This window comes from Pseudomonas sp. GWSMS-1, assembly GCF_049847425.1.
Classification (GTDB): Bacteria; Pseudomonadota; Gammaproteobacteria; order Pseudomonadales; family Pseudomonadaceae; genus Aquipseudomonas.
Window position 1 is genome coordinate 339,011 of sequence record NZ_JBMHHV010000003.1, and the last position, 55,933, is coordinate 394,943.

General features: G+C 61.1%; 52 protein-coding genes and 2 pseudogenes (2 of these 54 cut by a window edge). 28 read left to right on the forward strand and 26 right to left on the reverse strand.

What is annotated here, in order from left to right:
• A protein-coding gene (locus ACEPAJ_RS02495) for an acyl-CoA synthetase (protein WP_274086437.1) crosses the window boundary here: on the reverse strand, positions 1–800 show its start. The gene continues 823 nt to the left of window position 1, outside the view; the window shows 800 of its 1,623 coding nt (coding positions 1–800); it begins with the start codon at positions 798–800; its stop codon lies beyond the left edge, outside the window.
• A gap of 243 nt (positions 801–1,043) precedes the next feature.
• Between ACEPAJ_RS02495 and ACEPAJ_RS02500 the strand changes: the two genes are divergently transcribed.
• From ACEPAJ_RS02500 to ACEPAJ_RS02510, 3 genes and pseudogenes are all read left to right on the forward strand, one after another.
• A complete protein-coding gene (locus ACEPAJ_RS02500; RefSeq protein ID WP_425913332.1) occupies positions 1,044–3,329 on the forward strand; it encodes a PAS domain-containing sensor histidine kinase in 2,286 nt (761 codons plus the stop codon).
• A gap of 40 nt (positions 3,330–3,369) precedes the next feature.
• On the forward strand, positions 3,370–4,017 hold the full coding sequence (locus tag ACEPAJ_RS02505) for a response regulator transcription factor (protein WP_425913334.1): 648 nt from the start codon (positions 3,370–3,372) through the stop codon (positions 4,015–4,017).
• A gap of 264 nt (positions 4,018–4,281) precedes the next feature.
• Positions 4,282–6,773, forward strand: a pseudogene (locus tag ACEPAJ_RS02510) (putative bifunctional diguanylate cyclase/phosphodiesterase); the annotation flags it as partial.
• 104 nt (positions 6,774–6,877) lie between these two features.
• Here the strand turns inward: ACEPAJ_RS02510 and ACEPAJ_RS02515 are convergent.
• The 5 genes from ACEPAJ_RS02515 to ACEPAJ_RS02535 form a co-directional block, all read right to left on the reverse strand.
• Positions 6,878–7,489, reverse strand: coding sequence for a class I SAM-dependent methyltransferase (locus tag ACEPAJ_RS02515; RefSeq protein ID WP_425913336.1), 612 nt, complete (start codon positions 7,487–7,489; stop codon positions 6,878–6,880).
• 22 nt (positions 7,490–7,511) lie between these two features.
• Positions 7,512–7,814: a DUF5629 family protein gene (locus ACEPAJ_RS02520; protein WP_425913338.1), complete on the reverse strand. Its 303-nt coding sequence runs from the start codon at positions 7,812–7,814 to the stop codon at positions 7,512–7,514.
• A gap of 62 nt (positions 7,815–7,876) precedes the next feature.
• On the reverse strand, positions 7,877–8,518 hold the full coding sequence (locus tag ACEPAJ_RS02525) for an oxidoreductase (protein ID WP_425913339.1): 642 nt from the start codon (positions 8,516–8,518) through the stop codon (positions 7,877–7,879).
• Between the two features lie 82 nt (positions 8,519–8,600).
• The gene (locus ACEPAJ_RS02530; RefSeq protein WP_425913341.1) at positions 8,601–10,328 is read right to left on the reverse strand and encodes a C13 family peptidase; all 1,728 of its coding nucleotides are present in this window, start codon (positions 10,326–10,328) and stop codon (positions 8,601–8,603) included.
• Between the two features lie 131 nt (positions 10,329–10,459).
• Positions 10,460–10,915, reverse strand: coding sequence for a MaoC family dehydratase (locus ACEPAJ_RS02535; RefSeq protein WP_425913343.1), 456 nt, complete (start codon positions 10,913–10,915; stop codon positions 10,460–10,462).
• Positions 10,916–11,135: 220 nt separating this feature from the next.
• Between ACEPAJ_RS02535 and ACEPAJ_RS02540 the strand changes: the two genes are divergently transcribed.
• From ACEPAJ_RS02540 to ACEPAJ_RS02550, 3 genes are read left to right on the forward strand one after another with little or no spacing between them, the layout of a single operon-like run.
• Complete coding sequence (locus tag ACEPAJ_RS02540; RefSeq protein ID WP_425913344.1) at positions 11,136–11,495, forward strand: CidA/LrgA family protein; 360 nt, start codon at positions 11,136–11,138, stop codon at positions 11,493–11,495.
• A complete protein-coding gene (locus tag ACEPAJ_RS02545; protein ID WP_425913346.1) occupies positions 11,492–12,208 on the forward strand; it encodes an LrgB family protein in 717 nt (238 codons plus the stop codon). Before ACEPAJ_RS02540 ends, ACEPAJ_RS02545 begins: the two co-directional genes overlap by 4 nt.
• A gap of 10 nt (positions 12,209–12,218) precedes the next feature.
• Complete coding sequence (locus tag ACEPAJ_RS02550; protein WP_425913348.1) at positions 12,219–12,806, forward strand: LON peptidase substrate-binding domain-containing protein; 588 nt, start codon at positions 12,219–12,221, stop codon at positions 12,804–12,806.
• Here the strand turns inward: ACEPAJ_RS02550 and ACEPAJ_RS02555 are convergent.
• Entirely contained in the window at positions 12,800–14,116 is a 1,317-nt protein-coding gene (locus ACEPAJ_RS02555; protein WP_425913349.1) for a bifunctional DedA family/phosphatase PAP2 family protein, read from the reverse strand. The genes ACEPAJ_RS02550 and ACEPAJ_RS02555 overlap by 7 nt on opposite strands.
• A complete protein-coding gene (locus tag ACEPAJ_RS02560; protein ID WP_425913351.1) occupies positions 14,113–14,829 on the reverse strand; it encodes a DNA-3-methyladenine glycosylase in 717 nt (238 codons plus the stop codon). Before ACEPAJ_RS02560 ends, ACEPAJ_RS02555 begins: the two co-directional genes overlap by 4 nt.
• Positions 14,830–15,011: 182 nt before the next feature.
• Here ACEPAJ_RS02560 and ACEPAJ_RS02565 point away from each other — a divergent pair, with 182 nt between their 5' ends.
• The 11 genes from ACEPAJ_RS02565 (at position 15,012) to lipB (ending at position 25,236) form a co-directional block, all read left to right on the forward strand.
• Complete coding sequence (locus ACEPAJ_RS02565; RefSeq protein ID WP_425913352.1) at positions 15,012–16,277, forward strand: glutamate-5-semialdehyde dehydrogenase; 1,266 nt, start codon at positions 15,012–15,014, stop codon at positions 16,275–16,277.
• Positions 16,277–16,951 (forward strand): nicotinate-nucleotide adenylyltransferase, encoded by a 675-nt coding sequence (nadD, locus tag ACEPAJ_RS02570; protein WP_425913353.1) that lies wholly within the window; start codon positions 16,277–16,279, stop codon positions 16,949–16,951. Before ACEPAJ_RS02565 ends, nadD begins: the two co-directional genes overlap by 1 nt.
• A gap of 43 nt (positions 16,952–16,994) precedes the next feature.
• The gene (rsfS, locus tag ACEPAJ_RS02575) at positions 16,995–17,366 is read left to right on the forward strand and encodes a ribosome silencing factor (RefSeq protein WP_425913548.1); all 372 of its coding nucleotides are present in this window, start codon (positions 16,995–16,997) and stop codon (positions 17,364–17,366) included.
• Positions 17,367–17,378: 12 nt separating this feature from the next.
• The gene (gene rlmH / locus ACEPAJ_RS02580; protein WP_274086423.1) at positions 17,379–17,846 is read left to right on the forward strand and encodes a 23S rRNA (pseudouridine(1915)-N(3))-methyltransferase RlmH; all 468 of its coding nucleotides are present in this window, start codon (positions 17,379–17,381) and stop codon (positions 17,844–17,846) included.
• A 27-nt stretch (positions 17,847–17,873) separates the two neighbouring features.
• Positions 17,874–19,763 (forward strand): penicillin-binding protein 2, encoded by a 1,890-nt coding sequence (mrdA, locus tag ACEPAJ_RS02585; protein ID WP_425913354.1) that lies wholly within the window; start codon positions 17,874–17,876, stop codon positions 19,761–19,763.
• A 38-nt stretch (positions 19,764–19,801) separates the two neighbouring features.
• On the forward strand, positions 19,802–20,905 hold the full coding sequence (gene rodA, locus ACEPAJ_RS02590; protein ID WP_425913549.1) for a rod shape-determining protein RodA: 1,104 nt from the start codon (positions 19,802–19,804) through the stop codon (positions 20,903–20,905).
• Between the two features lie 17 nt (positions 20,906–20,922).
• Positions 20,923–21,933, forward strand: a complete 1,011-nt coding sequence (gene mltB / locus ACEPAJ_RS02595) for a lytic murein transglycosylase B (RefSeq protein ID WP_425913356.1) — start codon at positions 20,923–20,925, stop codon at positions 21,931–21,933.
• Positions 21,933–22,937 carry a septal ring lytic transglycosylase RlpA family protein gene (locus ACEPAJ_RS02600; RefSeq protein WP_425913358.1) on the forward strand — a complete coding sequence of 335 codons (1,005 nt, stop codon included), beginning with the start codon at positions 21,933–21,935 and terminating at the stop codon, positions 22,935–22,937. The genes mltB and ACEPAJ_RS02600 overlap by 1 nt, the downstream gene beginning before the upstream one ends.
• Before the next feature lie 121 nt (positions 22,938–23,058).
• Positions 23,059–24,234 carry a D-alanyl-D-alanine carboxypeptidase family protein gene (locus ACEPAJ_RS02605; protein ID WP_425913360.1) on the forward strand — a complete coding sequence of 392 codons (1,176 nt, stop codon included), beginning with the start codon at positions 23,059–23,061 and terminating at the stop codon, positions 24,232–24,234.
• Positions 24,235–24,307: 73 nt separating this feature from the next.
• On the forward strand, positions 24,308–24,583 hold the full coding sequence (locus ACEPAJ_RS02610) for a DUF493 domain-containing protein (RefSeq protein WP_425913362.1): 276 nt from the start codon (positions 24,308–24,310) through the stop codon (positions 24,581–24,583).
• The gene (gene lipB, locus ACEPAJ_RS02615; RefSeq protein WP_425913363.1) at positions 24,583–25,236 is read left to right on the forward strand and encodes a lipoyl(octanoyl) transferase LipB; all 654 of its coding nucleotides are present in this window, start codon (positions 24,583–24,585) and stop codon (positions 25,234–25,236) included. Before ACEPAJ_RS02610 ends, lipB begins: the two co-directional genes overlap by 1 nt.
• Before the next feature lie 66 nt (positions 25,237–25,302).
• Here the strand turns inward: lipB and lipA are convergent, their stop codons facing one another.
• The 6 genes from lipA to leuS form a co-directional block, all read right to left on the reverse strand.
• A complete protein-coding gene (lipA, locus tag ACEPAJ_RS02620; protein ID WP_425913365.1) occupies positions 25,303–26,355 on the reverse strand; it encodes a lipoyl synthase in 1,053 nt (350 codons plus the stop codon).
• A gap of 163 nt (positions 26,356–26,518) precedes the next feature.
• The gene (locus ACEPAJ_RS02625) at positions 26,519–27,784 is read right to left on the reverse strand and encodes a lytic murein transglycosylase (RefSeq protein ID WP_425913367.1); all 1,266 of its coding nucleotides are present in this window, start codon (positions 27,782–27,784) and stop codon (positions 26,519–26,521) included.
• A gap of 72 nt (positions 27,785–27,856) precedes the next feature.
• Entirely contained in the window at positions 27,857–28,015 is a 159-nt protein-coding gene (arfA, locus tag ACEPAJ_RS02630; protein ID WP_425913368.1) for an alternative ribosome rescue factor ArfA, read from the reverse strand.
• Between the two features lie 82 nt (positions 28,016–28,097).
• Positions 28,098–29,129, reverse strand: coding sequence for a DNA polymerase III subunit delta (gene holA, locus ACEPAJ_RS02635; protein WP_425913370.1), 1,032 nt, complete (start codon positions 29,127–29,129; stop codon positions 28,098–28,100).
• Between the two features lie 39 nt (positions 29,130–29,168).
• Positions 29,169–29,780 carry an LPS assembly lipoprotein LptE gene (gene lptE, locus ACEPAJ_RS02640; RefSeq protein ID WP_425913372.1) on the reverse strand — a complete coding sequence of 204 codons (612 nt, stop codon included), beginning with the start codon at positions 29,778–29,780 and terminating at the stop codon, positions 29,169–29,171.
• 57 nt (positions 29,781–29,837) lie between these two features.
• Positions 29,838–32,450 carry a leucine--tRNA ligase gene (gene leuS, locus ACEPAJ_RS02645; protein ID WP_425913374.1) on the reverse strand — a complete coding sequence of 871 codons (2,613 nt, stop codon included), beginning with the start codon at positions 32,448–32,450 and terminating at the stop codon, positions 29,838–29,840.
• A gap of 198 nt (positions 32,451–32,648) precedes the next feature.
• Between leuS and ACEPAJ_RS02650 the strand changes: the two genes are divergently transcribed.
• Both ACEPAJ_RS02650 and ACEPAJ_RS02655 read left to right on the forward strand, forming a co-directional pair.
• Complete coding sequence (locus ACEPAJ_RS02650; protein WP_425913376.1) at positions 32,649–33,092, forward strand: hypothetical protein; 444 nt, start codon at positions 32,649–32,651, stop codon at positions 33,090–33,092.
• A gap of 26 nt (positions 33,093–33,118) precedes the next feature.
• Positions 33,119–33,895 (forward strand): YdcF family protein, encoded by a 777-nt coding sequence (locus tag ACEPAJ_RS02655; RefSeq protein WP_425913378.1) that lies wholly within the window; start codon positions 33,119–33,121, stop codon positions 33,893–33,895.
• Positions 33,896–33,924: 29 nt separating this feature from the next.
• Here ACEPAJ_RS02655 and ACEPAJ_RS02660 read toward each other — a convergent pair whose 3' ends face one another.
• The 6 genes from ACEPAJ_RS02660 to ACEPAJ_RS02685 form a co-directional block, all read right to left on the reverse strand.
• Positions 33,925–34,896 carry a peptide ABC transporter ATP-binding protein gene (locus ACEPAJ_RS02660; RefSeq protein WP_425913379.1) on the reverse strand — a complete coding sequence of 324 codons (972 nt, stop codon included), beginning with the start codon at positions 34,894–34,896 and terminating at the stop codon, positions 33,925–33,927.
• A complete protein-coding gene (locus ACEPAJ_RS02665) occupies positions 34,896–35,870 on the reverse strand; it encodes an ABC transporter ATP-binding protein (protein WP_425913381.1) in 975 nt (324 codons plus the stop codon). Before ACEPAJ_RS02665 ends, ACEPAJ_RS02660 begins: the two co-directional genes overlap by 1 nt.
• 166 nt (positions 35,871–36,036) lie before the next feature.
• Positions 36,037–36,936: an ABC transporter permease subunit gene (locus ACEPAJ_RS02670; protein ID WP_425913383.1), complete on the reverse strand. Its 900-nt coding sequence runs from the start codon at positions 36,934–36,936 to the stop codon at positions 36,037–36,039.
• A gap of 132 nt (positions 36,937–37,068) precedes the next feature.
• Positions 37,069–38,079, reverse strand: a complete 1,011-nt coding sequence (locus ACEPAJ_RS02675; RefSeq protein WP_425913384.1) for an ABC transporter permease subunit — start codon at positions 38,077–38,079, stop codon at positions 37,069–37,071.
• A 120-nt stretch (positions 38,080–38,199) separates the two neighbouring features.
• A complete protein-coding gene (locus ACEPAJ_RS02680; protein ID WP_425913385.1) occupies positions 38,200–39,798 on the reverse strand; it encodes an ABC transporter substrate-binding protein in 1,599 nt (532 codons plus the stop codon).
• A gap of 223 nt (positions 39,799–40,021) precedes the next feature.
• Positions 40,022–40,735: an SIMPL domain-containing protein gene (locus tag ACEPAJ_RS02685; RefSeq protein ID WP_425913386.1), complete on the reverse strand. Its 714-nt coding sequence runs from the start codon at positions 40,733–40,735 to the stop codon at positions 40,022–40,024.
• 372 nt (positions 40,736–41,107) lie between these two features.
• On the opposite strand from ACEPAJ_RS02685, the gene ACEPAJ_RS02690 reads away from it, so the two are divergent.
• From ACEPAJ_RS02690 to ACEPAJ_RS02700, 3 genes and pseudogenes are all read left to right on the forward strand, one after another.
• The gene (locus tag ACEPAJ_RS02690; RefSeq protein WP_425913388.1) at positions 41,108–42,361 is read left to right on the forward strand and encodes an ATP-binding protein; all 1,254 of its coding nucleotides are present in this window, start codon (positions 41,108–41,110) and stop codon (positions 42,359–42,361) included.
• Positions 42,362–42,638: 277 nt separating this feature from the next.
• Entirely contained in the window at positions 42,639–43,199 is a 561-nt protein-coding gene (locus ACEPAJ_RS02695; RefSeq protein ID WP_090243369.1) for a response regulator transcription factor, read from the forward strand.
• A gap of 104 nt (positions 43,200–43,303) precedes the next feature.
• Positions 43,304–44,244: pseudogene (locus tag ACEPAJ_RS02700) on the forward strand (AEC family transporter).
• Positions 44,245–44,305: 61 nt separating this feature from the next.
• Here the strand turns inward: ACEPAJ_RS02700 and pcaC are convergent.
• The 6 genes from pcaC to gatC all read right to left on the reverse strand — a co-directional run bounded on the left by pcaC (position 44,306) and on the right by gatC (position 49,606).
• Entirely contained in the window at positions 44,306–44,683 is a 378-nt protein-coding gene (gene pcaC / locus ACEPAJ_RS02705; RefSeq protein WP_425913391.1) for a 4-carboxymuconolactone decarboxylase, read from the reverse strand.
• A gap of 23 nt (positions 44,684–44,706) precedes the next feature.
• Positions 44,707–45,795: a calcium/sodium antiporter gene (locus ACEPAJ_RS02710; protein ID WP_425913393.1), complete on the reverse strand. Its 1,089-nt coding sequence runs from the start codon at positions 45,793–45,795 to the stop codon at positions 44,707–44,709.
• 98 nt (positions 45,796–45,893) lie between these two features.
• Positions 45,894–46,265, reverse strand: a complete 372-nt coding sequence (locus tag ACEPAJ_RS02715) for a septal ring lytic transglycosylase RlpA family protein (RefSeq protein WP_425913395.1) — start codon at positions 46,263–46,265, stop codon at positions 45,894–45,896.
• 129 nt (positions 46,266–46,394) lie between these two features.
• A complete protein-coding gene (gatB, locus tag ACEPAJ_RS02720) occupies positions 46,395–47,840 on the reverse strand; it encodes an Asp-tRNA(Asn)/Glu-tRNA(Gln) amidotransferase subunit GatB (RefSeq protein ID WP_425913396.1) in 1,446 nt (481 codons plus the stop codon).
• Between the two features lie 11 nt (positions 47,841–47,851).
• Positions 47,852–49,303, reverse strand: a complete 1,452-nt coding sequence (gene gatA / locus ACEPAJ_RS02725) for an Asp-tRNA(Asn)/Glu-tRNA(Gln) amidotransferase subunit GatA (protein WP_425913398.1) — start codon at positions 49,301–49,303, stop codon at positions 47,852–47,854.
• A 15-nt stretch (positions 49,304–49,318) separates the two neighbouring features.
• Entirely contained in the window at positions 49,319–49,606 is a 288-nt protein-coding gene (gene gatC / locus ACEPAJ_RS02730; protein WP_425913399.1) for an Asp-tRNA(Asn)/Glu-tRNA(Gln) amidotransferase subunit GatC, read from the reverse strand.
• Positions 49,607–49,843: 237 nt separating this feature from the next.
• Between gatC and mreB the strand changes: the two genes are divergently transcribed.
• The 6 genes from mreB to ACEPAJ_RS02760 all read left to right on the forward strand — a co-directional run.
• Positions 49,844–50,884 (forward strand): rod shape-determining protein MreB, encoded by a 1,041-nt coding sequence (mreB, locus tag ACEPAJ_RS02735; RefSeq protein WP_090243382.1) that lies wholly within the window; start codon positions 49,844–49,846, stop codon positions 50,882–50,884.
• Between the two features lie 171 nt (positions 50,885–51,055).
• On the forward strand, positions 51,056–51,964 hold the full coding sequence (gene mreC / locus ACEPAJ_RS02740; RefSeq protein WP_425913401.1) for a rod shape-determining protein MreC: 909 nt from the start codon (positions 51,056–51,058) through the stop codon (positions 51,962–51,964).
• Entirely contained in the window at positions 51,964–52,449 is a 486-nt protein-coding gene (gene mreD / locus ACEPAJ_RS02745; protein ID WP_425913403.1) for a rod shape-determining protein MreD, read from the forward strand. Before mreC ends, mreD begins: the two co-directional genes overlap by 1 nt.
• A 44-nt stretch (positions 52,450–52,493) precedes the next feature.
• Positions 52,494–53,096: a Maf family protein gene (locus ACEPAJ_RS02750; protein WP_425913405.1), complete on the forward strand. Its 603-nt coding sequence runs from the start codon at positions 52,494–52,496 to the stop codon at positions 53,094–53,096.
• 79 nt (positions 53,097–53,175) lie between these two features.
• Positions 53,176–54,633, forward strand: a complete 1,458-nt coding sequence (rng, locus tag ACEPAJ_RS02755) for a ribonuclease G (protein ID WP_425913407.1) — start codon at positions 53,176–53,178, stop codon at positions 54,631–54,633.
• A 31-nt stretch (positions 54,634–54,664) separates the two neighbouring features.
• Positions 54,665–55,933, forward strand: partial view of a YhdP family protein gene (locus ACEPAJ_RS02760; protein ID WP_425913408.1) — the beginning only. 2,565 nt of this gene lie beyond the right edge of the window; only the first 1,269 of its 3,834 coding nucleotides appear in the window; the start codon lies at positions 54,665–54,667; the stop codon falls past the right edge of the window.

Below are 55,933 nucleotides of genomic sequence, written 5' to 3' on the forward strand. Positions count from 1 at the left end.
CTGCGAATCAGGGTGAGGATTTTCGCCGGGTCGACACGGCGCAGGAACACATGCACGCCCGCCAGGGCGGTGATGGTCCAGGGGTAGCACCAGCCGTTGCAGTGGAACATCGGCAGGGTCCAGAGGTACACCGGGTGGTTGCCCATGGCCCAGGTCATCTGGTTGCCCAGCGAGTTCAGGTAAGCGCCACGGTGGTGGTAGACCACGCCCTTGGGGTTACCGGTGGTGCCGGAGGTGTAGTTGAGGCTGATCGCCTGCCACTCGTCTGCCGGCCACTGCCAGGCAAACTGCGGATCGCCTTCGGCGAGGAAGGCTTCGTAGTCGAGGTCACTGACCGCTTGACCTTCGCCGTACTCGGGGTCATCGACGTCGATCACTAGCGGCGGATGATCGAGCATGCCCACGGCCGCGTGGATCACGTCGTAGAATTCGCGGTCGGTGATCAGCACCTTGGCTTCGCCGTGCTGCAGCATAAAGGCGATGGCCTCGGCATCCAGGCGCACGTTGAGGGTGTTGAGCACTGCGCCGATCATCGGCACGCCAAAATGCGCTTCGAGCATCTGTGGGATGTTCGGCAGCATCACCGCCACCGTATCGCCTTTACCGATGCCACGACCGGCCAGGGCGGAAGCCAGGCGGCGGCAGCGTGCGTAGGTTTCACTCCAGTCACGGCGGATCGAACCATGCACCACGGCCGGGTAGTGCGGGTAAACACTGGCGGTACGTTCGATAAAGCTCAGTGGCGAGAGGGCGATATGGTTGACGGCAGCAGGCGCAAGGCCCTGTTCATAGATCGACATGCGAATACCCATGCAGGTTGGATGCTCGGGCCATTGTGCGGGTAGTCTTACGCATAGGCCCGGTATTGTTCTGGGTCTATTTATATATCTGATGGTTTATATATGGAAGTTAAACCATAGTTGTATAGTATTTGTACTATATTATTTTTCTGGCGATTAGCCCTTGGTCGCTTTGCATTTGCCGGCTGCCGGCCTGATGCTGCGCCGCCTCGCGCAATAAGTGGCCGATAGGAATGAAACTGGATGAATGAGATCTCCGTGCAGCTGCACAGCTGGTTGTGTATGCAGCGTGAGTGCTTGCCGCTGGCGGTGCGTGCCGATGCACTGTTGCGCGCCCTGCATGCCTGCCCGGAAGTGCGCCAGGCGTTTTTTTTGCGCTGGCAAGCGAGCACGGCGATCTACAGCCATGAAGGCAATGCGCCGCATCTGCCGCCGGGCTTTGGTGATCCGCTAGCGGCCAGTGATCAGTTGCTGTTTGAGCGCTTGCAGCAAGAGCCTCGGCTGGACTTGGCCGCGCTACGTCAACTGCCGTGCTGGCTGGCGGGGCGAGTGCGGCGTGCCGGGCTTAACCATGGCCAGGCGCTTGCATTGGCGCTGGATGAGGGGCAGCCCGGTTTACTGCTGATTGAGTTACAGGAGCACGCCGGCAGCGACTGGCTCGGGCTGGTGCATCAATTACTGTTGGCGGTGCTCGCCAGCCTGCCGCAGCAGGCGCGTGGCAGCCGGTTGCTGGGCAGTGACCCGCAGCCCAGCCTGTTGCTGGATATCGACGCGCGGCCGCTGCAACTAAATGCCGCCATGCAGGCACTGCTGGGTGAGCAATCGCTGGCGCTGGTAACCGATTTGTTGCCGGTCAACGCGCCGCAACTGGTGCGCGCCTGTTTGCAGCAAGGGCGGGCCATCGAAGCGGTTGAGGCGCAGCATGCCGGCCAAGTGCTGATGTGGACCTTTATGCCCGACGCTGCCGAGCAGCAGGTGCTGGCGCGCTGTCGCCCTGCGACCGCCCAGGTGCAGGCTGAGCGTGAAGCGGCCAAGGCCAGCCGCCTGTACCGGCTGATTACCGAGAACACCACCGACCTGATCTCCCGGCACACCCCTGATGGCTGTTTTCTCGATGCCTCGCCGGCCAGCTGGACGCTGCTCGGCTACTGGCCGGAAGCGTTGCGTGGCACCTTGGTGCAGGCGCTGTTTCATGAGCAGGACCAACAGCACTTGGTCGACAGCACCCGTGAAGCCCTCGAGCAAGACGGCTATCACACCATGACCTACCGTATTCGCCACCGCGATGGGCATTATTTGTGGTTTGAGACCGCCAGCCGCGCGATCCGCGAAACCTATACCGGCGCGGTGGTTGAAGTGGTCAGCGTGTCGCGCGATATCACCGCGCGGGTGCTGGCCGAAGAGAACAAGCGGCGCCTGGCTGAGGTGGTGGAAGCCAATACCGACCTGGTGCTGTTTATTGACCCCAATGGGCACCTGACGCACCTCAATCCGTCTGCGCGGCATGCATTGAATATTGAGGATCAGCAGCCGTTACCGCCGCTCGAAAAGCTCTTAGCCCCAAGCGATTTTCAGCAGTTGCAGCGCCATGGTTGGGCGGCTGCCGATGCGGCCGGGGTGTGGAGCGCCGAGGTGCGCCTGCAGCCGCTGGGGCCGCGTGCGCCGCTGCCGGTGTCGCTGGTGCTGCTGGCGCACCGCGGCCGTGATGGAGAGCATTACTACTCACTGGTGGCGCGCGACATGACCGAGCGTGAATTGCGTGAGGCTGAGCAGCGGCGCCATCAGGATGAGCTAGCGCATACGGCGCGGCTGGTCACTCTCGGCGAACTGGCATCCGGTATCGCCCATGAGATCAATCAACCGCTGGCGGCGGTGGTCAACTATGCCAGCGCCAGCCAACGCTATCTCAAGGCGCTGGGCGCTAACCCTGAGGCGGCGAGCAAGGTGGCGCAAGGGCTGGAGCGGATCAACGAGCACGCCAACCACGCCTCGGAAGTGATCAAACGCTTACGCGCTTTTCTGCGCAAAGGTCAGCGCCGTACCCAGGCGCTGGATATTGCCAGCGTGGCACGCGAGGCAGTGCGGCTGTGCCAATGGGAGGCGAGTAATTGGCAGGTGACCATTGACGAGCAATTGGCGGACAATCTGCCACCGGTGTATGCCGACCGGATTCTGCTGGAACAGGTGCTGCTCAACCTGCTGCGCAATGCCATTGACGCCAACCGTGAGGCTCACCCCGGCCACTCTTCGCGTATCGAACTCAGCGCCGCCGAGCAGGATGGCCAGCTCTGTGTGCGCGTGTGGGATCAGGGGCCGGGTGTGGCGCAGGGTGAACTGGAGCATATTTTCACCCCGTTCTACACCAGCAAGGCCGAAGGGCTGGGGCTAGGCCTGTCGATGAGCCGCAGTATCATCGAAGGCTTTGGCGGGGCGCTGGAGGCGCACCCTGGCACGGCCGGCGGCTTGTGCCTGGAGTGCCGCTTGCCGCTACTGCGCGGCGAGGACGCTGAGCGCCTTGTAGGGCTTTAGCCGCAACACAGCCAATGCATAACAAGAAAAGGAGCAGGGCATGAGCCTGCAGATGCAACACCAGGTTTATGTGGTCGACGATGACCAGGGCATGCTCGACTCCACCGTCTGGCTACTGGAGTCCGTGGGGCTCAAGGCACTGCCGTTCACCAGCGGTCAGGCGTTTCTCGATGCCTGTGATGCGCATAGCCAAGGCTGTGTGCTGTTGGATGTGCGCATGCCCGGCATGGGCGGGCTGAATGTGCAGGAAGCGATGCGCGCCCGCGGCATTGAGATGCCGGTGATCTTTGTTAGCGGGCATGCTGATGTGCCCATCGTGGTGCGCGCCTTCCGTGCCGGCGCCGTGGACTTCATCGAAAAACCCTACAACGAGCAGTTGCTGCTCGATAGCGTGCAGCACGCCTTAAGCCATGCGCCGGCGGTGGTGCAGGCGGATCTGCGCTTGCAGGCCGTGGAAGCGCGCTTGGCCAGCCTGACCCCACGTGAGCGTGATGTATTGCTGCCGCTGGTGCGTGGCTACACTAACCGCGAAATGGCCGAGCAGCTGGATATCAGCGTCAAGACCATCGACCTCTACCGCTCGCGGGTGATGAAGCGCATGCAGGCAGAAACCCTCGCCGATCTGGTGGGGATGGCGATTGCCGCCGGGTTGGTGGACGCCTTGCAGCTGCGCGGCGAGCAGCCTTGACCTGAGCCTGGCGTGCCGTGGGCTGCGCACCTGAGTATTGCGCGTTCGTGAATCATGCTGAGTTGCTATCATTTACCCGCAAGCCCCGCCTATTTCCCCGCCTGAATGTGTTGCCTGGATAACGGAATGCTCCTAGAACTGATCAAGAATGCCACCCTGCTGATAACCCTGTGCTGGATGCATGGCTTGATTACGCGCTATTTGGATGAGCGCTCGACCCCCGGTAAGTTGTTCTCCGGCGCATTGTTTGGCGCGGCCTGTGTGATTGGTATGACATTTCCACTCACGCTTGAGCAAGGTTTGATCTTCGATGGTCGCACCGTGGTGCTGAGCATGGCGGCCTTCTTCGGTGGGCCACTGGTTGGGTTGATCGCCGGTGCTATCGCCGGGGTGTATCGCTTGTGGCTCGGGGGTGTGGGCGCGATACCTGGGCTGCTCAACATCCTGATGCCGGTGCTCATGGGGCTGGCTTACCGCGGCCTGCACATGTCTGGCCGCGTGCCATTCGGTTTTTTCTCACTGCTGGTCTTTGCCGCGCTTGTGCAAGGCCTGCAGATCGCCATTTTGACCTTATTGCCATCTGGCCAGTTCGCCGCGTCCCAGCAATATGCGTTGTGGCCTCTGGTCTTAGTCTTGATCCCTTCGACCTTGATACTCGGTTTACTGTTGAAGGATATTCGCCGACAGAAGCGAGATCGCGAAGCGCTGCGCCAGAGTGAGGCGCAGTTGCAGGCCATTACCGAAGCGGTGCCTGACCTTTCCATCGTGCTGGATGAAGACGGCCGCTATGTGAAGATCAAAGCCCCTGACAGCAGCCTGCTGTTTTCCGGTGGTGAAGGCTTGCTGGGCCGCCTGATGGCGGAGGTGCTGCCAACCAGTCAAACCGAACTCTTTATGCAGTTGATTGGGCGCACCCTGGCCAGCGACCAAGCGCAAACCATTGAATATGACATGCAAACACCGGCCGGTCGGCGGGTCTTTGAGGGCCGTGCGCGGCGTTTGGATATTAAGGTGAATGGCAAGCGGGCCCTGGTTTTTATGGCGCGCGATATTACCGAGCGGGTCGCGCTTGAGTTGGATCGGCGCATCGCTGCCATTGCCTTTGAGTCGCCGCAGGGCATGCTGATTACCGATGCCAGTACGCGCATCCTGAAAGCCAACCGTGCATTCAGTGAGATATCCGGCTACAGCCTGGAAGACGTCGTTGGGCGACCCACGCGCATGCTTGGTTCGGGGCGCCAAGGCCCTGAGTTTTATCAGACCATGTGGCGCAGCCTTCAAGAAACCGGGCTGTGGGAGGGCGAGATATGGAATCGGCGCAAGTGCGGCGAGGTGTTCCCCGAGTGGTTAACCATTGGTGCCGTGCATGATGAGCAAGGGCTGGTGACTAACTACGTGGCCTCGTTGGTGGATATCAGCGAGCGCAAAAATGCCGAACAGAAAATCCTTCATCTGGCTTTTTATGACCCCCTGACTGGCCTGCCCAACCGCCGCCTGTTACGTGACCGGCTTGAACAGGCCACCGCGCTGTGCCGCCGGAATGGACATTACGCGGCGTTGATCTTTCTCGACCTGGATGACTTTAAAAACGTCAACGATGTCTATGGGCATCAGGTGGGGACGAGCTGCTCTGCCAGGTGGCCGAACGGTTAAAAAACACCTTGCGTGAGCTGGATACGGTGGCGCGCTTGGGCGGTGACGAGTTTGTGATCATGCTTGAGGGCTTGGAGTCTATCGCCGAAGATGCCGGCTCCCAGGTTGAACACATCGGCAGCAAGCTGATGCTCGCCTTGCGAGAGCCGTATGAAGTTAATGGTCAGCATTTCTTCAATAGCGCGAGCTTGGGCGCCGTTTTGTTCAATGATGAGCAGCACTCGGTAGATGAGCTGATGCAGTGCGCTGACTTGTCCATGTACAGCGCCAAATCAGCCGGCAAGGACACCTTGAGTTTTTATGACCCGCGCATGCAGGAGGTGGTCAGTTTGCGCCTGCAACTGGAGCAAGATATGCGCCGCGGCCTGGCTGAAGGTGAGTTTGTGCTGTACCTGCAGGCGCAAATCAACCAGTACGGAGAGTTGCAGGGCGCGGAAGCGCTGGTGCGTTGGCAGCACCCGCAGCGTGGCTTGCTGGGGCCAGGGACATTTATCGAAATTGCCGAGCGCAGCGGGCTGATCGCTGAGCTTGATCTCTACGTGCTCAAACAAGGCTGCAGTTTGCTGGCGCGCTGGGCCCGTGAGCCGCGGCTGGCCGGCTTGAGCCTGGCGGTGAATATCAGCAGCCGGCTGCTGTTTAAGGACGACTTCATCGACATATTGCACCAGGCCTTGGCTGACAGTGGCGCCAACCCGCAGCGCCTGAAACTGGAAATAACCGAGTCGCTGTTGCTGACCGACAAGAACGAGGCGGCTTTGCGCATGCAAACTCTGCAGGGCATCGGTATTCGTTTCTCCATTGATGATTTCGGTACCGGCTATTCATCAATGGCTTATCTGCAGCAGTTACCGCTTGATCAGTTGAAAATCGACCAGTCGTTTGTGCGTGATCTGCCTGGCAGTTCCAGCAGTCTGGCGATCGTGCGGGCGATTTTGGCGTTGGCCGAGAGCTTGGGGCTTGAAGCCATCGCCGAGGGGGTGGAAACCCAGGCGCAGCATGGCGTGCTGCTGGCGAACGGTTGCAAGTACTTCCAGGGTTATTTGTTCAGCAAGCCGATTACCATTGATGCGTTTGAAGCCCTGCCGCTGTTTGAACCGGTGTAATCGTGGCGCTGCCCGCTCGCTGAGGCTTGCAGCAGGGGTGTGGCCCCTCCGCCGCAAGAGCGCCGGGCGGCGCCGATAGGCCGGAGCGGCTGCAAAACACCGGCCTAGTCGGCCCAGCCTTGATAGAGATAGGTCATGGGCTTGGGGCCCTTGAGGTAGCGGTTGTTCAGCTCGCCGATGTGAAAGCCGCCCGCGCGGATCAGTGCGGCGATATCACGATTGAGGTGGCAGCCACCGGTCAGCGGTTTCCACAGCGGCGTCAGGCGATTCTGCCAGCGCAATACCGGTAGCTCAGGCGCCCGGCCGTGTTCACAGAACAGCAAGCGCCCGCCCGGCTTGAGCACGCGGCGCATCTCGCGCAGCGCAGCGACGGCATCGGGGATGGTGCACAGGGTGAAGGTGCAGACGATGCAATCGAAGCTGGCGTCATCCGCCTGAATTTGCCCCAGTTCAAGGGCAATCATCTCCACGGGAATACTGATCGCGTCGGCCCGTTGCCTGGCCAGCTTCTGCATGTCGGCGCTGGGGTCGACACCGATGATCGTGCTGACTTTTTGCGCGTCGTAGAACGCCAGGTTGAGGCCGCTGCCGATGCCAATTTCCAGCACCCGCCCGTGGGCTAGAGGCACCAACTGCGAGCGGGCCTTCATCACCGCGCCCATGCCGCAGGCGAAGTCGATCAGGTGCGGCAGCAGGTAACGGTCATATAAGCCCACAGGGTTTACCTCGCGCGTTGCGCTATTCGGCGTCGTTGCTGGCGTCTTCCGGCTGATCGCTGTTGTCGCCGCTGACGGCGGCAAAGCACTTGATCAGGTGAGGGCCGGCCGTGTCGTTGAGGCGCCAGGCATCGGCTTCACCATCAAAGCGTGCGGCGATTATCTGGGCCAGGCTGAAGTGCCATTTGCGCAGGGCGCGGCCGTCCATGCATTCGATGCTCAACAGCGGCGCGTCGGTGACCGCTTGGCCGCCAGTCTGGTGCTGCGCCAGTTGTTCAGCGTTGAGGCTGAACTGCCAGGCATGCAGGCCGTCGATTTCCAGCATGTCGGCGTGGTTCAGGGCGCTGATCAGGTCGTGCGGGTGGTGCTCATAGGTGTTGTCTTCTGTTAGCGGCCGAGACGGCGCAGTTGGTCTGATTCGATCACGCGAGTGCCGGTATCTTCTTCCAGGGCCAAACGCCACAGGGCGCGGGCCAGTACGGTGGCGTCGATGCCGCGGTATTTGCCCGGCAGCCAGCGCATAAAAGGCGCGGCAAGGCGTTCGCCGAGGCGAAATTCCTGGCGCGCGCCGAGCAGCAGCGACGGACGGACGATGGTCAGTTGCGGCCAGTCCTGCGCGCGCAGGGCTTGTTCCATTTCACCTTTGACCTTGTTGTAAAACACCGTCGAGCCCTCGTCCGCACCGAGGGCGCTGATCACCAGCAGGTGGCGCGCGCCGAGGGTGCGGGCGCGTTCGGCGAAGGCGATCACCAGGTCATGGTCGACGGCGCGAAAGGCCGCTTGTGAGCCGGCCTGTTTAATCGTGGTGCCCAGGCAGCAGAAGGCCGTATCGACCTTGCCCTGCAGCTGTGGCAGCAGGGCAAGCAGCTCACCCTGTGGGTTTTCCAGGTGCGCATGCGCAGCCAGTGGCCGGCGGCTGGGGGCCAGCACGCGGGCCACTGTAGGCTCATTCAGCAGGCGGTCCAGCAGGTGCTCGCCGGTCAGGCCGGTGGCGCCGGCGAGAAGGATGTGCTGGGGCGTCAAATACATAACGTGGGGTTCTCCGCTGATATCCATCAGCTTAACAGGCTGTAGGGGCTGCGCACTCTGCGCTTGCAGGTCGCTGTGATAGTTATGGTTTGACCTCAGGTTGCGCGGCGCGTGGGGTGTTGAGAGCGAGCGCTGCTTGCTGCTCACGCAGCTTATGCCACTGCGCGAGGACCGCCTTGGCTGGCCAGATTTGTGGTTCGGACGGCTCGAAGCCATCGGCTTTTTCACGCGCGGCGACGCTGGCCTGGGCCAGTGTGAAAGCGTGCTGCAGGTCATCGGTCTGTTGCAGGGCTTCGGCAAATAACGCACGGCCGAAGTAGGTGAAATCGTTTTCCTCCGAGCAGCCAAATGACACCCGGTCGGCGCGTGCGGCGGTGATCACCAGGGTTTTCTCATCCTGCACTTTTGGGATAAAGCCGCCGGAGTAGCAGGCCGAAATCACCAGTACCTTGTAGCGCTCTTTGAGAGGTTTCAGCAGGGTAGCCAGCTCGCTGGCGGGCAGGTCGTCGAGCTGCATGCGCGGCTGGTCGAGGTTCAGTTCATGCTTGGCTGAGCCGTGGCTGGTCAGGTAGATAAAGATCAGGTCTTCTTCACCGCTGCGTTCAGCCAGGGCCTGAATGCTGCGGCCCAGGCTGGCGCTGGTGGCCAGCGGGCGATCCGCCAGGTGGTCGCGGTGATTGACCAGGGTAATCCGGCCATAGGCGGCGAAGCGTTTTTGCAACAGGTCACCCACGTAGTCGGCCTCGCGCATAAACACACTCTGTTTGCCGTCGCCGGCCAGGGTCAGTGCGTACAGTTCGATGGCGGATGTCGAGGCAGGCAGCTGGGCAATGGCGGCATCGAGCAGTCGGCCTTGCTCTAGCAAGCCGATGGCCAAGGTGTCGGGTACTGCTTGGCCATCGCTGTCGCGAATCAGCCGGCCTTGTCGCCAGGTGCCGCTTTGCTGACTGCCGTCGGCCAGGCTCAGGCTGCCGTTGCCGTGGTATTTGCCGTAGGCAAAGTGACCCTGATAAACGCTGCCGTCGGCGAGGCTTAGGCGGCCTTCGCCATGGTAGTTCCAGTCGCGAAACTGGCCGACGTAATGGCTGCCATCGACGGCCTTGAATTGGCCTTGGCCGGTCAGGCTGCCATTGACGAAACGCCCGCTCCAGACGTCGCCATCGGCGCTCTGAAAGCGGCCTTTGCCGTGGAATTGGTTGTCGCGGAACTCCCCGCTGTAGAGATCGCCGCCAAGGTTCTTGAAACTGCCCTGGCCGTTGAGTTGCTGGTTATCGAAGGTGCCTGCGTACTCATTGCCTTCAGCGTCGCTCAGGACGCCTTGGCCGTGGGGCTGGCCATTGCGGAACTGGCCCTGGAAGCGTTCGCCATGGCTCCACTGCAACGAGCCCAGGCCGCTGTACAAACCGTTACTGAATTCGCCGCGGTATTCCTGTTCGCTGCTTTTGAGATGGCCTTCGCCGTTGGGCGTACCGTTGGCAAAGCCGCCGATATAGCGGCTGCCATCGCTGTAAGTGAGGCGGCCCTGGCCATGGAAATTGCCGCCCATAAATTCGCCGGTATACACCTCACCCTGCGCACTGTGCCATTCACCGGGGCCGTTGAATTGGCCATCTTTAAACAATCCCTGGTAGTAACGGCCGTCGCTGTAATCAAGGCGCCCCGGGCCTTGTAGCAGGCCGTCGATTACCTCGCCACGGTAGCGCCCACCATCGGGCAGCACCGCGTCGGCGGGCAGCAGCGGTTCGCCATCGCCGCAGGCGGCAAGCAGTAGAGCAAGGCTCAAGGGAGCTAGGCGGGAAAGACGGCGCATGCAGAAAATCCGGGCTGTAGGGGCGCCTGAGTATGCCTTAAACCGCTGCATGTGCCGTGATAGAGCGCGCGTACCGGCAAACACAGAGGCGCACAGGCAGGTACCTGTGCGCCTCTGTTTGGCGGCAGTGATCAGACGAAGCAGAGGGTCAGCGGCTCAGCGATATAGGCAGGTTTTTCCGAACCTTCGATTTCCAGCACAACCTTGGCTTTGAGCAGCCACTGGCCCGGATTTTTCTCCGTAACTTCGGTCAGGGTGGCCGTCAGGCGTACCTTGGAGTTGACCTTTACCGGCTGAATAAAGCGCACGCTGTCCAGGCCATAGTTGACCGCCATCTTCAGCCCGGTGGGCATGATCATGATGCCTTCCATCAGCTTGGGCACCAGTGACAGCGAGAGAAAACCGTGGGCGATGGTGGTGCCAAACGGGGTGAGCTTGGCTTTTTCCGGATCGACATGGATGAACTGGTGGTCGCCCGTGCATTCGGCAAACTGGTTGATGCGTTCTTGGTCGATGGTCAGCCAGTCGGAACGGCCAAGTTCTTTGCCGATGTAGCTGGACAGTTCGGCGGCGGGTACTGAAGTCATGGTTTCTCCTTGAAGACGCGAGTGTTGTTTTTTTTTGGGGGCGTAAATCCTTCTGTCCTAAGATCATCATGGGTTCGCCACCGGGTCAAGTGGCGAGTGCGGCGCAGTGTTAGGCCGCGGTTTATCCCACGCAACCGCTGTAAACCCGCCGTTACAAGGGGCTTTTGCTTATAATGCGCGGCATTACGCCTGGGATCATACGATTCGGAGATTACCCGTCATGTTGTTACGCGGCCTTTTCTGGCTGGTGCTGTGCCAGTTGCTCGGCACTGCGCTGAATGTTTTGCTGATGCCGATGCTGCCGGGGCCGATTATCGGCATGCTGCTGCTGTTTGCTTTTCTGTTGTTGCGCGGCGAGGTGGGTGAGCCGCTGCGTCAGGCTTCAGGCAGCCTGCTGAAGTACCTACCGTTACTGCTGGTGCCGCCGGCGGTAGGGGTGATGGCCTATGCCGAGGCTATCTCTGCCGACTTCTGGGCGATTGCCGGTGCGCTGCTGTTGTCACTGTTGCTGTCAATTGCATTCGCCGGCTGGCTGATGCAGAAACTGATCGACCGCCAGCAACGCCGGAGGGACGCATGACTGTGGAATGGCATGCCGCCTGGCAGGCGCTGACGCACCATCCACTGTTTGGCGTCGGCATTACCCTCGGCGCTTATCAGTTGGCCATGGCCGCTTACGAAAAGACCCGCTGGGTGTTTTTGCAGCCGGTGCTGGTGTCGATGCTCACGGTGATTGGCATTCTCCTGGCCTGCGGCCTGACTTTCGCGGAGTACAAAGACAGTGCCACCGCGTTGACGTTGTTCCTCGGGCCCGCCACGGTGGCGCTGGCGGTGCCGCTGTTTGTTAACTTGCGGCGGATTCGTCAGCTGTTCTGGCCGACCTTTATCACGCTGCTGGTGGCCGGGGTGGTTGCTACGGTGCTGGGAGTGACCCTGGCCTGGGCCTTTGGCGCTGAACACATCATGCTGATGAGTATGGCGCCCAAGTCGGTGACCTCGCCGATTGCCATGCTGGTAGCCAGTCAGATTGGCGGTATTGCAGCGTTGGCCGCGGTTTTTGTGATGATCACCGGGATTATTGGCGCGATCATCGGCCCGTCATTACTTAAGCGTGTGGGCGTGCAGCATCCCGCGGCGCTGGGCATGGCGCTGGGCCTGACCGCGCATGCGGTCGGTACCGCGCGCGCCCTGCAGGAAGGCGAGGAGTGTGGGGCGTTTGCTGCCCTGGCGATGAGCCTGATGGGCGTGTTCACAGCGGTGTTGCTGCCGCTGGCTATTTTGTTGTGGCTATAAGGAGGTGCCCGTGACCCTGCCATTGTTTCCACTGAATACCGTGTTGTTTCCAGGCTGCATGCTGGATTTACAGGTGTTCGAAGCGCGTTACCTGGACATGGTCAGCCGTTGCATGAAGCAGGGCCAAGGCTTTGGCGTGGTCTGCATCATCGATGGCGCCGAGGTGGGTGAGGCCGCCGGGCAGTTTGCGGCCGTCGGTTGTGAGGCGTTGATCCGCGACTTTCAGCAGCGGCCCAATGGGCTGTTGGGCATCCGTGTTGAGGGCGGTCGGCGGTTTCGCGTGCAGCGCGCCCAGGTACTGCCTGACCAACTGACCCTGGCCGAGGTCGAGTGGCTGGACGCGCCGCCGGAGCAGCCCCTGACCACTGAGCATGCCGACCTGTCCGCCTTGCTGGAGGCGTTAAACGCACACCCGCTGGTGGCTTCGTTGGGCATGCCGAGCGAGCCTGCTGGCCAGGATGCGTTGGCTAACCAACTGGCCTACCTGTTGCCGTTGGACGTTGAGCAAAAGCTGACGCTGCTCGAAACCGTCGATGCACCGTTGCGCTTGGAGCTGTTACAGCAACTGCTTGAGCAGTTGCAGGGCGAGCGTCAGTAACGGTACAGCTGCAGCCCGGCGGACAGCTGCCAGGTGGTGATGCCGCCCAGCTGGGCGATAATCGCAGGTAGCAGCAGCCACCATGTCTTTTTAGGCAAGGCCGGCAGCGCTGTGCGCCATTGCACCAGCGTCAGGCTCAGGGCGCAGATGCAGGCCGCCAGAATGGCGCCGGCAATAATATCGCTGGGCCAATGCACCCCCAGGTAAACCCTTGAGCCGGCAATCGCAGCAGCGGGAAAGCTTGCCAGTAGCAGCCAGGTCAGGCGCATGCGCGGCGGTTGTCCGCGCCCTGCCAGCACCCCGAGCAGTAAAAAGAAGGCAAACGCTGCCGAGCTGTGGCCGCTGGGAAAGCTGAAGCTGCTCAGTGGTTCGAGCAGCACATCGGGGCGGCTGCGCGCGAAGAACGCCTTTAGCGCGCTGTTGGCTAAGGCCGTGCCAAGCAGGGTGCCGATGGCCAGGCACAGGGTTCGCCATTGCCGCGTTGCCAGCAGTGCCAGGCACAGCAGTAAAGCCGCTGCCAGTTGCGTGGTCAGGTCGCCGAGGCGGGTGATCAGCACCATCAGCGTGTCCAGTGCGGGGGCGCGATGCTCCTGAACCAGGCTCAGCAGGCCCTGGTCGAGCGGGCTGAGGTGTGGCCAGCTGAGCATCAGGCCGACCAGCAGCGCCAGGCACGCACCCGCCGTCAGCAAGCTGGTATGGCGCAGGCCGCGCAAGCTGCCTTGTACGCTGACGCCAACCACCAGCGCCACGCCGGCCGCAATGGCCCCGGCCTCCGTCCAGAAACCTTCTGGCAGCGGCAGGCGCAGCGCCGCGCCAGTGGCCCAGCCAGGCAGCATGTAGGCGATTGACCAGCCGAATCCGGCTAGCAGGCTGACGATAAAAAAACGTGCGAAGGGCATGTCGAACATGCCCGCGATCATCGGCAGCATGGGGCGTAGCGGGCCGATAAAACGACCGATCAACAGGCTGGTGACGCCGTAGCGCAGGAAATAACTGTGTGCGCTGCTCAGCCATTGCGGGTTATTGCGCAGTATCGGTAAGCGGCCGATGTCCTGATGAAAATAACGCCCCAGCGCATAGGACAGGCAGTCGCCCAGCATACCGCCGAAAAAGGCCAGCAGCAGGGTTTCGCTCAGGCCCAGTGCGCCGTTGCCCGCCAGTGCGGCCACCGCGAACAGCAGCACGGTGCCGGGCACTAACAGGCCGACAATCGCCAGGCATTCGAGGCAGGCGAGCAGAAAAATCGCCAGGCCCAGCCATTGCGGGTTGGCGCTTAGCCAGAGGGTCAGGGTGTCGAACCAGTGGCTCATCGATGATTGTCCGTGCGGCTGAGTAAGTGATAATCCTGGCCGGCTATTTGTCCGCGGCGCAGTGGGTTACGTGTGCAATGGCGAGCAAAGTCGGCGTCGACAAAACGGTAGGGCAGTTGCTCGTCACGGCCATGGGGGATGCCCAGGCGAGTACATTGCACGACGTGCGTGGGGGCGTGGTCGAGGTCTTCAGCAAACAAACGTTGTTCATCGAAGGGCTGCGCGTCCCAGTCAGGCACTTTCAGGCCGAGGGCTTTGCACAGCAGGGTTTGGCCATTGCACAACTTGTCTAGCGGGCGTGCTCGACCTTGGCTGTCGGGGTTGTTGCGCTGCATCTGCGCCACGGCATCCGCGCCGCTGTGCGTGTCCTGCCACGGGTAGGCGGATTTGATCAGCACCGCATTGCCCGGCCCCTGAGCGCTAAAGTTCAGCGAATCGCCGCCGCGCGCGTAGTACATATAAATGTGCCCGCCCTCCATAAACAACGCCCGGCGTTTGTGGGTATAGCCGAGCGACGCATGGCTGCCTTTCTCGCTCAGGTAATAGGCTTCGGTTTCAATAATCCGCGCGCTCAGCCAGTGCTCGCCGTGCTTATGGCGAATCACCTTGCCGAGCAGCGCGCGGGCCAGTACGCGTGCATCGCGGTCGAAAAAGCTCGCCGGCAGGGCGCGGTCTTGGGGCCAGGGCAGGCTAGGGCTGGGGTCGTGTGGCATGCGCTGTCACGGCTGCTCGGCGGTGCATAGGGTGGGCGATAGTAACAATAAGCGCATGAAGCGTGCCTGAATGCGCGTGTTTCAGCCGCTTCGCGCCTACCGTCCGCCGCGCAGCGCTGGGCGTGGAGCGGCGCGACCGTTATACTCAGCGACTTTTTTCAACCGCCAGACCCGCCAAGACTATGACTGAGTCCGTGCTCGACTATATGACCCGCCTGGGACAGGCCGCCCGCAGCGCCTCGCGCGTGCTCGCGCGCGCCAGTACTGCGCAGAAAAATCGTGCGCTGCAGGCCGCCGCCGCCGCGCTGGATGCAGCGCGCAGCGAGTTGGGCAGTGCCAATGAACTGGACCTGGCCGCCGCGCGCGCCAGCGGTCTGGAACCGGCCATGGTCGATCGTCTGGCGCTGACCCCGGCGGTGATCGACAGCATGATCGAAGGACTGCGTCAGGTCGCCACGCTGCCAGACCCTATTGGTGAGATCCGCGACATGCGCTTTATGCCGTCCGGCATTCAGGTCGGCAAGATGCGTGTGCCGCTTGGCGTGATCGGCATCATTTATGAGTCGCGGCCGAACGTGACCATCGATGCCGCCAGCCTGTGCCTGAAATCCGGTAATGCGACCATTCTGCGTGGCGGCTCCGAGGCGATTCATTCCAACCAGGCGATTGCCCGCTGCATTCAGCTGGGTTTGAGCGAGGCCGGCTTGCCTGCCAGCGCCGTGCAAGTGGTGGAAACCACTGACCGCGCCGCTGTCGGTGCGCTGATCACCATGCCCGAGTTCGTGGATGTGATCGTGCCGCGTGGTGGTAAGGGCCTGATCGAGCGCATCAGCCGCGATGCCAAGGTGCCGGTGATCAAACATTTGGATGGCGTGTGCCACGTCTACATCGACGTCGCCGCTGATCTCGACAAGGCGATTCGGGTTGCCGATAACGCCAAGACCCAGCGTTACTCGCCGTGCAATGCCATGGAAACCTTGCTGGTGCATAGCGCCGTTGCCGCCAAGGTGTTGCCGTCTCTGGCCGCTATCTACCGCGACAAGGGCGTTGAACTGCGTGGCGATGCCGCGACACGCGCACTGCTGGGCTGTGATGTGTTGGAGGCGAGCGAAGACGACTGGTTTGCCGAGTACAACGCGCCGATCCTGGCGATTCGTATTGTCGATTCGCTGGAAGCGGCCATTGAGCACATCAACCACTACGGTTCCAAGCACACCGACTCGATCATCACCGAGAACTTCAGTGATGCGCGGCGCTTCCTGACCGAAGTGGATTCCGCCTCAGTGATGGTCAACACCTCGACCCGCTTTGCCGATGGGTTTGAGTACGGTTTGGGTGCGGAAATCGGTATCTCCACGGACAAGTTGCATGCCCGCGGCCCGGTCGGCCTGGATGGCCTGACCAGTGAGAAGTATGTGGTGTTCGGCGACGGGCATATCCGTACCTGATGGCCCGACGCGACGGCGCCCGACGTACCGACGCCCGCCGCATCGGTGTGCTCGGTGGCACCTTTGATCCGGTGCATATCGGTCATTTGCGCAGCGCCGTGGAAGTCGCCGAGGCGCTGTTATTGGATGAGCTGCGCCTGATACCCAATGCGCGGCCGCCGCACCGCAGCGCACCGCAGGTCAGTGCGATGGATCGTCTGGCTATGGTTGAACTGGCGCTTGCGGGCGCCACTGTGCTGCAGGTGGATGATCGCGAACTGAAACGCGACAAGCCGTCCTACAGCATCGATACGTTGGAGTCATTGCGCGCTGAGTTGGCGGACGATGACCAGTTGTTGCTCATCCTGGGCTGGGATGCCTTCTGTGGCTTGCCCGGTTGGCAGCGCTGGGATGAGTTGTTGGAGCATTGCCATATCTTGGTGTTGCAGCGTCCGGATGCCGACAGTGAGGCGCCCGAAGCGCTGCGTAACCTGTTGGCCGCGCGCAGTGTGAGTGACCCATCTGCCCTGGGTGGGCCGAGTGGGCAAATTGCTTTTATCTGGCAGACACCCTTGGCGGTGTCGGCCACCCAGATCCGCGCGCTACTGGCGAGCGGAAAGTCGGCACGCTTTTTAGTGCCTGACGCGGTACTGGCCTATATCCATGCGCACGGACTGTACCGTGGCGCGAATTGAACACGAGGCAAACGAGTTACTTATGACGAACGCAAAAAAAATCATGCCGAGCGAAGACCTGGTCAAACTGGCCACCGCTGCTCTGGAAGAAATCAAAGCGCAGGACATCACCACCATCGATGTGCGCGGCAAAACCAGCATCACCGATTTCATGCTGATCGCTAGCGGCACCTCGAGCCGTCACGTTAAATCGCTGATCGACAACGTGTTGGAAAAAGTAAAAGAGCAGGGCGTGCGCCCGATCGGTACTGAAGGCATGGACACCGGCGAGTGGGCATTGCTCGACCTCGGCGACATCGTGGTGCACGTGATGCTGCCAACTGCCCGCCAGTTCTACGACCTTGAGCGTCTGTGGCAGGGTGCCGAGCAGAGCCGTGCGCAGTTCAGCGCTGAACCTGACGCTGATCAGCAGTAAGGTCGCACCTCTGTGCGTATCAAGCTGATTGCGGTGGGCTCGCGGATGCCGCGCTGGGTGGAAGACGGTTGGCAGGAGTATGCCAAGCGTATGCCTAGCGAGCTGTCCCTGGAACTCGTGGAAATTCCGCTGACCACCCGCGGCAAAAATGCCGATGTGGCGCGGATGATCCGTCAGGAAGGCGAGGCCATGCTGAGCAAGGTGCAACCGGGGGAACGGATTGTCACCCTGGAAGTCGAAGGGCGACCCTGGAGCACCGAGCAACTGGCGGTCGAGCTGGATAAGTGGCGCCTGGACTCACGCACCGTCAACCTGATGGTCGGCGGGCCAGAAGGGCTGGCGCCCGAGGTACAGGCGCGCAGTGAGCAGCGCTGGTCGTTGTCGCCACTGACCCTGCCGCATCCCTTAGTGCGTATTCTGATTGGCGAGCAGATGTACCGCGCCTGGACCGTGTTGTCCGGCCATCCGTATCACAAATGATTCTCCACCCATAATCAGCAGCCACCGATGCCGCAGCCTATCCGCCTTAAAGACCACGAGAAAGACGGCCGCCTGATCCGCAAGCGGGCGCTGGTCGGTGCTGTGCTGGTTTTGTTGCTGACCTCGGTGTTGCTGGCGCGCCTGTATTACCTGCAAGTGGTGCAGTTCGAATACCACACCACCCTGGCGGAAAATAACCGCATCCATGTGCAGCCGATTCCGCCGAGTCGCGGGCTGATTTATGACCGTAACGGCGTGATCATTGCCGATAACCGGCCCAGTTTCAGCCTGACCCTGACCCGCGAGCGTGCCGGTGATTGGCTTCAGGTGCTCGATGCGATCGTCGAAGTGCTGGAGCTGGAGCCCGATGACCGTGAGCTGTTCGAGCGGCGTGTGCGTCAGGGACGGCGACCTTTCGAGCCGGTCCCGGTGCTGTTTGAGCTAAGTGAAGAGCAAATCGCGCGCATCGCGGTCAATCAGTTCCGTTTGCCGGGCGTTGAGGTCTCTGCTCAGCTGGTGCGGCACTACCCGTTGGGTGAGCATTTTGCCCATTCGGTTGGGTATGTCGGGCGCATCAACGAGAAGGAACTGAAAGAGCTCGACCCGGTGTCCTACAGCGGTACGCACCATATCGGCAAGACCGGCATCGAGCGCTTCTATGAAGACGAGTTGCACGGCGAGGTGGGTTACGAGGAGGTCGAGACCAACGCCCGTGGTCGTGTGCTGCGCGTGCTCAATCGTACCGACCCGATCCCCGGCAAGGACATTGTGCTGAGCTTGGATATCCGCTTGCAGGAGGCTGCCGAGGCCGCCCTGGCGGGCCGCCGTGGGGCGATTGTGGCGATTCAGCCACAAACTGGCGAAGTGCTAGCGATGGTCAGCCAGCCAAGCTTCGACCCCAACCCCTTCGTGACGGGCATCGGTTTCAAAGCCTATGCCGATTTGCGCGACTCGATTGATCGGCCGCTGTACAACCGTGTACTGCGTGGCCTTTATCCGCCCGGCTCAACCATCAAACCAATGGTGGCGGTGTCAGGTCTGGACTCGGGTGTGGTCACCGCGCAGACGCGGGTGTTCGACCCCGGTTATTACCAATTACCCAATTTGCAGCACAAGTACCGTAACTGGAACCGTAATGGCGATGGTTGGGTGGATATGGACCTGGCCATTTCGCGCTCCAACGACACTTACTTCTACTCGCTGGCGCACAAGATGGGCATCGACCGCCTGCATGACTACATGAGCCGTTTCGGCCTGGGTCAGCGCGTGTCGCTGGACATGTTTGAAGAAACCGCCGGCTTGATGCCGTCGCGTGAGTGGAAGCGCGCGCGTTATCGCCAGGCCTGGTACCCGGGCGAGACGCTGATCTTGGGTATTGGTCAGGGTTATATGCAGACCACCCCGCTGCAGCTGGCACAGGCAACCACGCTGATGGCCACCCGTGGCAAGTGGATTCGTCCGCACTTGGCTAAGACCATTCAGGGGCGCGTCCCCGTCGACCCCAATCCGCTGCCGGATATCGTGCTACGTGATCCGAAGTTTTGGGATAACGGCCGCCACGGCATGGAGCAGGTGATGCACGGCCCGCGTGGCACCGCGCGCAAGGTTGGCGATGCGGCGCTGTACCGGATCGCTGGCAAGAGCGGCACGGCGCAGGTGGTGGCGATCAAGCAAGGTGAGAAATATGACCGCAGCAAGGTGGCCGAGCGCCACCGTGACCATGCGCTGTTCGTCGCGTTCGCGCCGGCGAGCAACCCACAGATTGCCGTATCGGTGATGGTGGAGAACGGCGAGTCCGGTTCTGGAGTTGCAGCGCCCGTGGTTAAGCAGGTGATTGATGCCTGGCTGCTGGATGAGAACGGTCAGTTGAAAGCCGAATATGCTCCGCCTGTGGCGGCTGAGGTTAGCGCGCCATGAGTAATAGTTTCGACCGGAACCTCTCCACCGATGACTTGCTGCGCCGCCGTGCCACTCTGCTGCAGCGCCTGCACATCGATGGCATTTTGTTGTTGCTGCTGCTGATTCTGGCCACAGGCAGCCTGTTTATTCTGTATTCCGCCAGTGGCAAGAACGTTGACATGCTGATGAAGCAGGCCAGCTCTTTCGGCATTGGCCTGGTCGGTATGTTTATCATTGCCCAGTTTGAGCCGCGCTTTATGGCGCGCTGGGTGCCGCTGGCCTATGTCGGTGGTGTCGCCTTGCTGGTCGCAGTGGACGTCATGGGGCACAACGCCATGGGCGCCACACGCTGGATCAACATCCCCGGGGTGATTCGCTTCCAGCCCTCGGAGTTCATGAAAATCATCATGCCGGCGACCATCGCCTGGTACCTGTCCAGCCGCAGTCTGCCGCCACGGCTAAAGCATATCTGTATCAGCCTGGCGATGATCATTGTGCCGTTTGTGCTGATCATGCTGCAGCCTGACCTCGGCACATCACTGTTGATCATCGCGTCTGGCGGCTTTGTGCTGTTTATCGCCGGGCTGCAGTGGCGCTGGGTGATTGGTGCGGTGGCAGCGGTGGTGCCAATAGCCATCGGCATGTGGCTGTTTGTCATGCGTGAGTATCAAAAGCAGCGCGTGCTGACCTTTCTCAATCCGGAGAGCGATCCGCTGGGCAGTGGCTGGAATATTATCCAGTCCAAGGCGGCTATCGGCTCAGGCGGTGTGTTGGGCAAGGGCTGGCTGCAAGGTACTCAGTCGCACCTGGATTTCCTCCCGGAGAGCCACACCGACTTTATTATTGCGGTGCTCGCCGAGGAATTCGGCCTGGTTGGTGTGTGTTTGTTACTGCTGGTGTACATGCTGTTGATCGCGCGCGGCCTGGTGATTACCGTGCAAGCGCAGACGCTGTTCGGTAAGCTTCTCGCCGGTGCGCTGACCATGACATTCTTCGTTTATGTCTTCGTCAATATCGGTATGGTCAGCGGTTTGTTGCCGGTGGTTGGGGTGCCGTTGCCGTTTATCAGTTACGGCGGCACTTCGTTGATTACGCTACTCGCAGGATTTGGGATTTTGATGTCGATCCACACTCACCGTAAGTGGATGACGCAGGCTTGATTGGGATTATGAATTTAATGCGCAACGCACGTGGTTGGATGGTACGTACTGCACCTTGGCTGGCCTTGGCCGGGGTGTGTGGGATGGCTCAGCCCGTGCTGGCCGGTGATTATCAGCAGTCACCGCAGGTGGCTGAATTCATCGGTGAAATGACCCGCGACTATGGTTTTGCCGGTGAGCAGCTGGTTGGGCTGTTTGCCGAGGTCGAGCGCAAACAGGCGATTCTTGATGCCATTTCGCGGCCGGCGGAAAAGGCTAAACCGTGGAAGGACTATCGGCCGATTTTTATCACCGAAAAGCGCATCAGCAAGGGCGTTGAGTTCTGGAAGCAGCACGAGGCCACCTTGGCTCGCGCTGAGGCTGAGTACGGCGTACCGGCACAGATAATTGTGGCGATTATTGGCGTGGAAACCTTCTACGGCGGCAATACCGGCAGCTGGCGGGTGATGGATGCGCTATCGACTCTGGCCTTCGATTACCCGCCGCGCGCGCCCTTCTTTCGCAAGGAACTGCGCGAGTTCCTGCTGCTGACCCGGGAAGAGCAAGTCGAGCCGCTGAGCATGACCGGCTCCTACGCTGGGGCCATGGGCCTGCCACAATTTATGCCAAGCAGCTTCCGCGCCTATGCCGTGGATTTTGACGGTGATGGCCATATCAATATCTGGAATAACCCGGTGGACGCCATTGGTAGCGTCGCCAGCTACTTTAAGCGTCACCACTGGCAGCCAGGTCAGCCGGTGGTCAGCGCCGCTACCGTCAAGTGCGCGCAGGCCGAGCAGGGCCTGACAGTCGGTCTTGATCCGGTGAAGAATGCCGCTGAGTTGCGAGCGCTGGGTTGGACAAGCGCTGATCCGCTGGCCGACGAGTTGCCCGTGACCGCCTTCCGTCTGGACGGTGCCGAGGGTGCTGAGTACTGGATGGGGCTACCTAACTTCTTTGTGATCACCCGCTACAATCGCAGTGTGATGTATGCCATGGCAGTCAATCAGCTGGCCGAGTTGCTGGTTGATGCACGAGGTCAGAATTGATGGTGCGTTTACCCTTTAAATTGGCTGCCTACGCTAGTCTCGCGCTGCTGTTGGCCAGCTGCTCCTCTACCCGTGCGCCGCAGCCGGTAGCACCGGTGCAGCCAGGTGCTGGGGTTTCCGGCCCGGATGATTTCAACCGGCCACACAAAGATGGCGCGCCGTGGTGGGACGTTGATGTCTCGCGCATTCCCGACGCCGTGCCGATGCCGCACTACGGTTCGGTTAAAGCCAGCCCCTACACGGTATTCGGCAAGCAGTACTACCCGATCCCCGATGCCCGGCGTTATCAGGCCGTGGGCCCGGCGTCGTGGTATGGCACCAAGTTTCACGGTCAGGCCACCGCTAACGGTGAAACCTATGACCTGTACGGCATGACCGCCGCACACAAGACCTTACCGCTGCCCAGCTACGTACGGGTGACCAACCTGGAAAACGGTAAGAGCGCCATTTTGCGGGTCAATGACCGCGGGCCGTTCTATTCCGATCGGATTATCGACCTGTCCTTTGCCGCGGCGAAGAAGCTCGGTTACGCCGAAAGCGGTACGGCGCGGGTTAAGGTTGAGGGCATTGACCCGCATGAGTGGTGGGCTCAGCAAGGCCAGCCAGTGCCCATGGTGTTGGCCGCGCCGCAGCAAGTGGCTAAGGCCCAGCCTGTTGCGCAGTCTATGGCGCAACCTGTGGAACAGTATTCGCCGCCACCGCAGCAGCATGCTGCTGCGGTCGTTCCCGTGCAGATTGACGCAAAAAAAAACGCTTCAGTCGCAGCCTCTGGCCTGTATCTCCAAGTGGGCGCCTTCGCCAATCCGGACGCTGCGGAGCTACTGCGCTCGAAGCTGAGCGAAACAGTGGCTGCGCCAGTGTTCGTCAGCTCAGTGGTGCGCAACCAGCAGATATTGCACCGCGTGCGCCTGGGGCCAGTGAGCAACCAGGGCGAGGCTGAGCAGCTGCAAAACACTGTGCGCCTGGCCAATCTTGGCGAGCCAGCCCTGGTCAAAGCAGACTGACGGGGCACTTATGGTTTTTCTGCAGGACTAAACAAACAACCCCGGCCAGCCACTCGCTGGACGGGGGGACTTAACGTATGCCCACCGGGCCTGTTCGACTATCAGCAATCTAGAGAGACGGATGAATATCACCAGCTTTGCGCAACGTGTTTTCCTATTACTTTGTCTGTTCGGCGCCCCGACAGTCTGGGCCAATCAGCCAGCCATCCCCTCAGCGCCACAGTTGGCTGCCAGGTCCTATGTGCTGCTGGATGCTGCCAGCGGCAAGGTACTGGTGGAAAACAACGGTGACCAGCGCCTGCCCCCAGCCAGCCTGACCAAGCTGATGACGGCTTACATCGCCACCCTGGAAATTCGCAAGGGCAAGATTGGCGAGCAGGATCTGGTGCCCGTCAGTGAGCACGCCTGGCGCACCGGTGGTGCGGCATCGGGTGGCTCGACCATGTTCCTGCCGCTCAATAGCCAGGCGACCGTGGATGACCTGCTGCACGGGGTGATCATCCAGTCCGGCAACGATGCCAGCATTGCCTTGGCCGAGTACATTGCCGGCAGTGAAGATGCTTTTGCCGACATGATGAACGAAGCGGCTGCGCGTCTGGGCATGAGCAACAGCCACTTTATGAATGCCACCGGTCTGCCGCATCCAGAGCATTACTCCAGTGCGCATGACATGGCGATTTTGGCGCGCGCCATCATCAATGAAGATCAGCAGCACTACGCCATTTATGCGCAGAAGGAGTTCCTCTGGAACAACATCAAGCAGGGCAACCGCAACCTGCTGCTATGGCGCGACAAGACCGTCGACGGCCTGAAAACCGGTCACACCAACGAGGCGGGCTACTGCCTGGTGGCTTCGGCTGTGCGTGATGGCGCGCGCATGATCACCTCGGTATTCGGTACTGACAGCGAGTCGGCCCGTGCCGCTGAAACGCAAAAGCTGCTGACCTATGGTTTCCGTTTTTTCGAAACCCGCAGTTTCTACAAAAAAGGCCAAGAGCTGGCGCAGGCGCAGGTGTGGAAAGGTTCGGCGCGACAAGTTAAAGCCGGTCTGGCCGATGACCTCACCCTGACCCTGCCAAAAGGTCAGCTGGATAAGCTGCAAGCAGGCATGGTTATCAACCCGCAACTCACCGCGCCGATTGCTCAGGGTGATGTGATCGGCACCGTCCAGGTAAAACTGGGTGAGGAGCTGGTACACAGCGCTGACTTGATTGCCCTGGAGGCCGTCGAAGAAGGCAGTTTCTTCCGCCGTTTGTGGGACAGCATCAGCCTGTTCTTTTTCGGGCTATTCAACTGATATCGTGACCTTCACGCCCTTGTTGAACCGCAAGGGCGCTGTTGTTGCCACGGCTTACGAGGCCGTTACCGCCATGACTCAACCTGATGTTAAATCGCACATAATTGAATTTCCCTGCGCTGATTACCCGATCAAAGTGGTTGGCGATACGGGGCCTGCTTACAAGAGCACGGTGATCGAAGTTCTCAGCAAATATGCCACGGTCGATCTCAGCACGCTGGCCGAGCGCCAGAGCACTAATGGTAAGTACACCACGGTGCAGCTGCATATCATCGCCACGGGTGAAGACCAGCTGCGTGATATCAACAGTGCATTGCGTGCTACCGGTATCGTGCACATGGTGCTGTGATGAGCCTGCCGCTTTGCTTTCGCGAGCTGGGGCAGGTTGAGTACGAGCCAACCTGGCACGCCATGCAGCGCTTTACCGATACGCGCGGCGTGGATACACCTGACGAAATCTGGCTGCTCGAGCATGCGCCGGTGTTTACCCAGGGCCAGGCCGGCAAGGCTGAGCATGTGCTGTTTCCGGGTGATATTCCGGTGGTTCAGGTTGATCGCGGTGGCCAGGTGACCTATCACGGGCCTGGCCAGTTAGTGGCGTATCTGCTGCTGGATGTGCGCCGCAGTGGCATTGGTGTTCGTGAGCTGGTTAGTCGCATGGAGCGCAGTCTGATTGATCTGCTGGCCAGCTATGGCGTTAGCGCCAATGCCAAGCCCGACGCCCCAGGGGTGTATGTCGAGGGGGCGAAGATCGCATCTTTGGGGCTGCGCATTCGTAATGGCCGCTCCTTTCATGGCCTGGCGCTAAATGTGGACATGGACCTGCAGCCCTTCCAGCGCATCAACCCGTGCGGGTATGCCGGCATGGCTATGACTCAGCTTGCTGATCAGGCCGCGTCGCCAATCGTCTTTGCTGAGGTCACTGCACGGCTGCGTGAGCAGCTGAGCAAACACCTCGACTATGCGCAGCAGCAAAGCCTGGCCGGCGTAATCGACTGTTAGATAGCGGCAGAATAAAAAACGCCTGACCCAGGTAAACCCAGGGGCAGGCGTTTTTTTATGGCCCGATTAATTCAGACTCAGGGTCGGAATCAGGCTGTTGTCGAGCGGCTGGCCCGGCACGGGTACCGGCGCAGCCAGGCCCAGGTTGTTCTTCTCGAACACCTTGTCGGCGCGGTAGCTGGAGCGCACCAGAGGGCCGGCGGCGACTTCCATAAAGCCCTTTTTCAGGCCGAGCTCGCGGAAGTCATTGAATGCTTCCGGGCTGACCCAGCGCTGCACGGGTAGGTGGTTGCGCGTGGGTTGTAGGTATTGGCCAAGGGTGAGGATGTCTACGCCGATGGCACGCAAGTCGTCCATGGTTTGCAGGACTTCTTCGTCGGTCTCGCCGAGGCCGAGCATCAGGCTGGTTTTTGTCAGCACATCCGGACGATGGCGTTTGGCGTGCTCAAGCACGCGCAACGTCTTCTCGTAGCCCGCGCGTGGGTCGCGCACGGCATGGGTCAAGCGTTTGACCGTCTCGACATTCTGTGCGAACACCTCAAGGCCAGAATCCACCACGCGCTCAATGGCTTGTAGATCGCCATCGAAGTCGGGCGTTAGCGCTTCCACCACCACGTGTGGTGTGCGTTCTTTGATCGCCCGCACGCTGGAGGCATAGTGCGCCGCGCCGCCGTCATCCAGGTCGTCACGATCCACTGACGTCAGCACGATATAGCGCAGCGCCATCAGCTCGACCGACTTGGCGGTGTTCTGTGGTTCTTCCAGGTCCAGCCAGCCGTTAGGGTTGCCAGTATCCACTGCACAGAAGCGGCAGGCACGGGTGCATACCGAGCCCATCAGCATGATGGTGGCGGTGCCGTTGGACCAGCATTCACCCATATTGGGGCAGTGGGATTCCTGGCACACGGTGCTCAGGCGGTGTTCGCTGACGTTGCGTTTGACGGCTTCGAAGCGGCTGCCACCGGGTGCCTTGACCCGCAGCCACTTGGGCTTGGGTTCGAACACCTGAGGTTCGCTTGAGGCGCGGCGCTTCTGCCCGTCCTTGATCGCAGTGATGCCTTGAGTGGTGCGAAATTTTTCGCCGCTGGCAACGGTTTTTGGCGGGGAGGTATCGGACATCGGCAATTGGGCTCCGCTAGAGGCTCCGGGGGACGAGGCGGCTTTTCGCCGCCGCGCAGTCTACCATAAGAGCTGACTGCGCAGTCAGCAGGGTGCCCTGTGGTTCAAGCTGTTGCCACCTGGCAATGGGGGGCCAAGGTGGCAGTGTGAGGGGCTTGGTTAGTTATCTGAGCTGCTCGAGCAGTTGGTGGCTAGGGTAGCCGTCGGCAGGCTGTCCCAGGCTTTGCTGGAACGCGCGAACTGCCTTGCGTGTATTGGCTCCAATGATGCCGTCTGCGGGGCCTGGCTCATAGCCTTTACTGGCGAGCAGTTCCTGCAGTTCGATGCGCTCGCTGCGCCCCAGTTGGCGATCGTTACGAGGCCAGGCGGCCTGCACGCCAGGGTTGCCATCCAAGGCATCGCTGAGCAGGCCGATGGCCAGCGCGTAGGCGGTGGAGTTGTTGTAGCGGAGAATGCTGCGGAAGTTGTTTAGCAGCAGGAAGGCCGGGCCGCGGTGCCCTGCTGGCAGAAAGAGCGTGGCCAGGCTTGTGTCATTGGCATCGATGGCGCGAGTCGGTTTAACCCCCAGCTCACGCCATTGAGTCAGGCTGCGACGTACTTCCGGGTCGGCCAGGGCGTAATCAAAGCCTTGCGGCAGGTTCACTTCGAAGCCCCAAGGTTGGCCGTTTTCCCAGCCCGATGCTTGCAGGTAGTGCGCAGCAGAGGCCAGGGCGTCGGGTGCGGAGCTCCACAGGTCGCGCCTGCCGTCGCCGTCAAAGTCCACAGCATGCTGATTAAAGGTGGTCGGCATAAATTGCGTCTGCCCCATGGCGCCTGCCCAGGAGCCGATTAAACCCTGCGCAGGGCCGTCGCCGGCCTGGAGAATTTGCAGGGCGGCGAGCAATTGGCTGCGCCAAAATACTTGGCGGCGGCCGTCATAGGCCAGGGTGGCAAGGGAACGGATGACGTTATGGCTGCCGATATTGCTGCCGAAATTGCTCTCCATGCCCCAGATTGCGATGAGCACTTCATGATCTACGGCATAGGCGCTGCGAATGGCTTTCAGCGTTGGCCGATGCTGCGCTTTGAGCAGGCGGCCTTGGGCGACGCGCGAGACGGAAACGGCGCCATCAATGTATTCCCATACCGGGCGAGTAAACTCCGGCTGGCTGCTATCAGAGGTCACCACGCGTGGATCAAGGGTGATCCCGGCAAAGGTGCGGTCGAACAGTTCAGCGTCGATGCCGGCGGCGATGGCATCGCTGCGCAGGAGCATGCGCCATTCTTCGAAGCTGAGTAGCGGTTTAGGGGCGCTGACGGCCGGGCTGGCGGGAGCCGCGCTCTGAACGGTGGCAAGCGGCTGCGCTGGCGCTTCGGCGCAGGCAGTCAGGAGCAGCAGGAGGAAGGCGCTGGCGCTATGGGACAAGCCCCGAAGAAGCAGGTAAGGCATGATGGTCTCGGCACATTTTGCAGGCCGTCACCTTAGCATGATTGAGGAGGTATGCGGGCTGTGGCGGGCGTTTCAGGCGGCCAGAAGGTATGAAGCCTCCCAGTTTTGCTGGGAGGCTTCGCGGCGGTAGCTGCCTTTACCTTTGCTGGGCTTTTCCTGACGGCTGCGAAACAGCGGCTGGGCAATCAGGGATTTGGCCTTGTTCGGGCCGTGCTTGGTTTTCTTTGTCATGACGCGTCCTCTGGCGATGGCCTGCCGTGTGCAGGCGCGCGAAGCATGGTCCGCACGCTGCAAAAAGTCCAGCGCCTGGCGGTTAGCCGAGTAGCCGCAAGCGCTGTCCGCACAGGCTCAGGGTCAGCAGGCTCAGGCCGCTCCAAGGGTCGCCCATGGCCTGGCCTTTGATTTGCGCGTCGATGTGCTGGGCGTCCTCCAATAAGGCGGCCCAGCGTGAGGCGGATAGGCGTTGCAGGGCTTTACTGACCAGTGGCCGGCGTTTATCCCAGACCGGTGGGCGGGCTGAGCTGAATGCTTTGTCCAGCGGCATGCCCTGGGCATGTTGTTGCGCGAGGGTGGCCAGTAGGCGGATTTCCCGGGCCAGCGCCCAGAGAATCACCGGTGGTTCGACGCCTTCGCCGCGTAGTCCTTCGAGCATGCGCAGGGCGTGGGCGGCTTCGCCATTGAGGGCTGCATCAATCAGGCCGAACACATCAAAGCGTGCACTGTCGGCGACCGAGGCCTGCACGGTGTCGACGTCAATCTGTGTGCCTTTGGCCAGCAGCTTGAGTTTTTCGATTTCCTGGGCCGCGGCGAGCAGGTTGCCTTCGACGCGTATGGCGATCATGTCGACCGCTTCAGCGCTGGCACTGAGGCCTGCTTGCGCCAGGCGTTGGCGAATCCACTGTGGCAATTGGTGGGCATCGACCGGCCAGATCTGCACAAACTGGACCTGTGTCCCGTCGATCAGCGCCTTGCCCCATTTGCTCTTCTGCGCGTTGCCGTCGAGTTTGGGCAGGCTGATCAGCAGCACCGTGTCTTCGGCGGGGCGGGCCAGGTATTCGAGTAGCGCAGCACCCTTGTCGCTGGGCTTGCCGGTGGCAATACGCAGCTCCAGCAGGCGTTTTTCAGCGAACAAGGACAGGCTGGCGCCGGCTTGCAGCAGGTTGCCCCAGTCAAAGTTGTTGTCGGCGTTAAACACCTGGCGCTCACTGAAGCCTTGCTGGCGAGTGGCGGCTCGAATGGCGTCGGCGGCTTCCTGGCAAAGCAGTGGCTCGTCACCACTGATCACGTACACCGGGCTCAGAGTGCCCTGCAGGTGTTTGCCGAGTTGTGCGGGGTTAAGTTTCATCGCGGTGCGAAGCAGGGCCGCTTGCGCGGCCCGGCAAGCTTACTGAGCAGACGTTGGCAGTTGAATCGGCGACTGCTGGGGCTGCGCCGCTTGCTGTTGGCGGGCGGCTTCCAAGGCGTCAGCTTCAGCCTTGACCTTGGCTTCTGCAGTTTGCTGCAGTTGGTCAAGTTGTTCTGGGCTGATCTGTTGCAAGCGCAGGACCAGTTGCTGGATCAGTTCGCGGTTCATTTCCTGGCGAACCTGCGCGGCTTCCTGGTCAGCGCCGATCAGGTTGTTGCTGTCCTGGGTGTAGAAGCTCTGCGCTTCCACCTTGTCGCTCAGCAGCAGCAGGTTTTTGCTGCCACGGATCTCGTATTCAAGGGTTTTATTCAGCTCATATTCGGCCGTGCGGGCCGAGCTGGTGAAGCTGGCTGCGCGACGGTTTTCCTGTTCGTTGCTCAAGACCAAGCTGTAAGGCGCGCCCGGGTAAATACGCACGTCATTGTTCTGCAGCACTTCGCGCACCTGATTGACGGTTTCGCCGTAGGCGTTGCGCGCGCTGACGTCTAGTTCTTTCAGGGCGAACTGCACGTCACCGGTGCCGCGCAGCTGAAAGCCGCAAGCGCTCAGCAGGGTAGCCAGGCCAATTACCAACAGATTCCGTTTGATCATCTTTTATCCCCTTGGCGTGTCGTGCGGCGCGCCGCTATGCGGTCGCGCCGAGCTTAATCAGTTGGCTACGATGTTGACCAGTTTGCCTGGCACCACGATGACCTTGCGAATAGTCAGGCCTTCGGTGAAGCGCAGCACACTCTCATTGCTGCGGGCGCTGGCCTCGACATCTTCGCGGCTGGCGCTGGCGGACACTTCGATCTGCCCGCGCAGCTTACCGTTGACCTGGATAACCAGGGTCAGGGTGTCCTGCACCAGGGCGGACTCGTCCACCTGCGGCCATGGCGTATCAATCATCACGCCATCGCGACCCAATTCCTGCCACAGCTGGTGGCTGATGTGCGGGGTGATGGGGGCCAGCAGCAGCGCCACAGTTTCCAAGCCTTCCTGCAGCAGGGCGCGGTCTTGGCTAGTGGCTTGAGGGGCTTTTTCCAGCACGTTCATCAGCGTCATTACCTGGGCAATGGCGGTGTTGAATTTGTGGTGCTGGCCAATGTCGATGCTCGACTGCTTGATCGCCAGGTGAATGGCGCGGCGCACGGCTTTCTGCTCGTCCGTCAGGCCGCTGAGGTCGAGTGCCTCGGCGGCGCCTTGGTTCACGTGGTTCTGCGCCAGGCGCCAGACGCGGCGCAGGAAGCGGTTAGCGCCTTCAACGCCGGCGTCAGACCATTCGCAGCTCATGTCGGGTGGCGAGGCGAACATCATAAACAGGCGGCAGGTGTCGGCGCCGAACTGGTCGATCATCGACTGTGGGTCGACGCCGTTGTTCTTCGACTTGGACATCTTCTCGGTGCCGCCGATTTCGACCGGCAGACCGTCGGACTTCAATTTAGCGCTGATGACTTTGGCTTTGCTGTCACGCTCCAGCTCGACGTCGGCTGGGTTGTACCAGTCTTTGCCGCCGTTATCGAGGGTACGGTAGTAGGTTTCGGCCACCACCATGCCCTGGGTCAGCAGGTTCTTGAACGGCTCGTTGGACGACACCAGGCCTTCATCGCGCATCAGCTTATGGAAGAAGCGCGCATAAAGCAGGTGCAGGATGGCGTGTTCAATACCGCCAATGTACTGGTCCACCGGCAGCCAATGGTTGGCCGCTGCAGGGTCGACCATGCCGCCGGTGTAGTGTGGCGAGGCGAAGCGGGCAAAGTACCAGGACGACTCAACAAAAGTGTCCATGGTGTCGGTTTCACGCTTGGCCGCTGCGCCGCATTTCGGGCAGCTGCATTCGTAGAACTCGGGCATGCGCGCCAGTGGGCTGCCGGCGCCATCCGGCACGACGTCTTCTGGCAGCACAACCGGCAACTGGTCTTCCGGCACCGGTACGTCACCACAGGTTTCGCAGTGAATAATCGGGATCGGGCAGCCCCAGTAACGCTGGCGGCTGATGCCCCAGTCACGCAGGCGGAACTGGGTCTTGCGCGCGCCGTGCTCATTGGCTTCCAGATCAGCAACGATGGCATCGAACGCCGCGCTGAAATCGAGGCTGTCGTACTTACCCGAGTTGATGGTGGTCAGCCCGGTTTTCTCGCCGTACCAGTCTTGCCAACGGCTGGCGTCGTAATCCTTGCCTTCGCCGGTGTACACCTGGGTAACCGGTAGGCTGTATTTGTTGGCGAACTCGAAGTCGCGCTCATCGTGCGCCGGCACGGCCATGACCGCGCCTTCGCCGTAGCCCCACAACACGTAGTTGGCGACAAACACTGGCAGCTTGTCGCCGCTCAGTGGATGGATGACGAACTGGCCGGTGGCCACACCCTTCTTCTCCATGGTGGCCATGTCGGCCTCGGCCACGGAGCCGCCTTTGCATTCGGCGATAAACGCGGCGATCGCCGGATTACTGTCGGCGGCGCGCTGGGCCAGCGGATGCTCGGCGGCCACGGCGACGTAAGTCGCGCCCATTAGGGTGTCGGGGCGGGTGGTATAGACCTTCAGTTGGCCGTCGATGCCGACGCTGGCGAGGTCGTAATCAAACACCACATCGGCGCCAAAGCTTTTGCCGATCCAGTTGCGCTGCATGGTCTTGACCTGTTCCGGCCAGCCATCCAGTTCGTCCAGACTGCTCAGGAGCTCTTCCGCGTAAGCGGTGATCTTGAAGTAGTACATGGGGATTTCGCGCTTCTCGATCAGCGCGCCGGAACGCCAGCCACGGCCGTCGATAACCTGCTCGTTGGCCAGAACGGTCTGGTCCACTGGGTCCCAGTTAACGCTGCCGTTCTTGCGGTAGATCACGCCTTTTTCGAACAGGCGCGTGAACAGCCACTGCTCCCAACGGTAGTAATCCGGCTTGCAGGTGGTGACTTCGCGGGTCCAGTCCACGGCCAGACCCAGGCTCTTGAGCTGGGTCTTCATGTACTCGATGTTTTCGTAGGTCCATTTGGCCGGGGCGACTTTGTTCTTCATCGCGGCGTTTTCCGCCGGCATACCAAAGGCGTCCCAGCCCATCGGCTGCAGCACATTCTTGCCCTGCATGCGCTGATAGCGGGCGATTACATCGCCGATGGTGTAGTTGCGCACATGGCCCATGTGCAGCTTGCCGCTCGGGTAGGGGAACATCGACAGGCAGTAGAAAGTCTCCTTGCCTGGTTGTTCACTCACTACAAAGGAATTCTGCGCATCCCAATGGGACTGCGCGGCGGCTTCGATTTCACGGGGCGAATACTGTTCTTGCATGGCTACCGGCGCTTGGAATGAGGGCTTGCGGGAAACGCCGTAGCATACATGAGCCCCGCTTACTCAGGGAAACCCTGATTAATCAGCGGCCTGTTGGCCTTGGTTGGGTTTTCGCCGTTTGTCGCCAGGGGCCGCTGGTTAAGGGGTGGCCGCTAAGCTTGAAGTATCGGGCGCAACGCTGCCCGCGTGAGGTGATAAATGGCAGAGTTAAGGCGCAGCGCACCGACTGGTGGGCCCTACGAGCGGCTGTTACAGCGCCTCGCCATTGCATTGGATGAGGCCGACAATTTGGGTGCGATGTCCACGCAACCGCTGCTTGAATTAGAGCTGCGTGGTTTGACGGCGGCAGAAATGGAGCTGATTCGCGCTTACCTTGAGCGTGATCTGGACTGGCTGCGTTGCTGGCACGCCGCGGCTCAAGAAATGACCCAGATCGAGCAGCTTCAGAGCACCCGCAAGTTAGCCCGCGGTGGGCATAAAACCGCAGCGGTGTTACCCAGTAAGATCAAGCCGCTGGGCAACCATCGCATGCAACTCTGCTGCGCCTTGTGTGGTGACGTAACGGGCTGGCAGTCAGATCATACGGTGCTGGTGTGCAAGACCTGCGGTTCGCAGTTGTTTCGCGCGCGGAATCCTCGCTAGGCTGCGCGCACCCTTGGAGGTGCTCGATGCCGATTCGCTACATCCTCAAACAATTTTTTCTTCCGCCAGGCCTTTTTCTGCTGTTGCTGCTGGCCGCTTGGTGGCTGCGTCGGCGTTTTCCACGGTTGGCTGCGGGCTGCCTGGTTGTCGGGTTAGGCGGCATGTGGCTGTTTAGCCTGCCGGTGGTGGTCGAGTGGTCGGCGCAGCTATTGGAGCGCGAAGCGGCATTAGCTGAAAAGCAATGGCCTGGCTTGGCTCAGCACGCTGATGTGATTGTGGTGTTGGGCGGCGGGCGAGATTTGGCAGACCCCGGCTGGGGCGCCGATCAACCCAGTTTGCTGGCATTGGAGCGGGTGCGTTATGCCGCGCGTCTGGCCAAGGCGTCGGGGTTGCCGCTGTTGACCACGGGCGGTTTGCACTATGGCGCGCCGCCCAGTGAGGCGGCGTTGATGGCTGAGGTGCTGGCGCGCGATTACGCCTTGCCGGTGCGTTGGCAGGAAGGCCTGAGTCGCACAACTTGGGAGAATGCGATCCACAGCGCCGAGCTACTCAAAGCCGCTGGTATTCATCGTGTGGTGCTGGTGACCCAGGCCTGGCATATGCCCAGGTCGCGCTGGAGTTTCGAGCAGGCGGGTTTGCAGGTGGTCAGTGCGCCCATGGGCTTTCTCGGGACGCCCAATGGACGCCCAGCCGGTGGCTGGCTGCCGGAAGGTAAGGCGGTGTGGCAGAACGGGCTATTGCTCAACGAGGCCATTGGGCAGTTGGGCTATCGGCTGTTCTACCGAGGTCGGGCTGAGGAATAACAAGCCCCGGCTGCCGGGGCGTGCAGTCGTTAACTATTGATCCGTTCCGCATGGTGGCAAGCCACCTGTCGCGCATCCAGCAAACGCAGGGCGGGTTGTTCAACCTGGCAGCGCTCGTTGGCGTGCGGGCAGCGCTGATGAAAGGCGCAACCGCTGGGCGGCGATAGTGGGTTGGGCAGCTCGCCGCTGATCTTGATCTTCGGTTTGCTCGGGTCAGGGTGAATGGTCGGCGTCGCCGACAGCAGCGCCTGGGTGTAAGGGTGCAGTGGGCGCTGGTAAATCTGCTCGCTGGGACCCATTTCCACTGGGCGGCCGAGGTACATCACCAGCACATCGTCAGCCACGTGGCGCACCACCGAGAGGTTGTGCGAGATAAACACGTAACCGGTGTTGAACTCCTCTTGCAGGTCCATAAACAGGTTAAGCACTTGGGCCTGGATCGACACATCCAGCGCCGAGGTCGGCTCATCCGCCACGAGCACCTTGGGCTGCAACATCATCGCGCGGGCCAGGGCGATGCGCTGGCGCTGGCCGCCGGAGAACATATGCGGGTAGCGCTGGTAATGCTCGGGGCGCAGGCCGACTTGCTGCATCATCGCCTGGACCTTTTCGCGGCGCTCCAGTCGCGACAGCGAGGTGTTGATCAGCAGCGGTTCGCCGAGCTGGTCGCCGACCTTCTGCCGGGGATTGAGCGAGGCGTAAGGGTTTTGAAAGACCATCTGTACATCGCGACGCAGTTGCTTGCGCTGGGCCTTGTTGGCGCCGGTCACTTCCTGCCCGGCGATCTGCAGTGAGCCTGAGCTGGGCTCTTCGATCAGCGTCAGGGCGCGGGCCAGGGTGGATTTGCCGCAGCCGGACTCGCCGACAACGGCTAGGGTTTTACCGGCTTGCAGTTCAAATGACACGCCGTTGAGCGCCTGCACCTGAGCGTTGGGTTGGAACAGGCCGCGGGAAATATCGTAGTGGCGGGTAAGGTCGCGAGCAGTCAGAACGGCGCTCATCAGGCCACCTCCGCAGTCAGGTTGAGCGGGTAGAAGCAGCGCGCCGCGCCGCGGGCATGGATATCCAGGCCTGGCCGCTGGTCATGGCAGCGAGGCTCGGCATAAGGGCAGCGCGGTGACAGCAGGCAGCCTGTTGGCCGGTCATAGCGGCCTGGGACAATGCCGGGCAGGGTGGTCAGGCGGCGCTGGCCCTGGCTGTGTTCGGGGATCGCCTTGAGCAGCGCTTCGGTATAAGGGTGCGTCGGGGTGTCGAACAGCTGCGGCACGCTGCCGATTTCCACCGCTTGGCCGGCATACATCACGCAGACCCGTTGTGCGGTTTCGGCCACCACGGCGAGGTCATGGGTGATCAGGATCAGGCCCATGTCCTGTTCGCGTTGCAGCCCGACCAGCAGCTCCATGATCTGCGCCTGGATGGTCACATCCAGCGCCGTGGTCGGCTCGTCAGCAATCAGCAGTTTCGGTTCGGCAGCAATCGCCATGGCAATCGCCACCCGTTGGCTCATGCCGCCGGAGAGCTGATGCGGGTAAGCAGTCAGGCGGCTGGCAGCGGCGGGGATTTCCACCCGGTCGAGCAGTTGCAGTGCGCGCTGGCGGGCGGCCTGGCCTTTGAGGTGCAGGTGCTGACGCAGTACTTCCTCGATCTGATAACCCACAGTGAAGCTGGGGTTGAGGGCGGTCATGGGGTCCTGAAAAACCATCGACAGGTCTTTGCCGACGATATGCCGGCGCTGCCGTCCTTTGAGGCGCAGCATGTCGGTGCCATCGAATTGCAGGCTGCCTGCCGTGACGATGCCGGGCGCGTCAACCAGGCCCATCAGCGCCAGCATGGTCACTGATTTACCTGAGCCGGATTCACCGACAATCGCCAGCACTTCGCCCTTGGCCACCGACAGGTCGAGGCCGTCAACCACCGGTACTGCAGTGGCGTCGCCGAAGCGCACGCTGAGGTTTTTGATATCCAACAGACTCATCGGGCGGCCTCTGTTTTAGGGCGTGGTGCCTGAGCGGGTTTTTTTCGTAGGGTGGGCGACGTTTCACCCCTCCACCATTGCGGTTTACCAGCGGTGGATGAAAAGAGCGTCATCCACCCTACGCAAGAGGTTTTCGCGTTTAGGAGGTTGTTCATGGCTGGCCTCCTCATACGGCGTTCTTGAGCTTGGGGTCGAGTGCATCACGCAGCCCGTCGCCCATAAGATTGATTGCCAGCACGCTGAGCAGGATGGTCAGGCCGGGCAGGCTGACGACCCACCAGGCGCGCTCGATGTAGTCGCGCGCCGACGCCAGCATGGTGCCCCACTCAGGCGTTGGCGGTTGCACGCCGAGGCCGAGAAAACCCAGTGCGGCGGCATCGAGAATCGCCGAGGAAAAGCTCAGGGTGGCCTGCACGATCAGCGGTGCCATGCAGTTGGGCAGCACGGTAATAAACATCAGTCGCGGCAAACTGGCACCGGCCAGGCGCGAAGCGGTGACGTAGTCGCGGTTCAGCTCGCCCATCACCGCGGCGCGGGTCAGGCGCACGTAGGAGGGCAGCGAGACGATGGCGATGGCGAAGATGGTGTTGATCAGCCCCGGGCCGAGGATGGCGACAATAGCCACCGCCAGCAGCAGCGAGGGCAGGGCCAGCATGATATCCATCAGGCGCATGATCGACGGCCCAAGCAGCCGCGGAAAGAAGCCGGCAACCAGGCCCATAAGAATGCCGGGGATCAGCGACATCAGCACCGAGGCCAGGCCGATCAGCAGCGACAGACGCGCACCGTGGATCAGTCGCGAGAGCAGGTCACGGCCGACTTCATCGGTGCCCAGTAGGAACTGTAACTGGCCGCCCTCCAGCCAGGCCGGCGGGGTCAGCATAAAGTCGCGGTATTGCTCGCTGGGGTCATGCGGCGCGAGCCACGGCGCAAACAGCGCGCAGATCACCAGCAGGATCATAAACAGCAGGCCGGCAACCGCGCCTTTGTTGTGGGCAAAGGCTTGCCAGAACTCCTTGAGCGGCGAGGGGTAGAGCAGGCTCTGGTCTACAGTGGTGGTCGTCATGGGCGAGCTTCCAGAGTGTGCCTGCGTAGGGTGGATGACGCTTTTTTCATCCACCGTTTGGACGTTGCGAGGGTGGATGGGTGAAGCGTCATCCACCCTACGGAAACAATGCGGCTATGCATGGTGTGTTCCTTAGCGCTGATGGCGAATACGTGGGTTGGTCAAGCCGTAGAGGATGTCCACCACGAAGTTGACCAGGATCACCAGGCAAGCAATCAGCAGAATGCCGTTTTGCACCACTGGGTAGTCGCGTGCGCCAATCGATTCGATCAGCCACTTGCCGATGCCCGGCCAGGAGAAGATGGTTTCGGTCAGCACCGCGCCGGCCAGCAATGCGCCGACCTGCAGGCCGAACACCGTGAGCACCGGGATCAGTGCGTTACGCAGGCCATGCACAAACACTACGCGAGCTGGCGAAAGGCCCTTGGCGCGGGCGGTGCGCACATAGTCCTCGCGCAGCACTTCGAGCATCGCCGAGCGGGTCATGCGGGCGATCACCGCCAGGGGGATGGTGCCAAGCACAATGGCCGGAAGAATCAGGTGGTGGAGCGCATCGGCAAACGCACCGGGTTCATCGGCAAGCAGGGTGTCGATCAGCATAAAACCGGTGACCGGCGGGATGTCGTACAGCAGGTCGATGCGCCCGGACACGGGCGTCCAGCCCAGCCACACCGAGAAAAACATGATTAACAGCAGGCCCCACCAGAAAATCGGCATGGAGTAGCCCGCGAGCGAAATGCCCATCACGCCGTGGTCAAACAATGAGCCGCGCTTGAGGGCGGCGATCACCCCGGCAATCAGGCCCAGGGTGCCAGCAAATAACAGGGCGGCCAGGGCCAGTTCCACGGTGGCGGGGAACAGCGTGGTGAATTCATCCCAGACACTGGTGCGGGTGCGCAGCGATTCGCCCAGATCACCCTGGGCCAGTTGACCGATATAGTCGAAATACTGGGCATACAGCGGTTTGTTCAGGCCCAGGCGTTCCATGGCCTCAGCGTGCAGCACCGGGTCGACACGGCGCTCACCCATCATCACCTCCACCGGGTCGCCGGGGATCATGCGGATCAGCGCGAAGGTCAGCAGGGTGACGCCGAAAAAGGTGGGGATCAGCAGCCCCAAACGTCGGGCGATAAAAGACAGCATGCGAATGGGTGCTCCAGTGCGCGCCTGGCTGCAATGGCCTGGCGCTGTTATGCGGTATTTGCAGGTGGTGCTCGGTTGGCGAGGGGCTAAACCGCCCGCCAACCGACGTGCTGCGTGTGCTTACTTGACGCCGACGCCGTAGAACGAGTTCAGCGCGAACGGACTGATCTTGAAGTCCACAACCTTGTTGCTCATTGGCTGGTAGACCGTGGAGTGGGCGATCGGGGTGATCGGCACTTCACGTTTGAGGATCTCCTGGGCTTGCTTGTACAGCTCGGTGCGCTCGGCGGTGTCGGTCACGCGCTTGGCGGCTTTGACCAGTTTGTCGTAGTCGGCATCGCACCATTTGGAGAAGTTGTTGCCGTCTACCGCATCACAGCCATACAAGGTGCCAAGCCAGTTGTCTGGGTCGCCGTTGTCGCCGCTCCAGCCGATCAGCATGGCGTCGTGTTCGCCGGCTTTGGCGCGTTTGAGGTATTCACCCCATTCGTAGGTGACGATCTTGGCCTTGATCCCCACTTTGGCCCAGTCGCTTTGCAGCATCTCGGCCATCAGTTTGGCGTTTGGATTATACGGGCGCTGCACCGGCATGGCCCACAGGGTGATTTCGGTGCCTTCCTTGACGCCAGCGGCCTTGAGCAGCGCTTTGGCTTTTTCCGGGTCGTAGGCGGGGTCTTTAATGCTGTCGTTGTACGACCACTGGGTCGGTGGCATGCCGTTGACGGCCAGTTGGCCGGCGCTCTGGTAGACCGCGTCGATGATCCCTTGCTTGTTCACCGCCATGTCCAGCGCCTGGCGCACTTCCAGCTTGTCGAACGGTGGGTGGGTGACGTTGTAGGCTATATAGCCGACGTTGAACCCGGCCTGCTCCGGCATATTGAGACTCGGATCTTTTTGCAGGGCGTCCAGATCCGCTGGGCGTGGGAACAGAGTGACCTGGCATTCGCCGGCCTTGAGCTTCTGCATGCGCACCGAGGCGTCGGTGTTGATGGCGAAGATCAGGTTGTCGATTTTCACTTCATCCGGCTGCCAGTATTCCTTGTTGCCCTTGAAGCGGATCACCGCGTCCTTCTGGTAGCGGCTGAACACAAACGGACCGGTGCCGATGGGCTTCTGGTTGATGTCAGCAGCCTTGCCGGTCTTGAGTAGTTGGTCGGCGTATTCGGCGGACTGGATCGAGGCGAAGCTCATCGCCAGGTTCTGGATAAAGGCGGCGTCGACTTCGTTGAGGCTGAACTTGACGGTCATGTCGTCGAGCTTTTCGATCTTGGCGATATTCGCGTCCATGCCCATGTCGGTGAAGTAGGGAAACTCCGACGGGTAGGCTTTGCGGAGCGGGTGGTCGGTGTTGAGCATGCGCTGGAAGGTGAATAGCACGTCATCAGCGTTGAAGGTGCGGCTCGGCGTGAAGTATTCGGTGGTATGGAATTTCACGTTCGGGCGAAGGTGGAAGGTGTAGCTCAGGCCGTCTTCGCTGATGTCCCATTTTTCGGCCAGGCCCGGAATCACCGCGGTGCCGCCCCGCTCAAACTGGCTCAAACGGTTGAACACAGTTTCCGCAGCAGCATCGAAATCGGTACCGGTGGTGTACAGGCCCGGGTCGAACCCGGCGGGGCTGCCTTCTGAGCAAAACACCAGGTTGCCGGCGGCGCTGGCAAACGGGGTGCTGGCGATCAGCCCAGCGGCGAGTAGAGCCTGAATGACGGCATTCTTACGCATAGTGACCTCATGGTTATTGTGGTTGTGATCCAGAGGGGGCTCTTGTGGAGACCTTGGGTGAAGCTATGCAGGCCACATGCCGACGGCAAGCGTCATGTGGCAGTGAGAGCAGGAATGGCGGTGCAGCTATCTGTTGGTGTCGCATTTCTGTAAGTGTGGGGTGAAAACATGGCAAAGCGCCGCTATCGTCGGGTAACGGCGCTGCTTCTGTTTGTAGCAGATGTCAGGGCATCTGCACCTCTATCACCCCATCAGCATTAATACTCACCTGGCTGGTGCCGGCTTCGATCTCTGGCGTAACCGCGGCATCCATCATGGCGGCGCCTTTCATCATTTCCATGCGCATCGGCATCGGGCGTTGGAAGCCGCCCGTGTTCAGATTCAGGCTGACCAGTTTGTAGCCGCTGCCGCCCAAGGCTTCGGTAGCCAGTTGAGCGCGTGCTTTAAACGCTGCCACGGCATCTTTGAGCAGCGCATCTTCGCGGGTCTTGCGGGTGTCGTCGGCAATACTGAAGTTCATCCCGCCCATCTTCAGTGTTTGCAGCATTTCCCCGGTGAGTGTGGACAGGGTGCTGAAGTCAGCACTTTCTAGGCGCAACTCGGCGCGTTCACGCCAGGCGGTGATTTTCTGGCCCTTGTCGTCGTAAATCGGGTAACTGTTGCGGCTGCCAGAGGCGACGCTGACGCCTTTGACCTGGCGCGCCTGAGCGATGCTGGCGTTGAGGGTCTTGCTGATCTGTGCGGCGAGGGCGGCTGGATCGCTGTCCTGGGCTTCCGTGTAGAGGGTGACGTGCATCAGGTCGTGGACGATTTCCTGGTTAACCTCGGCGCGCAGCGAGACCTGGTTATAACGTGCGTCTTCGGCCATGGCGGTGGTACTCAGTAAGGTGGCGGCGCTCAGCAGCAGGGCGGTGGCGAGGCGGGATAACGGCAGCATGACGATTCCTTTATGTGATGGGCGCATGGGCTATGCGCAGCTTTCCAGAGGGTAGACGTAGCTATCTGACTAAGCGGGTTAAACCGGGTTCCACTTTTTTAAACTCTGCCTCAGATCTGCTAAGCGTCGGCGATACGGCATTGGAAATGGTCTCGGAAGGCGGCTTGCCGCGAATGCGCGTTAGCGCGACCCCTGCTCATTTACAGTGAGTAAACGCCGCGTCCTCGGCCATTTCAGCCTTGCCTCGCTCTAGCTCGCGCTCGCTGAAACAGCTGCTCGCGTGTGCATGTGCTGCGGCGCGTTGCCGCAGTTGGGCGGGTAGCGGCTTGGTTATACTTTCGCGGCTCGCTGAATGAGCATCTTGGAGATTCTATGCTCGCACCTGTGCAGCTACTGTCGGCGAGCCGGCAAAACCTCTGGCGCCTGACCCTGATCCGCATTCTAGTGCTGGCGGCGCAGGCGGGATCCGTGGGCCTGGCTTATAACTCTGGCGCATTACCGCTGCCCTGGCTGGAGCTGAGCGTCACCCTGGGGATCTCCCTGGTGCTGTGTCTGCTCACGGCGCTTCGTCTGCGCGGGCCGTGGCCAGTGACTGAGCAGGAATACGCCGCGCAACTGGCTTGCGACCTGATTATCCACAGCGTGTTGTTGTACTACTCAGGTGGCTCGACCAACCCCTTTGTCTCCTATTACCTGGTACCGCTGACCATCGCTGCGGCCACCTTGCCCTGGCTCTACACCATCACCTTGTCTGGCCTGGCGCTGGGCGGTTACACCTTTCTGCTGGTGTGGTCGCACCCGCTGGCGTTGCCGGCAGGCCCACGGGAAAGTTTGCTGATCTACGGCATGTGGCTGAGCTTTGCCTTGGCCGCTGGGTTGATCACCTTCTTCGTGGCGAAGATGGCCGAAGAACTGCGTCAGCAGGAAGAACTGCGCGCCGATCGCCGCGAAGAAGGTCTGCGTGATCAGCAGTTACTGGCGGTGGCCACCCAGGCCGCCGGTGCGGCGCACGAGCTGGGCACACCATTGGCGACTATGAGCGTGCTGATTAAAGAGCTGCGCCGCGAGCATCAAGAACCGATGCTGCAAGAAGACCTCGCCGTACTGCAGGAGCAGGTCAAGCTGTGCAAGGAAACCCTGCAGCAGCTGGTGCGCGCGGCCGAGGCGGATCGTCGCCAAGCGGTGGTCGAGTTGTCCTCGGTGGAGTGGTTGGAAACCACCCTCAACCGTTGGCACCTGATGCGGCCCGAAGCCAGCTATCGCTATCAATGCCTGGGCCGCGGTACGCCACCTAAGATGATGCCGCCGGCCGATCTGACCCAGGCGCTACTCAACTTGCTGAACAACGCCGCCGATGCCTGCCCGGACAAGCTGGATATCCGCCTGGACTGGGACCACCAATGGCTGCGCCTGAGCATCCGCGACTTCGGTGCTGGGGTGCCGCTGGCGATTGCCGAGCAACTGGGGCGACCGTTCTTTACCACCAAAGGCAAGGGCTTCGGTTTGGGCTTGTTCCTTAGTCAGGCCAGCGTCACCCGTGCCGGCGGTACGGTTAAACTGTATAACCACGAAGAAGGCGGCACGCTCACCGAGCTGAAGTTGCCGCGCGCCTATGGCCGAAGCTAGGGTCTGTTGGCGTTTCATCGCGACCGCGCCGGAGCCTGTTTTAGCGCGAGGCCAGGCACGAGACGCGAAGTTTGGTGGTCCAAATGAGCTGTCGAGAAACGCAGTATCGCGCTAAAACAGGCCCGGCCCTTTGGGTTGCGCGGAAAATCTCGCCATGCGGTGTTGGAGGACTTGGCAAGGGAACACCATTACCTGCGTCCTCCGCCTTGCCTGGCGAGATTTTGCGCAGCAACGCGGCTTGCGCTGAAACGTCAACAGACCCTAAGGAAATACCCGAATGAGCGATGAAGTGCTGTTCGAAGGTGAAGAACAACCGCACCTGCTGTTGGTTGATGATGACCCCACCTTCACCCGCGTGATGGCGCGCGCCATGAGTCGCCGCGGCCTGCGGGTTTCCACCGCCGGCTCGGCCGAAGAAGGCCTGGCCCTGGCCGAACAGGATCTGCCGGATTACGCCGTGGTCGATCTGAAAATGGAAGGCGACTCTGGCCTGGTGCTGCTGCCCAAGTTGCTGGAACTGGATGCCGAGATGCGCGTGGTCATCCTCACTGGTTATTCGAGCATCGCTACCGCGGTCGAGGCGATCAAGCGCGGTGCTTGCAACTACCTGTGCAAGCCGGCCGATGCCGATGATGTGCTGGCAGCGCTGCTCACCCAGCATGCCGACCTGGATACCCTGGTGCCGGAAAACCCGATGTCGGTGGACCGCCTGCAGTGGGAGCATATCCAGCGCGTGCTCAGCGAGCATGAAGGCAATATCTCCGCCACGGCCCGCGCTCTGGGCATGCACCGGCGCACCTTGCAACGCAAGCTGCAGAAGCGCCCGGTTCGGCGCTAAGCGCTGCGGGCGAATTTTTACTGCATGAAAGGCTGTTGAAAGCTTTCTGCTAAGCGACCTTGCTATCATTAGCCCCCTAACTAAGTGGCTCGTCAGGGGCGGTCATGCTTGCCATCGTTCAGCAAACCATCGGCGTTACCGCGCCGGTCTTCTCCATGCTGTTTCTCGGCGTGGCACTCAAGCGCTTCGGGTTGATTGATGCGGCGTTTATCAACACCGCCTCGACGCTGGTGTTTCGCGGCACCCTGCCGGCGCTGTTGTTTCTCGGCATCATCAAGGCGGACCTAAGCACCGCGTTGCAGCCGGCACTGCTGCTGTACTTCGTGGTGGCCACCCTGGGTGCTTCCTGCTGGCATGGGGCTGGTCGATCTTGCGTTGCCCCGAGGCGGATCGCGGTATCTACACCCAGGGCGCCTTTCGCGGCAATAACGGCATTGTCGGGCTGGCGCTGGCCACCAGTATGTATGGCGATTACGGGCTGTCGGTCGGGGCCGTGCTCGGCGGCGTGGTTATCCTCAGTTACAACGTCTTGTCGGCCATCATCCTGGCGATTTACAGCCCGCAGGCGAAGACCGATGTCTGGAGCCTGAGCAAGAGCATTGCCAGCAATCCGCTGATCATCGGTGTACTGCTGGCGATTCCTATTGCCGCGTGGCACATCCCGCTGCCGGCCTGGCTGCTGACCTCCGGCGGTTACTTTGCGCAAATGAGCTTGCCGCTGGCGTTGATCTGTATTGGCGGCACGCTGACCCTGGATTCCTTGCGACAAGGCAGTGGTATGGCCGTCAGTTCGAGCTTGATGAAAGTGCTCTGGCTGCCGTTCCTGGCGACGCTGGGCGCGGTGGTGTGCGGTTTTCGCGGCGCTGACCTGGGCATTTTGTTTTTATATTTTGTCAGTCCGACGGCGGCGGCCAGTTTTGTCATGGCCAAGGCGGTTGGTGGTAACTATCAGTTGGCCGCCGCGATTATTGTGATCACCACGCTGGCGTCGGTCATCAGTACCAACCTGGGGTTGTTGGCCTTGCAGTGGGTGGGCTGGATCTAGCGCTGTTGGCGGGCCTATCGCCGGTACAAAAAAGCCGACGCTTGCGTCGGCTTTTTGTTGTTCAGGTGTTCTGGAAGTCGTCGATGACTTCCTGCGCTGCGCGGAAGGCGTCGATAGCAGCGGGGACGCCGGCGTACACCGCGCAGTGCAGCAGGGTTTCGCGGATTTCCTCCACTGTGCAGCCGTTGTTCAGTGCGCCACGCACATGGCCCTTGAGCTCCTGCGGGCACTTCAGCGCCGTCAGTGCCGATAGGGTTATCAGGCTACGGGTCTTGCGGTCCAGGCCTTCGCGGGTCCAGACGCCACCCCAGGCGTGCTGGTTAACGAAGTCCTGCAGCGGCTGGGTAAAGTCGCTGGCGTTGTTCAGGGCGCGGTCGACAAAGGCGTCGCCCATTACTTCGCGGCGTACTTTCAGGCCTTGCTCGTGGCTGTCATTCATGCGGCTTTTCTCCCAATGGGCTCTCAGGCTTTCTGCTTATGCCAGGCGCGCCCAGCAATGATTAGCAGCGTCACGGCGGTCAGTGGCAAGGCATAACCGAGCATAGCGTCACCGAAGACTTCGGCGAACGGCTTACCGGTCGATGACAGCACTAGGTACACCGTATACGCCGCGTAGTAGGCGATAAACAGCAGGCCTTCCCAGCGGTTGATACGGTAGCCGGCGAAGAAGATCGGCAGGCAGGCCACGGCCACGGCAATCATCACCGGGAAGTCGAAGGCCAGAGCGTTGGCCGCAACCGCGACCGGGTTGGGCGAGATCATCGACGCCAGGCCCAATACGCAGAGCAGGTTGAAGATGTTACTGCCGACGATATTGCCCACGGCGATATCACGCTCGCCCTTGAAGGCGGCAATGATGGAGGTGGCCAGCTCCGGTAGCGAGGTGCCAATGGCGATCACGGTCAGGCCGATGACCAGTTCCGACAGACCGAGCGCGCGGGCCAGGCTGACCGCACCTTCAACCAGGAAGTTGGAGCCGACAACCAAGAGCACCAGGCCTGCGATCAGAAATCCCAGGTTGACCGCCCAGGCGTAGGGCTTGGCCGGTTGATCCAGGCCGAACTCTTTGACGAATTCGTCATCCTCGGCGGCGGCTTTATCTTTGCGACTGCTGATGATCAAAAAGGCGGTGTAGCTGATTACACCGGCAAACAGCAGCGCGCCTTCAAGGCGGCTGAGGGCGCCATCCCATGCCAGGGCGTAAACCACCAGGCTGGCGCCGATCATGATCGGTACGTCCAGGCGTATCAGTTGGCGCGAGACGATCAGCGGTGCGACCAGAGCCGTTGCGCCCAAGACCAGCAGGACGTTGGCGATATTACTGCCGACTACGTTGCCGATCGCCAGGTCGCCGCTGCCGTTCAGGGCGGCTTGCACGCTGACCGCGGTTTCCGGCGCGCTGGTGCCGAAGGCCACCACGGTGAGACCGATAATCAGCGGTGGAATGCCGAATTGTGCCGCCAGTTTGGCGGCGCCGCGTACCAGTACTTCAGCGCCGGCCACCAGCAGCACCAGGCCGGCAATCAGGTAAACAAAGGTCATCAGGGTCATTACAGGGGCTCCAGAAAAGTGGCGCTAGTTTAATCATCGGCGTGCGCGGCGCCAGAGGCTGGTCGGGCTGTTTACGGCTTCTTTGTAAACAGCTGTGTTTAATCCGACAGCTGCTCCACGCGCACCGGTATGACGCCATCGCGCAGCATATCCAGCTCTTCAGCGGCTTTTTGCGAGAGGTCGATAATGCGCTTTTTGGCGTAAGGGCCGCGGTCGTTGATGCGCACCACCACGGTTTTGTCATTGCGCAGGTTGGTGACCTGTACGCGGCTGCCGAATGGCAGGCTGCGGTGCGCGGCGGTCAGCGCGTGCTGGTCGAAGCGCTCGCCGCTGGCGGTTTTGTTGCCGTGGTGGCGTGCGCCGTAGTAGGACGCCTGGCCTTCGGCGCGGTAACCATTGGGATCAATTTTGCCTGGGCTGGCGCAGGCGCTGAGCAGCAGGCTGGCGATGGCAATCAAGATCAGGCGCATGGAGCCTCCGCTGGATAGGGGTGATGGGTGTCGCTGCACTCGACCCATCTTACGAATAAAACAACGCCGGGCGAGCCCGGCGTTGTCAGTGCGGGCCGTCCATGGCCTGCGGTTTGGATGAGCGTCGGCTCAGCCTTCGAGCTTTTGCTTCAGCAGTTGGTTCACCTGACCGGGGTTGGCCTTGCCTTTCGAGGCCTTCATCGCTTGGCCAACGAAGAAGCCGAACATCTTGCCGCGCTTGGCTTCATCGCTGGCGCGGTACTGTTCAACCTGTTCGGCGTTGGCCGCCAGTACGTCATCGAGCATGGCTTCGATGGCGCCGGAGTCGGTGACCTGTTTCAGGCCTTTGGCTTCGATGACCTGGTCAGCACTGCCTTCGCCGTTGGCCATGGCCTCGAAGACCATCTTGGCGATTTTTCCGCTGATGGTGTTGTCCTTGATGCGCAGGATCATCCCGCCCAACTGCTCGGCAGAAACCGGCGACTGCTCGATGTCCAGGTTGTCCTTGTTAAGCAGGCTGGACAGCTCACCCATCACCCAGTTGGCGGCCAGCTTGGCATCGCCGCACACGGCCTTGACGGCTTCGAAGTAGTCGGCCAGTTCGCGGCTGGCTGCCAGTACGTCGGCGTCGTAGGTGCTGAGGCCAAACTCGCTTTCAAAGCGCGCGCGTTTTTCGACTGGCAGTTCCGGCAATGTGGCGCGTACTTCGTCGAGGAAGCTTTGCTCGATCACCACCGGCAACAGATCAGGGCAGGGGAAGTAACGGTAGTCGTTGGCTTCTTCCTTGCTGCGCATGGAGCGCGTCTGGTCTTTGTTCGGGTCGTACAGGCGGGTTTCCTGCACGACTTTGCCGCCGTCTTCGATTAGCTCGATCTGCCGCTGCACTTCGTGGTTGATGGCTTTTTCGATAAAGCGGAACGAGTTGACGTTTTTGATCTCGGCGCGGGTGCCGAACTCGGCCTGGCCTTTGGGGCGTACCGAGACGTTGCAGTCGCAGCGCAGCGAGCCTTCGGCCATGTTGCCGTCGCAGATGCCCAAGTAGCGAACCAGCGCGTGAATGGCTTTGACATAGGCTACGGCTTCTTTGGCCGAACGAATGTCCGGCTCGGAAACGATTTCCAGCAGCGGCGTGCCGGCACGGTTGAGGTCGATGCCGCTCATGCCCTGGAAGTCTTCGTGCAGGCTTTTGCCGGCGTCTTCTTCGAGGTGCGCGCGGGTGATGCCGATGCGCTTCTGGCTGCCGTCTTCCAGAGTAATATCAAGGAAGCCCTTGCCGACGATGGGGTGATCCATCTGGCTGGTCTGATAGCCCTTAGGCAGGTCCGGGTAGAAGTAGTTTTTACGGGCGAAGATGTTCGTGCCGGCGATTTCAGCATCAATTGCCAGGCCGAACTTGCAGGCCATGCGCACCGCTTCGGCATTCAGTACCGGCAACGTGCCGGGCATGCCCAGATCAACCAGGCTGGCCTGGGTGTTGGGCTCGGCGCCAAAGGTGATGGCACTGGCGGAGAAAATCTTCGATTGGGTGCTGAGCTGGGCGTGAATTTCCAGCCCGATTACGGTTTCCCATTGCATCTGTTTATTCCTCAGAAGCCAGTCGGCGCTTGTGTGTGCCAGTCAGTGACCTGTTGGTACTGGTGGGCGACGTTGAGCAAGCGGCCTTCCTGGAAGTAAGGGGCGAGCAGTTGCACACCAACCGGCAAGCCGTCGACGAAGCCCGCAGGCATCGACAAACCGGGGATGCCGGCGAGGTTGGCGGTGATGGTGTAGATGTCTTCCAGGTATGCAGCGACCGGGTCGTTGTTCTTCTCGCCAAGCTTCCAGGCCAGGTTTGGCGTGGTTGGGCCGAGGATCACGTCGACGTCGTTGAAGGCGGCGACAAAATCATTCTTGATCAGGCGGCGGATCTTCTGTGCTTTCAGGTAGTACGCATCGTAGTAGCCTGCGGACAACGCGTAGGTGCCGACCATGATGCGGCGCTTCACTTCCGCGCCGAAGCCTTCACCGCGCGAACGCTTGTACAGGTCTTCCAGATTCACCGGGTTTTCGCAGCGATAGCCGAAACGTACGCCGTCGAAACGCGAGAGGTTGCTGCTGGCTTCGGCCGGGGCGATCACGTAGTAGGCCGGAATGGCGTGCTGCATGTTCGGCAGGCTGATTTCTTTAACGGTTGCGCCGAGCTTTTTCAGCTCCTCGACCACGGCCATGACTTTCTCGCCGATCCGTGCATCGAGGCCTGCGCCGAAGTATTCCTTCGGCAGGCCGATGCGCAGGCCAGCGAGTGGCTGAGTCAGCGCCGCCAGATAGTCGTCGACCGGCTGATCAACGCTGGTGCTGTCCTTGGCATCGAAACCGGCCATGGCTTGCAGCATCAATGCGCAGTCTTCAGCGGTGCGCGCCAGCGGGCCGCCCTGATCGAGGCTGGAGGCGTAAGCGATCATGCCCCAGCGCGATACGCGGCCGTAGGTTGGCTTGATCCCGGTCAGGTTGGTCAGCGCCGCAGGCTGGCGGATTGAGCCGCCGGTGTCGGTGCCGGTCGCTGCGGGTAGCAGGCGCGCCGCAACGGCGGCAGCCGAGCCGCCGCTGGAGCCGCCCGGTACGCGGGTCACGTCCCACGGGTTTTTTACTGCGCCGTAGTGGCTGGATTCGTTGGCCGAGCCCATGGCGAATTCGTCCATGTTCAGCTTGCCCAGAGTCACGCTGCCGGCGGCGGCGAGTTTTTCGACCACGGTGGCGTTATACGGAGCCTTGAAGCCGGTGAGGATCTTCGAGGCGCAGCTGGTCAGCACGTCTTGGGTGCAGAACAAGTCTTTGTGGCCGATTGGGGCGCCGAGCAGCGCGCCGTTCTCGCCAGCGGCGCGGCGCGCATCTGCGGCCTTGGCCTGGTTCAGCGCCAGCTCTTCGGTGACGGTGATAAAGCTGTTGAGCTGCGGGTCAAGGTGCTGAATACGCGCCAGCAGGCTGCGGGTCAGCTCTTCGGATGAAAATTGCTTGTCGGCGAGTGCGCGGGCGATCTCGGCCAGGGTCAGTTGATGCATGGCTAGGCGTTTCCCTTACTCGATGACTTGCGGAACCAGGTACAGACCGTTTTCCACGGCCGGGGCGATGGCCTGATAGGCATCACGCTGGTTGCGTTCGATGACCTGGTCGGCGCGCAGGCGCTGAGTGGCTTCCAGTGGGTGAGCCAGTGGCTCGATGCCATCGGTGTTGACGGCCTGCATCTGATCAATCAGGCCGAGAATGTTATTCAGCGTCTCGGTGGTACCCGGAATATCGGCTTCATTCAGGCCCAGTCGGGCCAGATGAGCGATTTTCTCCACGTCGGAGCGTTCAAGCGCCATCAGGTTTCTCCCTATATAAGGCAGCGCAGTGCTGGCTGCCTTTGGAAATGTGAGCGGGTCGCCATGCGCAAAAGCGCAGGGAACAGACAGTGACAGGTGGTGGTCAAAGGCCGCGATGATGGGCCGTAATGCCCGGAAAAGCGGCAATCTAACATATTGGTGCCTTGCTCAAAATCCCTGCCGTTGTTAGAGTTTGCCGCACTTTTTTACCCACGCGTTGCCTAGGGTCCCTATCCCATGTTCAAAAAACTGCGTGGCATGTTTTCCAGCGATCTTTCTATTGACCTGGGCACTGCCAATACCCTGATTTATGTCCGCGAGCGCGGCATCGTTTTGAACGAGCCGTCGGTCGTGGCTATTCGTACCAGCGCCAACAACCAGAAAAGCGTTGTGGCGGTCGGTACTGAAGCCAAGCGCATGCTTGGCCGTACGCCCGGTAACATCGCGGCCATCCGTCCGATGAAAGACGGTGTGATTGCCGATTTCAGCGTCTGCGAGAAGATGCTGCAGTACTTCATCAACAAAGTTCACGAAAACAGCTTCCTGCAGCCGTCGCCGCGCGTGCTGATCTGCGTGCCGTGCAAATCCACCCAGGTTGAGCGTCGCGCGATCCGCGAGTCGGCCCTCGGCGCCGGTGCCCGTGAAGTATTCCTGATCGAAGAGCCAATGGCCGCTGCCATTGGTGCCGGTCTGCCGGTGGAAGAAGCCCGCGGCTCGATGGTTGTCGACATCGGTGGCGGCACCACTGAAATTGCCCTGATTTCCCTGAACGGTGTGGTTTACGCCGAGTCCGTGCGTGTGGGTGGTGACCGTTTCGACGAAGCGATCATTACCTATGTGCGCCGTAACTACGGTTCGCTGATCGGCGAATCCACCGCTGAGCGCATCAAGCAAGAAATCGGCACGGCCTACCCGGGCGGCGAGCTGCGTGAAGTCGATGTGCGCGGCCGTAACCTGGCTGAAGGCGTACCGCGCAGCTTTACCCTGAACTCCAACGAAGTGCTCGAGGCGCTGCAGGAATCCCTGGCGACCATCGTTCAGGCGGTCAAAAGCGCCCTTGAGCAATCGCCGCCGGAGCTGGCCTCCGACATCGCTGAGCGTGGCCTGGTCTTGACCGGTGGTGGCGCATTGCTGCGTGACCTAGACAAGCTGCTGGCACAGGAAACTGGCTTGCCGGTGATCGTTGCCGAAGACCCGCTGACCTGCGTGGCACGCGGTGGTGGCAAGGCGCTGGAAATGATGGACCGCCACACCATGGACCTGCTCTCCTCGGAGTAAGGTGGTCGGTTAAACGCCCCGTGCAGCCCACACAGGTGCTGCACGCGTCGACCTTTGCTATTGAACCTAAGCTGCAACCGGGTATCTTCCCGCTTGCAGCTTTTGTTTGCTGCCTGATGCCGTGAGGAGCTGCCGATTAAACCGCTATTTGCCAAAGGACCTTCGCTGGGTGTGCGCCTGTTGGTGTTCACTGTGCTGTCGGCTGCGCTGATGGTGGTCGATGCGCGGTTCACCTGGCTGCAGCCAGTGCGCGCGCAATTGGGGCTGATTGTTGAGCCTGTCTATTGGGCAGGTAGCTTGCCGGTAAGGGTATGGGAGAGCGCGACGCAGGAGCTGAGCACGCGCAGTGAGTTGACTGTCGAGAACGAACAACTCAAAGCCGAGCAGCTGATCATGCAGCGTCGCCTGCAAAAGCTGGCAGCGTTGACTGAGCAAAACGTGCGCCTGCGCGAACTGCTCAACTCAGCCGCCTTGGTCGATGACGAAGTGCTGGCCACCGAACTGATCGGCATTGACCCGAATCCCTTTACCCACCGCATCCTGATTGATAAAGGCGAGAAGGATGGCGTGGTCTTGGGTCAGCCGGTGCTTGATGCGCGCGGCCTGATGGGCCAAGTGGTCGAGGTGATGCCCTACACCTCGCGCGTGTTGTTGCTCACGGACACCACCCACAGCATTCCCGTGCAGGTGAATCGCAACGGCCTGCGCGCTATCGCTAGCGGCACCGGTAATCCCGAGCGTCTGGAGCTGCGGCATGTCGCGGATACGGCGGATATCAAGGAAGGCGATTTGTTGGTCAGCTCCGGTATGGGCCAGCGTTTCCCGGCCGGTTATCCGGTGGCCACGGTCAGTGAAGTGATTCATGACTCCGGTCAGCCTTTTGCGATTGTGCGAGCGGTGCCTACGGCGTCGCTCAACCGCAGCCGCTACATGCTGCTTGTGTTTACCGATCCGCGTAGCGCGGAGCAGCGCGCCACAGAATCGGCGCAGGCGCAGGAAGCCCTGGACCGTGAAATTCTGCAGCAGGCACTCCCTGCGCAGCCTGCCGTACCCGCTAATCCGCCGGAGGCAGCGCAATAATGGCCGTGCGTGCAAATAATACCTGGGTCATCTGGCTGACCTTCGCCCTGGCGCTGCTGCTCAGTGTGTCGAGCATGCCGAAGTTTATGGAGTTGGGGCGGCCGCTCTGGCTGGCGCTGTTCCTGACTTATTGGGTGCTGGCGTTGCCGCATCGTGTGGGCATGACCACGGCCTGGTGCATTGGCTTGTTGGCGGATGTGCTGAACGGCAGTCTGCTCGGCCAGAATGCGTTAATTCTGACCCTGATTACCTTTTTGGTGCTGACCCTGCATCAGCGCTTGCGCATGTTCCCCATGTGGCAGCAAAGCACCGTGCTGCTGGTGGTGTTTGGCCTGGCGCAGCTGGTGCAGCTGTGGCTGAACGCCCTGACTGGCAGCCGCCCGCCAACCCTGGCGTTTGTCTTGCCAGCGCTGGTCAGCGCGTTGCTCTGGCCTTGGGTCTGCATGCTCCTGCGTGGGCTGCATAGACGTTTGGGCGTCAACTAAGCAGGCCGTCCGGCCTTGCCTTTATCCGACAGGGAGACGTCTGCATGGCCACCCTCTATCTCGCCTCCGGATCACCGCGTCGACGTGAACTGCTGACGCAAATTGGCGTGTCCTACCTCACGTTAAGCGCTCCTGTGGATGAAAATACATTGCCAGACGAGTCGCCAATCGCCTATGTAGAGCGTCTGGCGCGAGCCAAGGCGCAAGCGGGGCTGGCTACCTTGGGCGATACGCACGAGGCGGTTGTGCTCGGCGCTGATACGGCGGTGGTGCTCGATGGGCGGATTCTTGGTAAGCCCGCTGACCGTGACGAGGCCCTGGCAACCCTCAGCGCGTTGTCCGGTCGCAGCCATGACGTGCTGACCGCGGTGGCCCTGGTCAGCGCTCAGCAGGTGGTGGCGCGGGTGGTCACTAGCCAGGTTACGTTCCGCCCGTTGAGCTCGGCTGAAATTGAAGCCTATTGGGCCAGCGGTGAGCCGCAGGACAAAGCGGGGTGTTACGGTATTCAGGGGCTGGCGGCGGTGTTCGTCAGTCAGTTGCACGGCAGTTATTCAGCGGTAGTGGGTTTACCCTTGTGTGAGACGGCTGCATTGCTCGCAGAATTTGCTATTCCGTGCTGGCAGTCGCTGCCAGATCACAGTCAATAGGTTGCGGGTCGCGGGTGAGTGAGCGTCTTTATCGGCACTGATTCCGGGCTTTCAGCTTTATCTCAGAAGAGATGAGCGCATGAGTGAAGAGATCCTGATCAACATCACGCCAATGGAATCGCGCGTGGCGGTGGTGGAAAATGGCGTGCTGCAGGAAGTGCACGTTGAGCGCACGCAGAAGCGTGGCATCGTCGGCAATATCTACAAAGGCAAGGTGGTGCGCGTACTGCCGGGCATGCAGGCGGCCTTTATTGATATTGGCCTGGAACGTGCCGCGTTTATCCATGCTGCGGAAATCTCCAGTCGTGAAGGTTCGGCGGTAGAGAGCATTAGCGCGCTGGTGCATGAAGGCCAAAGCCTGGTCGTGCAGGTCACTAAAGACCCAATTGGCAGCAAAGGCGCCCGCCTGACCACGCAGCTGTCAATTCCATCGCGCTACCTGGTGTACATGCCGCGCACCGCGCATGTGGGCATCTCGCTGAAAATCGAAGATGAGGCCGAGCGCGAGCGCCTCAAGCAGGTGGTCACCGATTGCGTGGCCGCCGAAGGTATCGAAGAGGCGGGCGGTTTTATTCTGCGCACTGCCGCCGATGGCGCCGGCGCCGATGAGATTCTCGCGGATATCCGTTACCTGCGCCGTCTGTGGGGGCAAATCGCCACGCAGATGAAGGTCGGTCCGACACCGCTGGTGATCTATGAGGACTTAAGCCTGGCGCTGCGCACCCTGCGTGACCTGGTGAACCCGAAAATCGAGAAAATCCGCGTCGACTCGCGTGAGACCTTTCAGAAAATCACTCAGTTCGTTGCCGAGCTAATGCCGGAAGTAGCTGACCGCCTGGAGCATTACCCCGGCGAGCGACCAATTTTTGATCTGTATGGCGTCGAAGACGAAGTCCAGAAAGCCCTGGAACGTAAGGTGCCGCTCAAGTCGGGCGGTTACCTGATCATCGATCCGGCTGAGGCGATGAGCACCATCGACGTGAACACCGGCGCGTTCGTCGGCCATCGCACGCTGGAAGAAACCATCTTCAAGACCAACCTGGAAGCCGCCACGGCGATTGCCAGGCAGCTGCGCCTGCGCAACCTCGGCGGCATCATCATCATCGACTTCATCGACATGGAAGATGAAGAGCATCAGCGCCAGGTGCTGCGCACCCTGGAAAAACAGCTGGAGCGTGACCACGCCAAGACCAACATCATCGGCATCACCGAGTTGGGCCTGGTGCAGATGACCCGCAAGCGCACCCGCGAAAGCCTCGAACAGGTGCTGTGTGAGCCGTGCAGCTGCTGCCAGGGGCGCGGCAAGCTGAAAACTGCGGAGACCACCTGCTACGAAATCTTCCGCGAGATTCTGCGCGAGGCGCGGGCCTATCAACCCGAAGGCTACCGTGTGCTTGCCAACCAGAAAGTGGTCGACCGCCTGCTCGATGAAGAGTCGGGCAATGTGGCTGATCTCGAGGCCTTTATCGGCCGCACCATCAAGTTTCAGGTCGAGACCATGTATTCCCAGGAGCAGTACGATGTGGTGCTGCTCTGATATGCGTGCCGACCGCCCGGGCGTGAACTGAATGCAGGCATTGGCGCGCGGACTCGCCCTGCTACTGCGCGCGGCATTGGGGCTGTGCGCCTTGGTGCTGGTGCTCGCCGCCTTTTACGTCAGCCTCGGGCGCGAGTTGGTGCCACTGGTCGCCGAATACCGCCTGGAGGCTGAAGACAAAGCCCGTGAAGCATTGTCTATGCCGGTGCAGATCGGCGCGCTGGAAGGCCTATGGCAAGGGTTCTCGCCGCTGCTGACCGCGCATGATGTGGCGATTGGTGAGGGGCCGAGCGCGTTGCAGTTGGATCAAGTGCGCGTGGTGCCTGATGTGTTGGCCAGTCTGTTGGCACGCCAGATACGGATTGCCCGTCTTGAGCTCGATGGCGTGCAGCTGGTCGTGGCGCAGAGCGAAGGCGGTGCTTGGTCGCTCAAGGGCTTGGCGCAACGCAGCTCGCCCGCGCCGCTGGACCTGGGCCAACTGCTAGCGCAGTCGCAGGCGGTTAAGCGCCTGACGCTGGTTAACAGCCAAGTGACCGTGCAGGCGTACGATCAGCCGGTGCGTACGCTGACCTATGTCAATCTCACCCTGCGCAACGGCAGCACGCGGCAGCGTCTGGATGGGCGTTTGCGCTTGCCGGACGGTCAGCCGCTGGCCCTGCAGTTGCGTACGCGTCTAAGTGCCGAACACTGGCAGGAGGCTGAAGCCGATCTTTATCTCAGCCTGCCGCAGAGCGACTGGGCGGCCTGGGTGCCGGCGAGTCTGCTGGCGCAGTGGCGGCTCGAGCAGTTGCAGCTCGGCGGCGAGGTCTGGTTGCGCTGGGCCAAGGGGGGCGTGCAGCGAGCCGTCAGCCGCCTGCATGTGCCGCAGTTTGCGGCTGGCTATGCCGAGCGTGAATCGGTTGCGCTGAGTAACCTGGCGTTGAATGCTTATTTCACCCGCACCGATTCGGGTTTCCAGTTGTTGCTGGATGACCTGGCCTTCAGTCGGGGTGAGCAGCGCTGGGGCGAAGTGCGTCTGGCGCTGACCCAGCAGGCGGAAAGCAGTGAAGTGCACGAGCAGTGGTTGCTCAGTGCCGACCAGCTTGATGTGGCCCCGTTACAGCCGCTGGTGGCGGCGCTTGCGCCATTGCCGGATAACGCCCTGGCGTTGCTGGAGCAGCTTAAGCCGCGGGGTGTGTTGCGCAATATCCAGCTCGACTACCGGCCGCGGTTGAGCGACAGCAAGCGCTTGCAGTTCTCGGCCAACCTGGAGCACGTCGGCTTTGCTGCATGGCACGGGTCGCCGGCGGCGGAGAATGTC

Bases quoted from the DNA above. Each gene is read 5' to 3' on its own strand.
- ACEPAJ_RS02500 (WP_425913332.1), top strand. From the start codon at position 1,044: ATGAATGAGATCTCCGTGCAGCTGCACAGCTGGTTGTGTATGCAGCGT.
- ACEPAJ_RS02505 (WP_425913334.1), top strand. From the start codon at position 3,370: ATGAGCCTGCAGATGCAACACCAGGTTTATGTGGTCGACGATGACCAG.
- ACEPAJ_RS02520 (WP_425913338.1), bottom strand. From the start codon at position 7,814: ATGCTGGAAATCGACGGCCTGCATGCCTGGCAGTTCAGCCTCAACGCT.
- ACEPAJ_RS02525 (WP_425913339.1), bottom strand. From the start codon at position 8,518: ATGTATTTGACGCCCCAGCACATCCTTCTCGCCGGCGCCACCGGCCTG.
- ACEPAJ_RS02530 (WP_425913341.1), bottom strand. From the start codon at position 10,328: ATGCGCCGTCTTTCCCGCCTAGCTCCCTTGAGCCTTGCTCTACTGCTT.
- ACEPAJ_RS02535 (WP_425913343.1), bottom strand. From the start codon at position 10,915: ATGACTTCAGTACCCGCCGCCGAACTGTCCAGCTACATCGGCAAAGAA.
- ACEPAJ_RS02540 (WP_425913344.1), top strand. From the start codon at position 11,136: ATGTTGTTACGCGGCCTTTTCTGGCTGGTGCTGTGCCAGTTGCTCGGC.
- ACEPAJ_RS02545 (WP_425913346.1), top strand. From the start codon at position 11,492: ATGACTGTGGAATGGCATGCCGCCTGGCAGGCGCTGACGCACCATCCA.
- ACEPAJ_RS02555 (WP_425913349.1), bottom strand. From the start codon at position 14,116: ATGAGCCACTGGTTCGACACCCTGACCCTCTGGCTAAGCGCCAACCCG.
- ACEPAJ_RS02560 (WP_425913351.1), bottom strand. From the start codon at position 14,829: ATGCCACACGACCCCAGCCCTAGCCTGCCCTGGCCCCAAGACCGCGCC.
- ACEPAJ_RS02565 (WP_425913352.1), top strand. From the start codon at position 15,012: ATGACTGAGTCCGTGCTCGACTATATGACCCGCCTGGGACAGGCCGCC.
- nadD (WP_425913353.1), top strand. From the start codon at position 16,277: ATGGCCCGACGCGACGGCGCCCGACGTACCGACGCCCGCCGCATCGGT.
- rsfS (WP_425913548.1), top strand. From the start codon at position 16,995: ATGCCGAGCGAAGACCTGGTCAAACTGGCCACCGCTGCTCTGGAAGAA.
- mrdA (WP_425913354.1), top strand. From the start codon at position 17,874: ATGCCGCAGCCTATCCGCCTTAAAGACCACGAGAAAGACGGCCGCCTG.
- mltB (WP_425913356.1), top strand. From the start codon at position 20,923: ATGCGCAACGCACGTGGTTGGATGGTACGTACTGCACCTTGGCTGGCC.
- ACEPAJ_RS02600 (WP_425913358.1), top strand. From the start codon at position 21,933: ATGGTGCGTTTACCCTTTAAATTGGCTGCCTACGCTAGTCTCGCGCTG.
- ACEPAJ_RS02605 (WP_425913360.1), top strand. From the start codon at position 23,059: ATGAATATCACCAGCTTTGCGCAACGTGTTTTCCTATTACTTTGTCTG.
- ACEPAJ_RS02610 (WP_425913362.1), top strand. From the start codon at position 24,308: ATGACTCAACCTGATGTTAAATCGCACATAATTGAATTTCCCTGCGCT.
- lipB (WP_425913363.1), top strand. From the start codon at position 24,583: ATGAGCCTGCCGCTTTGCTTTCGCGAGCTGGGGCAGGTTGAGTACGAG.
- lipA (WP_425913365.1), bottom strand. From the start codon at position 26,355: ATGTCCGATACCTCCCCGCCAAAAACCGTTGCCAGCGGCGAAAAATTT.
- ACEPAJ_RS02625 (WP_425913367.1), bottom strand. From the start codon at position 27,784: ATGCCTTACCTGCTTCTTCGGGGCTTGTCCCATAGCGCCAGCGCCTTC.
- arfA (WP_425913368.1), bottom strand. From the start codon at position 28,015: ATGACAAAGAAAACCAAGCACGGCCCGAACAAGGCCAAATCCCTGATT.
- holA (WP_425913370.1), bottom strand. From the start codon at position 29,129: ATGAAACTTAACCCCGCACAACTCGGCAAACACCTGCAGGGCACTCTG.
- lptE (WP_425913372.1), bottom strand. From the start codon at position 29,780: ATGATCAAACGGAATCTGTTGGTAATTGGCCTGGCTACCCTGCTGAGC.
- leuS (WP_425913374.1), bottom strand. From the start codon at position 32,450: ATGCAAGAACAGTATTCGCCCCGTGAAATCGAAGCCGCCGCGCAGTCC.
- ACEPAJ_RS02650 (WP_425913376.1), top strand. From the start codon at position 32,649: ATGGCAGAGTTAAGGCGCAGCGCACCGACTGGTGGGCCCTACGAGCGG.
- ACEPAJ_RS02655 (WP_425913378.1), top strand. From the start codon at position 33,119: ATGCCGATTCGCTACATCCTCAAACAATTTTTTCTTCCGCCAGGCCTT.
- ACEPAJ_RS02660 (WP_425913379.1), bottom strand. From the start codon at position 34,896: ATGAGCGCCGTTCTGACTGCTCGCGACCTTACCCGCCACTACGATATT.
- ACEPAJ_RS02665 (WP_425913381.1), bottom strand. From the start codon at position 35,870: ATGAGTCTGTTGGATATCAAAAACCTCAGCGTGCGCTTCGGCGACGCC.
- ACEPAJ_RS02670 (WP_425913383.1), bottom strand. From the start codon at position 36,936: ATGACGACCACCACTGTAGACCAGAGCCTGCTCTACCCCTCGCCGCTC.
- ACEPAJ_RS02675 (WP_425913384.1), bottom strand. From the start codon at position 38,079: ATGCTGTCTTTTATCGCCCGACGTTTGGGGCTGCTGATCCCCACCTTT.
- ACEPAJ_RS02680 (WP_425913385.1), bottom strand. From the start codon at position 39,798: ATGCGTAAGAATGCCGTCATTCAGGCTCTACTCGCCGCTGGGCTGATC.
- ACEPAJ_RS02685 (WP_425913386.1), bottom strand. From the start codon at position 40,735: ATGCTGCCGTTATCCCGCCTCGCCACCGCCCTGCTGCTGAGCGCCGCC.
- ACEPAJ_RS02690 (WP_425913388.1), top strand. From the start codon at position 41,108: ATGCTCGCACCTGTGCAGCTACTGTCGGCGAGCCGGCAAAACCTCTGG.
- ACEPAJ_RS02695 (WP_090243369.1), top strand. From the start codon at position 42,639: ATGAGCGATGAAGTGCTGTTCGAAGGTGAAGAACAACCGCACCTGCTG.
- pcaC (WP_425913391.1), bottom strand. From the start codon at position 44,683: ATGAATGACAGCCACGAGCAAGGCCTGAAAGTACGCCGCGAAGTAATG.
- ACEPAJ_RS02710 (WP_425913393.1), bottom strand. From the start codon at position 45,795: ATGACCCTGATGACCTTTGTTTACCTGATTGCCGGCCTGGTGCTGCTG.
- ACEPAJ_RS02715 (WP_425913395.1), bottom strand. From the start codon at position 46,265: ATGCGCCTGATCTTGATTGCCATCGCCAGCCTGCTGCTCAGCGCCTGC.
- gatB (WP_425913396.1), bottom strand. From the start codon at position 47,840: ATGCAATGGGAAACCGTAATCGGGCTGGAAATTCACGCCCAGCTCAGC.
- gatA (WP_425913398.1), bottom strand. From the start codon at position 49,303: ATGCATCAACTGACCCTGGCCGAGATCGCCCGCGCACTCGCCGACAAG.
- gatC (WP_425913399.1), bottom strand. From the start codon at position 49,606: ATGGCGCTTGAACGCTCCGACGTGGAGAAAATCGCTCATCTGGCCCGA.
- mreB (WP_090243382.1), top strand. From the start codon at position 49,844: ATGTTCAAAAAACTGCGTGGCATGTTTTCCAGCGATCTTTCTATTGAC.
- mreD (WP_425913403.1), top strand. From the start codon at position 51,964: ATGGCCGTGCGTGCAAATAATACCTGGGTCATCTGGCTGACCTTCGCC.
- ACEPAJ_RS02750 (WP_425913405.1), top strand. From the start codon at position 52,494: ATGGCCACCCTCTATCTCGCCTCCGGATCACCGCGTCGACGTGAACTG.
- rng (WP_425913407.1), top strand. From the start codon at position 53,176: ATGAGTGAAGAGATCCTGATCAACATCACGCCAATGGAATCGCGCGTG.